The organism is Cellulomonas sp. (assembly GCF_036279715.1).
Lineage (GTDB): Bacteria > Actinomycetota > Actinomycetes > Actinomycetales > Cellulomonadaceae > Cellulomonas_A.
The window spans coordinates 1-56,784 of record NZ_DASUIR010000065.1; the positions used below are offsets into that span (position 1 = coordinate 1).

General features: G+C 72.6%; 52 protein-coding genes and 3 tRNA genes (1 of these 55 only partly in view). 17 read left to right on the forward strand and 38 right to left on the reverse strand.

Going from position 1 to position 56,784, the window contains the following annotated elements; all coding sequences use genetic code 11:
* Position 1: 1 nt before the first annotated feature.
* The 12 genes from VFW79_RS06580 to VFW79_RS06635 all read right to left on the reverse strand — a co-directional run bounded on the left by VFW79_RS06580 (position 2) and on the right by VFW79_RS06635 (position 11,711).
* A tRNA-Ala gene (locus VFW79_RS06580) sits at positions 2-74 on the reverse strand.
* Positions 75-147: 73 nt separating this feature from the next.
* A complete protein-coding gene (locus VFW79_RS06585; protein ID WP_329676521.1) occupies positions 148-822 on the reverse strand; it encodes a histidine phosphatase family protein in 675 nt (224 codons plus the stop codon).
* Complete coding sequence (rsfS, locus tag VFW79_RS06590) at positions 819-1,205, reverse strand: ribosome silencing factor (protein WP_329676522.1); 387 nt, start codon at positions 1,203-1,205, stop codon at positions 819-821. The genes VFW79_RS06585 and rsfS overlap by 4 nt, the downstream gene beginning before the upstream one ends.
* Positions 1,206-1,243: 38 nt before the next feature.
* Positions 1,244-2,575, reverse strand: coding sequence for a hypothetical protein (locus VFW79_RS06595; protein WP_329676523.1), 1,332 nt, complete (start codon positions 2,573-2,575; stop codon positions 1,244-1,246).
* The gene (gene nadD, locus VFW79_RS06600) at positions 2,568-3,170 is read right to left on the reverse strand and encodes a nicotinate-nucleotide adenylyltransferase (RefSeq protein WP_329676524.1); all 603 of its coding nucleotides are present in this window, start codon (positions 3,168-3,170) and stop codon (positions 2,568-2,570) included. The genes VFW79_RS06595 and nadD overlap by 8 nt, the downstream gene beginning before the upstream one ends.
* A gap of 43 nt (positions 3,171-3,213) precedes the next feature.
* On the reverse strand, positions 3,214-3,366 hold the full coding sequence (locus VFW79_RS06605; RefSeq protein WP_329676525.1) for a hypothetical protein: 153 nt from the start codon (positions 3,364-3,366) through the stop codon (positions 3,214-3,216).
* Between the two features lie 57 nt (positions 3,367-3,423).
* A complete protein-coding gene (locus VFW79_RS06610) occupies positions 3,424-4,743 on the reverse strand; it encodes a glutamate-5-semialdehyde dehydrogenase (protein WP_329676526.1) in 1,320 nt (439 codons plus the stop codon).
* A gap of 4 nt (positions 4,744-4,747) precedes the next feature.
* Positions 4,748-5,935: a glutamate 5-kinase gene (gene proB, locus VFW79_RS06615; protein ID WP_329676527.1), complete on the reverse strand. Its 1,188-nt coding sequence runs from the start codon at positions 5,933-5,935 to the stop codon at positions 4,748-4,750.
* Between the two features lie 79 nt (positions 5,936-6,014).
* Positions 6,015-7,535, reverse strand: a complete 1,521-nt coding sequence (gene obgE, locus VFW79_RS06620; RefSeq protein WP_329676528.1) for a GTPase ObgE — start codon at positions 7,533-7,535, stop codon at positions 6,015-6,017.
* A 176-nt stretch (positions 7,536-7,711) separates the two neighbouring features.
* The gene (gene rpmA, locus VFW79_RS06625) at positions 7,712-7,966 is read right to left on the reverse strand and encodes a 50S ribosomal protein L27 (protein WP_329676529.1); all 255 of its coding nucleotides are present in this window, start codon (positions 7,964-7,966) and stop codon (positions 7,712-7,714) included.
* A gap of 61 nt (positions 7,967-8,027) precedes the next feature.
* Positions 8,028-8,336 carry a 50S ribosomal protein L21 gene (gene rplU / locus VFW79_RS06630; RefSeq protein ID WP_197711448.1) on the reverse strand — a complete coding sequence of 103 codons (309 nt, stop codon included), beginning with the start codon at positions 8,334-8,336 and terminating at the stop codon, positions 8,028-8,030.
* A 306-nt stretch (positions 8,337-8,642) separates the two neighbouring features.
* Positions 8,643-11,711 carry an Rne/Rng family ribonuclease gene (locus VFW79_RS06635; RefSeq protein WP_329676530.1) on the reverse strand — a complete coding sequence of 1,023 codons (3,069 nt, stop codon included), beginning with the start codon at positions 11,709-11,711 and terminating at the stop codon, positions 8,643-8,645.
* Positions 11,712-12,148: 437 nt separating this feature from the next.
* Here VFW79_RS06635 and VFW79_RS06640 point away from each other — a divergent pair, with 437 nt between their 5' ends.
* The 5 genes from VFW79_RS06640 to VFW79_RS06660 are packed head-to-tail and all read left to right on the forward strand — an operon-like array spanning position 12,149 to position 20,048.
* Positions 12,149-13,639 carry a cytochrome ubiquinol oxidase subunit I gene (locus VFW79_RS06640; RefSeq protein WP_329676531.1) on the forward strand — a complete coding sequence of 497 codons (1,491 nt, stop codon included), beginning with the start codon at positions 12,149-12,151 and terminating at the stop codon, positions 13,637-13,639.
* Positions 13,640-13,648: 9 nt separating this feature from the next.
* A complete protein-coding gene (gene cydB, locus VFW79_RS06645) occupies positions 13,649-14,737 on the forward strand; it encodes a cytochrome d ubiquinol oxidase subunit II (protein WP_329676532.1) in 1,089 nt (362 codons plus the stop codon).
* 13 nt (positions 14,738-14,750) lie between these two features.
* Positions 14,751-16,433: a thiol reductant ABC exporter subunit CydD gene (gene cydD / locus VFW79_RS06650; RefSeq protein WP_329676533.1), complete on the forward strand. Its 1,683-nt coding sequence runs from the start codon at positions 14,751-14,753 to the stop codon at positions 16,431-16,433.
* Complete coding sequence (gene cydC / locus VFW79_RS06655) at positions 16,430-18,292, forward strand: thiol reductant ABC exporter subunit CydC (RefSeq protein WP_329676534.1); 1,863 nt, start codon at positions 16,430-16,432, stop codon at positions 18,290-18,292. Before cydD ends, cydC begins: the two co-directional genes overlap by 4 nt.
* Positions 18,293-18,332: 40 nt before the next feature.
* Positions 18,333-20,048, forward strand: coding sequence for a GAF domain-containing sensor histidine kinase (locus VFW79_RS06660; protein ID WP_329676535.1), 1,716 nt, complete (start codon positions 18,333-18,335; stop codon positions 20,046-20,048).
* Positions 20,049-20,110: 62 nt separating this feature from the next.
* On the opposite strand, the gene VFW79_RS06665 is transcribed toward VFW79_RS06660, so the two are convergent.
* Positions 20,111-20,737 carry a response regulator transcription factor gene (locus tag VFW79_RS06665; protein ID WP_329676592.1) on the reverse strand — a complete coding sequence of 209 codons (627 nt, stop codon included), beginning with the start codon at positions 20,735-20,737 and terminating at the stop codon, positions 20,111-20,113.
* A gap of 146 nt (positions 20,738-20,883) precedes the next feature.
* Here VFW79_RS06665 and VFW79_RS06670 point away from each other — a divergent pair, with 146 nt between their 5' ends.
* A complete protein-coding gene (locus VFW79_RS06670) occupies positions 20,884-21,828 on the forward strand; it encodes a phosphoglycerate dehydrogenase (RefSeq protein WP_329676536.1) in 945 nt (314 codons plus the stop codon).
* Between the two features lie 26 nt (positions 21,829-21,854).
* Here the strand turns inward: VFW79_RS06670 and mutM are convergent, their stop codons facing one another.
* From mutM to VFW79_RS06725, 11 genes are all read right to left on the reverse strand, one after another.
* On the reverse strand, positions 21,855-22,781 hold the full coding sequence (mutM, locus tag VFW79_RS06675) for a bifunctional DNA-formamidopyrimidine glycosylase/DNA-(apurinic or apyrimidinic site) lyase (protein ID WP_329676537.1): 927 nt from the start codon (positions 22,779-22,781) through the stop codon (positions 21,855-21,857).
* Between the two features lie 39 nt (positions 22,782-22,820).
* Positions 22,821-23,513: a ribonuclease III gene (gene rnc, locus VFW79_RS06680; RefSeq protein ID WP_329676538.1), complete on the reverse strand. Its 693-nt coding sequence runs from the start codon at positions 23,511-23,513 to the stop codon at positions 22,821-22,823.
* A 64-nt stretch (positions 23,514-23,577) separates the two neighbouring features.
* Positions 23,578-23,775 (reverse strand): 50S ribosomal protein L32, encoded by a 198-nt coding sequence (gene rpmF, locus VFW79_RS06685; RefSeq protein WP_109132066.1) that lies wholly within the window; start codon positions 23,773-23,775, stop codon positions 23,578-23,580.
* A gap of 2 nt (positions 23,776-23,777) precedes the next feature.
* Positions 23,778-24,371 carry a DUF177 domain-containing protein gene (locus VFW79_RS06690; protein ID WP_329676593.1) on the reverse strand — a complete coding sequence of 198 codons (594 nt, stop codon included), beginning with the start codon at positions 24,369-24,371 and terminating at the stop codon, positions 23,778-23,780.
* 99 nt (positions 24,372-24,470) lie between these two features.
* Complete coding sequence (locus VFW79_RS06695; RefSeq protein WP_329676539.1) at positions 24,471-24,980, reverse strand: hypothetical protein; 510 nt, start codon at positions 24,978-24,980, stop codon at positions 24,471-24,473.
* Positions 24,977-25,480 carry a pantetheine-phosphate adenylyltransferase gene (gene coaD, locus VFW79_RS06700; protein WP_329676540.1) on the reverse strand — a complete coding sequence of 168 codons (504 nt, stop codon included), beginning with the start codon at positions 25,478-25,480 and terminating at the stop codon, positions 24,977-24,979. The genes VFW79_RS06695 and coaD overlap by 4 nt, the downstream gene beginning before the upstream one ends.
* 9 nt (positions 25,481-25,489) lie before the next feature.
* On the reverse strand, positions 25,490-26,053 hold the full coding sequence (gene rsmD / locus VFW79_RS06705) for a 16S rRNA (guanine(966)-N(2))-methyltransferase RsmD (RefSeq protein WP_329676541.1): 564 nt from the start codon (positions 26,051-26,053) through the stop codon (positions 25,490-25,492).
* The gene (locus tag VFW79_RS06710) at positions 26,050-27,732 is read right to left on the reverse strand and encodes a DUF6297 family protein (protein ID WP_329676542.1); all 1,683 of its coding nucleotides are present in this window, start codon (positions 27,730-27,732) and stop codon (positions 26,050-26,052) included. Before VFW79_RS06710 ends, rsmD begins: the two co-directional genes overlap by 4 nt.
* Complete coding sequence (locus tag VFW79_RS06715) at positions 27,729-28,421, reverse strand: ABC transporter ATP-binding protein (protein ID WP_329676543.1); 693 nt, start codon at positions 28,419-28,421, stop codon at positions 27,729-27,731. Before VFW79_RS06715 ends, VFW79_RS06710 begins: the two co-directional genes overlap by 4 nt.
* A 34-nt stretch (positions 28,422-28,455) precedes the next feature.
* Positions 28,456-30,825, reverse strand: a complete 2,370-nt coding sequence (locus VFW79_RS06720; RefSeq protein ID WP_414647898.1) for an ATP-dependent DNA helicase RecG — start codon at positions 30,823-30,825, stop codon at positions 28,456-28,458.
* Between the two features lie 31 nt (positions 30,826-30,856).
* On the reverse strand, positions 30,857-32,398 hold the full coding sequence (locus VFW79_RS06725) for a DAK2 domain-containing protein (protein ID WP_329676544.1): 1,542 nt from the start codon (positions 32,396-32,398) through the stop codon (positions 30,857-30,859).
* A gap of 231 nt (positions 32,399-32,629) precedes the next feature.
* Between VFW79_RS06725 and rpmB the strand changes: the two genes are divergently transcribed.
* Positions 32,630-32,821 carry a 50S ribosomal protein L28 gene (gene rpmB / locus VFW79_RS06730; protein ID WP_109132061.1) on the forward strand — a complete coding sequence of 64 codons (192 nt, stop codon included), beginning with the start codon at positions 32,630-32,632 and terminating at the stop codon, positions 32,819-32,821.
* An 87-nt stretch (positions 32,822-32,908) separates the two neighbouring features.
* Positions 32,909-33,433 (forward strand): GNAT family N-acetyltransferase, encoded by a 525-nt coding sequence (locus VFW79_RS06735; protein ID WP_329676545.1) that lies wholly within the window; start codon positions 32,909-32,911, stop codon positions 33,431-33,433.
* Here VFW79_RS06735 and VFW79_RS06740 read toward each other — a convergent pair.
* Complete coding sequence (locus tag VFW79_RS06740) at positions 33,418-34,479, reverse strand: thiamine-phosphate kinase (protein WP_329676546.1); 1,062 nt, start codon at positions 34,477-34,479, stop codon at positions 33,418-33,420. The genes VFW79_RS06735 and VFW79_RS06740 overlap by 16 nt on opposite strands.
* 113 nt (positions 34,480-34,592) lie before the next feature.
* Here VFW79_RS06740 and VFW79_RS06745 point away from each other — a divergent pair, with 113 nt between their 5' ends.
* Entirely contained in the window at positions 34,593-35,150 is a 558-nt protein-coding gene (locus VFW79_RS06745) for a DUF3515 domain-containing protein (RefSeq protein ID WP_329676547.1), read from the forward strand.
* Between the two features lie 24 nt (positions 35,151-35,174).
* Here the strand turns inward: VFW79_RS06745 and VFW79_RS06750 are convergent, their stop codons facing one another.
* The gene (locus VFW79_RS06750; protein ID WP_329676548.1) at positions 35,175-36,326 is read right to left on the reverse strand and encodes a D-alanine--D-alanine ligase family protein; all 1,152 of its coding nucleotides are present in this window, start codon (positions 36,324-36,326) and stop codon (positions 35,175-35,177) included.
* A gap of 49 nt (positions 36,327-36,375) precedes the next feature.
* Here VFW79_RS06750 and VFW79_RS06755 point away from each other — a divergent pair, with 49 nt between their 5' ends.
* A complete protein-coding gene (locus tag VFW79_RS06755) occupies positions 36,376-37,533 on the forward strand; it encodes a trans-sulfuration enzyme family protein (RefSeq protein ID WP_329676549.1) in 1,158 nt (385 codons plus the stop codon).
* 17 nt (positions 37,534-37,550) lie between these two features.
* Here the strand turns inward: VFW79_RS06755 and VFW79_RS06760 are convergent, their stop codons facing one another.
* A complete protein-coding gene (locus tag VFW79_RS06760) occupies positions 37,551-38,576 on the reverse strand; it encodes an NAD(P)H-dependent glycerol-3-phosphate dehydrogenase (protein ID WP_329676550.1) in 1,026 nt (341 codons plus the stop codon).
* Positions 38,573-39,337: a lysophospholipid acyltransferase family protein gene (locus VFW79_RS06765; protein ID WP_329676551.1), complete on the reverse strand. Its 765-nt coding sequence runs from the start codon at positions 39,335-39,337 to the stop codon at positions 38,573-38,575. Before VFW79_RS06765 ends, VFW79_RS06760 begins: the two co-directional genes overlap by 4 nt.
* A gap of 131 nt (positions 39,338-39,468) precedes the next feature.
* On the opposite strand from VFW79_RS06765, the gene mgtA reads away from it, so the two are divergent.
* Entirely contained in the window at positions 39,469-42,120 is a 2,652-nt protein-coding gene (gene mgtA / locus VFW79_RS06770; protein ID WP_329676552.1) for a magnesium-translocating P-type ATPase, read from the forward strand.
* A gap of 41 nt (positions 42,121-42,161) precedes the next feature.
* On the opposite strand, the gene murA is transcribed toward mgtA, so the two are convergent.
* From murA to leuC, 3 genes are all read right to left on the reverse strand, one after another.
* Positions 42,162-43,478 (reverse strand): UDP-N-acetylglucosamine 1-carboxyvinyltransferase, encoded by a 1,317-nt coding sequence (gene murA / locus VFW79_RS06775; RefSeq protein WP_329676553.1) that lies wholly within the window; start codon positions 43,476-43,478, stop codon positions 42,162-42,164.
* Positions 43,479-43,580: 102 nt separating this feature from the next.
* Complete coding sequence (leuD, locus tag VFW79_RS06780) at positions 43,581-44,252, reverse strand: 3-isopropylmalate dehydratase small subunit (RefSeq protein WP_329676554.1); 672 nt, start codon at positions 44,250-44,252, stop codon at positions 43,581-43,583.
* Between the two features lie 28 nt (positions 44,253-44,280).
* Positions 44,281-45,735 carry a 3-isopropylmalate dehydratase large subunit gene (gene leuC / locus VFW79_RS06785; RefSeq protein WP_329676555.1) on the reverse strand — a complete coding sequence of 485 codons (1,455 nt, stop codon included), beginning with the start codon at positions 45,733-45,735 and terminating at the stop codon, positions 44,281-44,283.
* A 97-nt stretch (positions 45,736-45,832) separates the two neighbouring features.
* On the opposite strand from leuC, the gene VFW79_RS06790 reads away from it, so the two are divergent.
* Positions 45,833-46,552 carry an IclR family transcriptional regulator gene (locus VFW79_RS06790; protein WP_329676556.1) on the forward strand — a complete coding sequence of 240 codons (720 nt, stop codon included), beginning with the start codon at positions 45,833-45,835 and terminating at the stop codon, positions 46,550-46,552.
* A 67-nt stretch (positions 46,553-46,619) separates the two neighbouring features.
* Here VFW79_RS06790 and VFW79_RS06795 read toward each other — a convergent pair.
* From VFW79_RS06795 to VFW79_RS06820, 6 genes are all read right to left on the reverse strand, one after another.
* A tRNA-Glu gene (locus tag VFW79_RS06795) sits at positions 46,620-46,692 on the reverse strand.
* Positions 46,693-46,779: 87 nt separating this feature from the next.
* Positions 46,780-46,851: transfer RNA gene (locus VFW79_RS06800), tRNA-Gln, on the reverse strand.
* Between the two features lie 169 nt (positions 46,852-47,020).
* Positions 47,021-47,749: an HAD family hydrolase gene (locus VFW79_RS06805; RefSeq protein WP_329676557.1), complete on the reverse strand. Its 729-nt coding sequence runs from the start codon at positions 47,747-47,749 to the stop codon at positions 47,021-47,023.
* A 21-nt stretch (positions 47,750-47,770) separates the two neighbouring features.
* Positions 47,771-49,279: a glutamate--tRNA ligase gene (gene gltX / locus VFW79_RS06810; protein ID WP_414647899.1), complete on the reverse strand. Its 1,509-nt coding sequence runs from the start codon at positions 49,277-49,279 to the stop codon at positions 47,771-47,773.
* Between the two features lie 81 nt (positions 49,280-49,360).
* Positions 49,361-50,143 carry a fumarylacetoacetate hydrolase family protein gene (locus VFW79_RS06815; RefSeq protein WP_329676559.1) on the reverse strand — a complete coding sequence of 261 codons (783 nt, stop codon included), beginning with the start codon at positions 50,141-50,143 and terminating at the stop codon, positions 49,361-49,363.
* Positions 50,144-50,159: 16 nt separating this feature from the next.
* Entirely contained in the window at positions 50,160-50,990 is an 831-nt protein-coding gene (locus VFW79_RS06820; protein WP_329676560.1) for a methyltransferase domain-containing protein, read from the reverse strand.
* Positions 50,991-51,107: 117 nt separating this feature from the next.
* Here VFW79_RS06820 and VFW79_RS06825 point away from each other — a divergent pair, with 117 nt between their 5' ends.
* The 4 genes from VFW79_RS06825 to VFW79_RS06840 all read left to right on the forward strand — a co-directional run bounded on the left by VFW79_RS06825 (position 51,108) and on the right by VFW79_RS06840 (position 53,398).
* Positions 51,108-51,980 carry a 3-methyladenine DNA glycosylase gene (locus VFW79_RS06825; RefSeq protein WP_329676595.1) on the forward strand — a complete coding sequence of 291 codons (873 nt, stop codon included), beginning with the start codon at positions 51,108-51,110 and terminating at the stop codon, positions 51,978-51,980.
* Positions 51,981-52,047: 67 nt separating this feature from the next.
* Complete coding sequence (locus VFW79_RS06830) at positions 52,048-52,446, forward strand: DUF302 domain-containing protein (protein ID WP_329676561.1); 399 nt, start codon at positions 52,048-52,050, stop codon at positions 52,444-52,446.
* Positions 52,447-52,508: 62 nt separating this feature from the next.
* The gene (locus VFW79_RS06835) at positions 52,509-52,772 is read left to right on the forward strand and encodes a metal-sensitive transcriptional regulator (RefSeq protein ID WP_329676562.1); all 264 of its coding nucleotides are present in this window, start codon (positions 52,509-52,511) and stop codon (positions 52,770-52,772) included.
* Entirely contained in the window at positions 52,769-53,398 is a 630-nt protein-coding gene (locus VFW79_RS06840) for a class I SAM-dependent methyltransferase (RefSeq protein ID WP_329676563.1), read from the forward strand. The genes VFW79_RS06835 and VFW79_RS06840 overlap by 4 nt, the downstream gene beginning before the upstream one ends.
* Before the next feature lie 42 nt (positions 53,399-53,440).
* On the opposite strand, the gene ppk2 is transcribed toward VFW79_RS06840, so the two are convergent.
* Positions 53,441-54,286 (reverse strand): polyphosphate kinase 2, encoded by an 846-nt coding sequence (gene ppk2, locus VFW79_RS06845; protein ID WP_329676564.1) that lies wholly within the window; start codon positions 54,284-54,286, stop codon positions 53,441-53,443.
* A 68-nt stretch (positions 54,287-54,354) separates the two neighbouring features.
* Between ppk2 and VFW79_RS06850 the strand changes: the two genes are divergently transcribed.
* Positions 54,355-56,784, forward strand: the 5' portion of a protein-coding gene (locus tag VFW79_RS06850; protein ID WP_329676565.1) for a DEAD/DEAH box helicase. Its footprint extends 132 nt past the window's final position; 2,430 of the gene's 2,562 nt are visible here — the first part of the coding sequence; it begins with the start codon at positions 54,355-54,357; its stop codon lies off the right edge, out of view.

Here is a 56,784-nt window from a genome sequence, read left to right on the forward strand (position 1 = left end):
GTGGAGCTGAGGGGATTCGAACCCCTGACCCCCTGCATGCCATGCAGGTGCGCTACCAGCTGCGCCACAGCCCCGTGACCCACCCCGGGGGGAGAACCACCACCCTTGCGGGCGTCGTGAAGTCTAGGCGGAACCCTGCCCTCAGCGCTAATCGGGGTCGCGGACCTCGCGGTCGGGCCCCGCGTCCCAGTCGGCGGAGGCGTCGGTGGGTCCCAGGTTGTAGCCCGTGAGCCGCCACGTGGGCCCTAGGTTCCCGCGGCCGAGCCGCAGCTCGGCCCAGTGCGCGTTGCTGACCCCGACGATGCCCCGCCAGGCGGGCGGCAGACCGAGCAGGCCGGCCACCCCGAGCCCGATCGCGGCGCCGTGCGAGACGACGAGGAGCGTGTCGTCGTCACCGAGGTCGTCGGCATGAGCCATGACCCCCTCGACCATGCGGGCTGCGACGGCCGCGCGGGACTCCCCACCCGGACGGTTCGGCTCGCCACCCTGCGCCCAGGCGGCATGGTCGGCCGGCCACTGCTCGGCGATCTCGGTGGCCGTCATGCCCTCCCAGTCGCCGAACGAGCGCTCACGCACGCGCGTGTCGACGACCGGCACGAGGTCGACCATCGACGCGAGCGCGTCGGCCGTGACGCGTGCGCGGATGAGGTCGGACACCACGATGCGCGTCGGCCGGTAGCGCGCAGCGATCGCCGCAGCGGCCGTGTGGGCCTGCCAGTGGCCGACCTCGTCGAGCGGGATGTCCGACTGGCCCTGCAGCCGGGCCTGCACGTTGTGCGCGGTGCGACCGTGCCGCCAGAGCAGCACCCGCCCCGCGGTCACTCGGAGGTCCCGGACCCCGACCGGACGTCGGCGGGCAGCTCGATGACCGGGCAGTCCTTCCACAGTCGCTCGAGCGCGTAGTACACGCGGTCCTCGGCGTGCTGGACGTGCACGACGATGTCGCCGAAGTCCAGCAGGACCCAGCGCGCGGTCTGGTTGCCCTCGCGGCGCAGCGGCTTGGCGCCGAGCAGGTGCAGAGCACGCTCGATGGCGTCGACGATGCTGCTGACCTGCCGCTCGTTGGTGCCCGAGGCGATGAGGAACACGTCGGTGAGGACGAGCTGCGCACTCACGTCGAGCGCGATGATCTCGTCTGCCTTGAGCTCGGCTGCGGCGCGGGCCGCAGCGATGGCAAGCTCGATGGCGCGTTCGGATGCCGGCACGGGACTCCTTGTGGGTTCAGATGGTCGGACGGTGACCGTCAGACCACAGGGTGTTGGCTCGCATCGAACGGCGCCGACGCTGCGGGCGTCGTGGTCGGTGCGGGGTCGTTCGCGCCGGCGCTCCCGTGGCCCGCGAGGAGCACGATGAGGAAGCCGAGCACGAACGCGACGAGAGCCAGCACGATCAGCTGGAGCCACGTGTAGGGGTGCGACGGCCGCTGGTCGTCGTCCTCGTCGTCGTCACCGTACAGGCTTCCGCTCGCGACGGGCTCATCGCGCGTGGCGGTCGCGCTCCCCGAGACGCCGAGCGAGCCCCAGTTCGGGACGGGTACCTCGTCGTCGACCTCGACCGCCGGCGCCGGCGTGCCGGCAGCGGCCGCCCCCCAGGACCCCACGACGGGCGCCTGGTAGGCCGGTGGCCCCGCGGGCGCGGGGACAACGGCGGACGCCCCGGCGGACGGCGCCCACGACGGACCGGTCCGCCCAGAGGTGGGCTGCCATCCGGCCTGCGGGGTGGACGGTGCCGGCGGCGGGGTCGCTGCGGACGACGTGCCATAGCGCGACGACGTCACCGGCCCAGGTGAGGGCGCGCCCGCGTCGCCGGCGGCAGGACGCGCGGAGCCCGCACCGGGCTGGCCGCCCCAGGCGCTCGACCGCGGCTGGAACCCGGTCGGCGCGGAGGGCGCCTGCCCCGCCTCGGTCGGCTGGCCCGTCGGGTTGACCTGGGCAGAGCTCGCGAGGGGTGTCGGGCCGGACGAGTACGGGCTCGACGGCTGAGCGGCGGCGGGTCGGACGATCGAGGGCCGGGCGACCGCAGGACGGCCAACGGCGGGACGAGCGACGGTCGGCCGGGCAGCAGGCGACGGTTCGGCGGGGGGCAGCGCCGCCGGGGGCTGCGTCGGCACCTGGCCGGGACGTCCGCCGGCCGCCTCCGCGGGGCGGGCGGGGCCCGAGGACGGGCGCGGTGTCGCCGGGCGGCTCGTGTAGGTCTGCGCTGGCGCGGCAGGGGTCGCGGGCGCGCTCGGGTGCCCGCTCCACGCGGACGGGACCGCGGAGCCCGCGCTCGGCGGACGCTCCGAGGGCTGACCTGTCGTGGCAGGCCGGGGACCGGTCGGGTCGAGCGGCGTGTCACGAATCGTGCGCCGCGAGCGCATCGCGTGGGAGGCGTCGGGCGCGAGGCCCGGCACCTGGTACGGCGCCGCTCCCCCGTGCTGCCCGTCCGGCCCGACGGACGGGATGGGCTGGCTGCGCAGCGCGCGGCGCGACGGCGGGGTCGCGTTGCCGCCGACTCCGAAGGCCGTGTCGGGCGCATCGCCCTCACCGGCTCGCTCGAGCTCGCGACGTCGACGCCGCTCTCCAGGTTCACTCATCGTTACCTCGATACAGACCGTGCTTGGCGATGTACTGGACGACCCCGTCCGGGACGAGGTACCAGACCGGCTTCCCCCCGCGCGCACGGGCCCGGACGTCCGACGACGAGATCGCCAGGGCGGGGATCTCCTGCTGGGTCACTCGGTCCTCGGGCAGGCCCTCCGTGGACAGCGTGTGCCCGGGTCGGTTGACGGCGACGAAGTGGGCCATGGCGAACAGCTCTTCGGGGTCCTTCCACGTGAGGATCTGCGTGAGCGCGTCCGCTCCGGTGATGAAAAACAGATCGGCATCCGGACGGGCGACGTTGAGGTCGCGGAGCGTGTCGACCGTGTACGTCAGCCCGGCGCGGTCCATGTCGACCCGACTCACCGTGAACCGCGGGTTCGACGCGGTCGCGATGACGGCCATCAGGTAGCGGTGCTCGGCCTGCGTCACCTGCTGGTGCTGCTTGAACGACGGCTGCCCCGTGGGGACGAACACCACCTCGTCGAGGCCCAGGACCGCGGCGACCTCGCTCGCGGCGACCAGGTGACCGTGGTGGATGGGGTCGAACGTGCCGCCCATGACGCCGAGGCGGGGTCGACGCTCTGTCATCAGGTGCGTCCTCGCTCTCGTGTCCCAGATCGGTCGTGCGCGGTCAGTGCCGGGTGCCGACGCTCCGGAACGCGTAGGTGACGAGCAACAGTGCGACGAGTCCGCCGAAGGCGGTCAGGCCGAACACCGCGGGGGGGACGGGCAGCTCGGTGGCATGCTCCGCGACAGCCTCGACGGCGAGCAGGGCAGCGTGCACGTCATCCTCCAGGGGTGGGGTTGCGGGTGTTCAAGTGTCGCACGTCTGAGGTCCCCCTCAGGGTCGGACGTGCCCGTCCCCGTGGACGATCCACTTGGTCGTGGTGAGCTCGGCGAGGCCCATCGGACCACGCGCGTGCAGCTTCTGGGTCGAGATCCCGATCTCCGCGCCGAGGCCGAACTGACCGCCGTCCGTGAACCGGGTCGAGGCGTTGACCATGATGGCCGCGGAGTCCAGCTCGGCGACGAACCGCTCCGACGACGCCAGGTCCCGCGTCACGATGGCCTCGGTGTGCCCGGACGTCCAGGTGCGGATGTGCTCGATCGCGGCATCGAGGTCGTCGACGACCCGCACGGCGAGGTCGAGCGAGAGGTACTCCGTCGCCCAGTCCTCGTCGGTCGCGGGCACGACGTCGACGCCCGCAGGTGCGAGCGCTGCCGTGGCCGCGTCGCCGTGCACGACGACGCCCGCCTGGGCGAGCGCTGCCAGCGCCGACGGCAGGAACCCCGCCGCCGCGTCCGCGTGCACCAGCAGCGTCTCGGCGGCGTTGCACACCCCGACGCGCTGGGTCTTGGAGTTCAGCAGGATCGGCAGAGCCATCGCCGGGTCGGCGGACGCATCGACGTAGACGTGGCAGTTGCCGACGCCGGTCTCGATGACGGGGACCGTCGCCTCGCGCACCACGGTCTGGATGAGGTCGGCGCCACCGCGCGGGACGAGCACGTCGACCAGGCCTCGCGCATGCATGAGGGCCACGGCACCCGCGCGCCCGAAGGCGTCGATCGACTGGACGAGGTCGGCGGGCAGGCCCTGCGCCGCGAGCGCTCGGCCGAGCACCCCCACGATGACCTCGTTGCTGCGCGCCGCTGCCGAGCCGCCCCGCAGGATCACCGCGTTCCCGCTCTTCAGCGCGAGACCGGCAGCGTCGACCGTGACGTTCGGCCGGGCCTCGTAGATCATCCCGACGACGCCCATCGGGACCCTGACCTGGCGCAGGCGCATCCCGTTGGGCAGCGTCGAGCCGCGCACGACCTCGCCGACCGGGTCGGGCAGGGCCGCGAGCTCGCGCAGCGCGTCGGCGATCGCGACGATCCGCTCGTCGGACAGTGCCAGCCGGTCGAGGAGGCCCGGTGAGGTGCCGTTCTCCCGGCCCCGCGCGAGGTCCTCGGCGTTGGCCGCCACGATCTCGACGGTCGAGGCGATGAGCGCATCGGCCAGCGCGTGCAGCGCGGCATCCTTGGTCGAGCGCGTCGCGGTCGCGAGCACGCGGGACGCGGCCTTGGCGCGGCGGGCGGTCGCGAGGACCTGCGCCGCGACGTCGTCGCTGGTCGCAGGCTCGGGCGACACGTCAAAGCGGTTCTCGAGCGATGCGGTCATCGAGTCAGGATAGACCGACGTCCTGGCGCTGACGCGGGGCTGTGCGTGCTCGGCGTCGGACCAGTACCAGGTCGTCGCGGTGCACCACGACGCGGTCGTAGCCGGGCCCCAGCTCGGCGCGCAGCTCGGACGTGGTGTGACCGAGCAGGTCGGGGACCTCGGCCGAGGAGAAGCCGACCAGGCCGCGGGCGACGACCGTGCCGTCCGCGGAGACCAGGTCGACGGGGTCGCCCGCCTCGAAATCGCCGTCGACCCCGGTGATGCCCGCGGGGAGCAGCGACATGCGGCGCTCGACGACCGCCTTGACAGCACCGTCGTCGAGCACGAGCCGTCCTCGCGTGCGCGCGGCGTGCGCGAGCCACAGCAGCCTCGTCGAGGCGCGCCGACCGGTCGCCGCGAACCACGTCCCGACGTCCTGGCCCGCGAGCGCCTGCGCGGCCTGCGCTGCCGACGTGAGGACGACGGGGATGCCGGAGCCCGCGGCGATCGCCACGGACTCGAGCTTGGTCACCATGCCACCGGTCCCGACCGCGCTGCCCCGAGCTGAGATGTCGATGCCCTCGAGGTCCTGGGGGCCGGTGACCGTGGCGATGCGCGTCGACCCCGCGTGGGACGGCGGACCGGTGTACAGCCCGTCGACGTCGGTCAGGAGCACGAGCGCGTCGGCGTGCACGAGGTGCGAGACGAGCGCAGCGAGCCGGTCGTTGTCACCGAACCGGATCTCCTCGGTCGCGACCGTGTCGTTCTCGTTGACGATGGGCACGACGCCGAGGTCGAGCAGACGTCCGAGCGCGCGCTGCGCGTTGCGGTAGTGGCCGCGCCGCACGGTGTCCTCCGCCGTGAGCAGGACCTGCCCGACGCGGATCTTGTGGTCCCAGAACGCCTTGGTGTAGTGCGCGACGAGGATCCCCTGGCCGACCGATGCGGTCGCCTGCTGCGTCGCCAGGTCCCGCGGGCGCGAGCTCAGTCCGAGCGGTCCGAGGCCGGCGGCGATCGCGCCCGAGGACACGAGCACGACCTGCCCTCCGCTCGCGTGCCGGGCGGCCAGGACGTCGACGAGCGCACGGAGCCGATCGGGGTCGAGCCGGCCGTGCCCGTCCGTCAACGACGACGACCCGACCTTGATGACGATCCGGGCGGCGGCAGGCAGACGGTGACGGTCGGTCAGGGCGGGGGCGCTCACGGGGTCCATCCTCCCGTGTCACGCGCCCGCGACGCGCCGCAGCACGCCGCCGAGCCAGACACGTACTCGCAACGACGACTCCGACGGGTCAGGAGAGGTCCTCGTCCGTCCAGAGCCCGGCCTCGTGCTCGGTCCACAGCTCGGCCCGCGCCTCGGTCTTGGCGTCCATCCGCTCCTTGTACTCGGAGCGCTTCTCGCCGCGGGTCGGACGCGACCGCGCCTCGATCCGCATGTCCGAGCCGCGCGGACCCGCGAGCATCTCCGAGCCGACGAGCATCGTCGGCTCCCAGTCGAAGACGACGGCACCCGGACCGTCGCCGATGACGACCTCCGCGCCCGCAACGGCGCCGGCCGCGAACAGCTGCTCCTCGACCCCCAGACGCGCGAGCCTGTCGGCGAGGTACCCGACCGCCTCGTCGTTGGTGAAGTCCGTCTGGCGCACCCAGCGTTCCGGCTTCACACCGAGCACCTGGAAGTAGTCGTGCGGGCCGTCGGTCCGCAGCGTGACCGTGAAGCCCGCGTCGTCCACCGCCTTCGGCCGCAGGACGATCCGCGCCGGCTCCGGCATCGGCGCCTCGCGACGGGTGCGCTCGACGAGCTCCGCCAGGGCGAACGTGAGCGGGCGCAGGCCTTCATGGGTCGCCGCGGAGACCTCGAACACGGTCAGGCCGCGCTCCTCGAGATCGGACCGGACGAGAGCCGCCAGGTCGCGGGCCTCGGGCACGTCGACCTTGTTGAGCACGACGAGCCTCGGTCGCTCGGTCAGCGGGACGCGCCCGCCCTCGATCCCGACGTCGCCCGCGTAGGCCGCGAGCTCGGCCTCGATGACGTCGAAGTCGCTCATCGGGTCACGGTCCGGCTCGAGGGTCGCGCAGTCCAGGATGTGCACCAGGACCGCGCAGCGCTCGACGTGACGCAGGAACTCCAGACCCAGCCCCTTGCCCTGGCTCGCCCCGGGGATCAGGCCCGGCACGTCGGCGACGGTGTAGCGCGACGAGCCCGCCTGCACGACTCCGAGGTTGGGGATCAGGGTCGTGAACGGGTAGTCGGCGATCTTCGGGCGGGCGGCCGAGATGGCAGCGATGAGACTCGACTTGCCGGCGCTCGGGTACCCGATGAGCGCGACGTCGGCGATCGTCTTGAGCTCGAGGACGACGTCCTGCGACGTTCCCGGCTCTCCGAGCAGAGCGAAGCCCGGCGCCTTGCGGCGCGGCGACGCGATCGCCCAGTTCCCGAGACCCCCGTGACCCCCCTGCGCGACGACGTAGCGGGCGCCCACCCCCATGAGGTCAGCAAGGACCTCGCCGTCCTTGGACTTCACGACGGTCCCCTCGGGCACGCCGAGGATCAGGTCTTCGCCGGTCGCACCCTGCCGGTAGTCGCCCATGCCCTGCGAACCCGAGCCTGCGTGCTTGTGCGGCGAGTGGTGGAACTCGAGCAGCGTCGTCACCTGGGGGTCGACCACGAGGATGACGCTGCCGCCGTTCCCGCCGGTCCCGCCGTCGGGCCCCGCGAGGGGCTTGAACTTCTCGCGGCGGATCGAGGCGCACCCGTGACCACCGTCACCGCCGGTCGCGCTGAGCACGACCCTGTCGACGAAAGATGCCATGGGTTACCTCTTCCCGGGGATCACGTGGACCCCGTCCCTCAGTGCCGCGAATGGCCGCGGCGGGTGCTGCTCCGAGCTGGTGCTGAGACCAGCCAGGTTGCGCTCAGACGAGCGTGACGACGACGAAGGGGCGCACCCGTCCAGGCGCGCCCCTCCGACGAACGTGTACTGAGGCGTCAGGCCGCCACGACGATGTCGATGACCTTGCGGCCGCGACGGGTGCCGAAGAGGACGGCACCGGGAGCCAGGGCGAACAGCGTGTCGTCGCCCCCGCGGCCGACGTTGATGCCGGGGTGGAAGTGCGTGCCGCGCTGGCGGACGATGATCTCGCCGGCCTTCACGACCTGGCCACCGAAGCGCTTGACGCCCAGGCGCTGCGCGTTGGAGTCGCGACCGTTGCGCGAGGAGCTCGCGCCCTTCTTGTGTGCCATGTCGAACCTGCTTTCGTGCTCAGATGGATGACGCGCCCACGTGCGGGGCGGCGGCGCAAGCTCAGTTGATGCCGGTGACCTTCAGGCGGGTCAGCCGCGAACGGTGACCCTGGCGCACCCGGTAGCCGGTCTTGTTCTTGAACTTGAGGATGTCGATCTTCGGGCCCTTCTCGTCCCGGACGACCTCCGCCGTGACCTTGATCTTCGCGAGCGCGCTCGCGTCGGCGGTCACCTTCTCGCCATCGACGAGGAGCAGAGCGGTGAGCTCGACCGTCGACCCGGGCGTCGCGGCGAGACGGTCGACGACGACGACGTCGCCGACGGCGACCTTCTCCTGGCGGCCGCCAGCCTTCACGATCGCGTACACCACGTTGTTGCTCATCTCTGCTCGTCGAACTCAGGCACTACGTCTTTGGTCAGGCACTACGTCTGTGATCAGGCACTACGTCGTCACTCAGGCACTGCATCTCTGGGAGATGTGCTGCGCGCGCAGGATCCGAAGAGCCGAGATCCGGCTCGCGCCTGTTCGACTCTGATCTCGCACGATCTGCACGCACGGCCTGTGCTCACGACCTGCCACGCACAACCGGCGCGTGCGAAACGCGCCGACGTCCAAGAGTACGGAACTGACCTGGCAGGGTCAAACCGCGACCAGGCCGTCCCGCCTCCCCCGGACTCAGTCGGACGTCTCGTCCTCGTCCCCGTCGAGCTCGAACACCCCGGGGTCGACCTGTACGAGCTCGAGGGTGCCGTCCCCGGCGTCGACCGGCAGGGCCACAGCGGCGTCGAACGACGTCGCGACAGGCTCGCTCGGCGCGGCACCGCGGGCCGACTCGACGTCCGCCGGGGCCTCCTGCACGGGCGCAGGAGTGGCGACTGTCTGGTCGGTCTCCTCGACGCGCTCCGGGGCCTGCTCGTGACTGTGCTCGTGCGCATGGGCAGCCGCTGCCGCGATGGTAGCGAGCGTCGCCTTGACGGCCGCGCGCGCCTCGGGGAGGACCGGCACGGCGATCGTCGGCGTGGACGACTCCTTGACGACGCGCTTGCGGCGCGCTCGCTTCGGCTCGCCGTCACTGTCGGTCGCTGCATCAGGCTGGGCCGCACCCACGTCGGGCCGGTTGTCCTTCTCGATCGGCTCGGCGTGCACGATGAAGCCGCGCCCGTTGCAGTGCTCGCACGTCTCGCTGAACGCCTCGACCAGGCCCTGGCCGACCCGCTTGCGGGTCATCTGCACGAGGCCGAGCGACGTGACCTCGGCGACCTGGTGCTTCGTGCGGTCACGACCCAGGCACTCCACCAGGCGGCGGAGCACGAGGTCGCGGTTCTGCTCGAGCACCATGTCGATGAAGTCGATGACGATGATGCCGCCGATGTCGCGCAGCCGGAGCTGACGGACGATCTCCTCCGCGGCCTCGAGGTTGTTGCGCGTCACGGTCTCCTCGAGCGTCCCGCCGGATCCCGTGAACTTGCCCGTGTTGACGTCGACGACAGTCATCGCCTCGGTGCGGTCGATGACGAGCGAGCCGCCCGACGGCAGCCAGACCTTGCGGTCCATGCCCTTGGCGAGTTGCTCGTCGATCCGGTGCTCGGCGAACACGTCACCGCGACCCGACCACCGCGTGACCTTCGAGGCCAGGTCGGGGGCGAGGTCTCCGATGTAGCCCGAGATCGTGTCCCACGCCTCGTCGCCCTGGACCACGAGCGACCCGAAGTCGTCGTTGAAGATGTCGCGAACGACGCGGATGGCCAGGTCCGGCTCACCCTGCAGCAGCGCGGGTGCCGACGCGGACTTGGCCTTCTTCTCGATGGCCTCCCACTGCGCCTGGAGGCGCGCGATGTCCGCGCGCAGCTCCTCCTCGCTGGCCCCCTCGGCCGCGGTGCGCACGATCACACCGGCGGAGTCCGGCACGAGCTCGCGCAGCAGCTTCTTGAGGCGGTTGCGCTCGGTGTCCGGGAGCTTGCGGCTGATGCCCGTCATGCCGCCGCCCGGGACGTACACGAGGTAGCGGCCCGCGAGCGTCACCTGAGACGTCAGACGGGCACCCTTGTGACCGATCGGGTCCTTGGTGACCTGCACGAGCACCGCGTCGCCAGACTTGAGCGCCTGCTCGATGCGGCGCGGCTGACCCTCGAGGCCCGCGGCGTCCCAGTTGACCTCGCCCGCGTACAGCACCGCGTTGCGACCCTTGCCGACGTCGACGAACGCGGCCTCCATGCTCGGGAGCACGTTCTGCACCCGACCGAGGTAGACGTTCCCGGCCATCGACGCCTGCGCCTGCCGCGAGACGAAGTGCTCGACGAGCACGCCGTCCTCGAGGACGGCGATCTGCGTCCGACCGTTCGCCTCGCGGACGATCATCGTGCGGTCGACCGACTCGCGGCGGGCCAAGAACTCCGACTCGGTGATGATCTGGCGACGCCGGCCGTTGTCGCGACCCTCACGACGGCGCTGACGCTTCGCCTCGAGACGGGTCGAGCCGCGCAGCGCGGTGGGCTCGTCGCTCGGGACACGCGCGGCACGGGTCCGCGTCGTGGTCACGACCTCCTCAGCGCCGTCCCCGCCGCGGCCACCACGACGACGACGCCGACGCCGACGGCTGGATCCGCCGTCACCGTCACCCTCGGTAGCCGTCTCGGTGTCGTCCGACTCCGCCTCGGAACCGTCCTCGTCGGCCAGGGCGGACGTGGACTCCTCGTCCTCGTCACCCTCGTCGGACTCGTCGACCTCGCCCGCGGGCCGGCTGCGACGGCCACGGCCCCCGCGACGCCGACGACGGCGCGGCGACGTCTGCTCGTCGTCCTGCTCGACCGTGGCCTCGTCGTGCGCCTGGTCCTCGTCGAGCTCGTCCTCGTCCGCCTGCTCCGCGGGCGCGACGACGTCCTGCACCTCGACCGGGGCCTGTCCGCGCCCGCCACGCCGCGAGCGGCGACGCGCCGGAGCCTCGGTCTGGACGACCTCGTCGGGGACGACAGCCTCGGTCACGGCGGCCGACGCAGCGACCTCCTCCTCGTGCAGGGCTGCGGCGGCCTCGGAGATCGCGGCGGGCGTGCCGGCCGCCGACACGGCGCGTCGGCGGCGCGGGCGCGCGTCCGGCTCCGGCGCCTGGAAGAGCAGCGCGGTGGTCGCGAGACGCGGTGTGGTCGAACGGGTCGCGGCGGGCGCTGCCTCGACGGGCGGCGTCGCAGCGAGGGCGGCGAACACGTCGAGCGCCGGTGCACGCGACGGTGCAGCGGCGGCGACGGGGGCCGCCTCGTCGATCTCCTCCTCGTCGGCGATCGCCTCGACGACCGGCTCGACAAGGGGTGCAGCCTGCGAACGGCTGCGGCGCGGGGCGCGCTTACGTGCGGCAACGACGGGCGCCTCGTCCGCCGGCGTCTCGGCGACAGGGTTCTCGGCGACGGGCGCAGCGGCGGGGACGGACGGCGCCTCGACAGCCCCGACCGGGGTGACGACCGGGCGCGTCACGCGCCGCGACCGACGGGCCGGCGGGGCGGCGGGCTCCGCAGCAGCGGAGGGTGCGGGCTCGACCGACGGGGCGACGACGGGTTCGGGTTCGGGTGCGGCGACTGGGACGGACTCGGCAGCGCTCGGCGCTGCGGTGACGGGCGCCGCGACCACGTCGTCGGGGGCGGCTGTGCGCCGTGTCGCGCGGCGTCGGGCGGGCTTGCTCGGTGCCACAGCCGCTACGCCGGTGCTCTCTGCGCTCGTCTCGACTGCGTTGTCGCTGGTGTTCTCGAAGGTCACTCGGGTGCTCCTGGGTGCCCGCCAGCGCCGTCCACACCTATCGGCGCCCGCGGGCGGTCGGTCGTCGGTCGCGCTGAGCGCGTCGACGGAAGTCGTCGGTTGCGGCCGGCTGCACGGGCGGTCGGCGCCATCGCCTGCCTGCTCCCCCGAGTCCCGGACGGGACCCGGCGCGAAGCCGGCGGCGCCTGGCGAGCGCGATGCGCTGGTGCGGCGAGCACGTTCGTGGCGTCAGAGCGGTGTGAACACTCCGGACACCGATGTCAGTATCGCACAGGGCCTCCCGGCAGGCGGCGCGACACGGCATGCTGTGACGACGATCTGTCAGCAAACGGGACCTAGGTCCCTGGTCTGCGTCGCGCTACCTTCTAACGTCGTCGCAGGCCCCTGGCCGGTTTGTATCGACCCTGCACCCACCGCCTCACACCGCCGGAGACCACGTGGAAGCCCTCGATCTCGCCCGCTGGCAGTTCGGTGTCACGACCGTCTACCACTTCATCTTCGTGCCGCTCACGATCGGGCTCACGCCCCTGGTCGCCCTCATGCAGACCTTCTGGGTCCGCACGAAGAACGAGCGCTGGCTGCGCCTCACCAAGTTCTTCGGCAAGCTCATGCTGATCAACTTCGCGATCGGCATCGCGACCGGCATCGTCCAGGAGTTCCAGTTCGGCATGAACTGGAGCGAGTACTCACGGTTCGTGGGCGACGTCTTCGGCGCACCGCTCGCGATGGAGGCCCTCGCCGCGTTCTTCGTGGAGTCGACCTTCCTCGGGCTGTGGATCTTCGGGTGGGACAAGCTGCCCAAGAAGATCCACCTCGCGTGCATCTGGGCGGTCGCGATCGCGACGAACCTGTCGGCCTTCTTCATCCTCGCCGCGAACTCGTGGATGCAGCACCCGGTCGGCACCGTCTTCAATGCGCAGACCGGTCGCGCCGAGATGGTCGACATCGGCAAGGTCCTGAGCAACCCGACCCTCATGGCGGCCCTGCCGCACACGCTCACCGCCGCGTTCGTCACCGCAGGCACGTTCGTCGCTGCCATCTCCGCCTGGTGGATGGTCCGGCTCGTGCGCAGCGGAGATGTCGCCAAGGCCCGCGACGTGTACCGGCCGGCAGTCATCCTCGGTGTCGTCGTCATGCTCGTCGCGGGAGCCGGCGTCGCCCTCACGGGAGACCAGCAGGCCAAGCTGATGTTCGACCAGCAGCCCATGAAGATGGCCGCGGCCGAGGGCCTGTGCGCGAGCGTCGACGGCGCCTCGTTCTCCATCCTGGCGATCGGTGACCTCAACAACGACTGCGCGGGGGTCAAGCACCTCATCTCCGTCCCCGGCCTCACGTCGTTCCTGGCGACGAACGACTTCTCCGCCCCGATCAAGGGCGTCGACGAGCTCCAGGCGCTCGCCACCGAGAAGTACGGCGACGGCGTCGACTACATCCCGAACCTGCCGATCACCTACTGGTCGTTCCGGCTCATGATCGGCTTGGGCGTCGGTGCCGCCGCCCTCGCGCTCGCCGCACTGTGGCTCACGCGCAAGGGTCGGGTCACGGACAACGTCTGGTTCTCCCGCCTCGCGGTCGTCGCGCTCCCGATGATCTTCCTCGCCTCGTCGTTCGGCTGGGTCTTCACCGAGATGGGTCGTCAGCCCTGGGTCGTGGTCCCGAACCCGAACCCGTCGGGCGTCGACGGCGTGTGGCTCCTGACGTCACGCGGCGTGTCGACCGTCGTGAGCCCGACGATGGTCATCATCTCGATGGTCGCCTTCACGCTGCTGTACGGCATCCTCGCCGTCGTCTGGTTCAAGCTCATGCACCGCTACGCGATCGAGGGCGTCGCCGCGACCGAGCACGACCCCAGCCCCGACAACCCCGACAACCACCGCGACCCCAACGACCCCGACGCCGCTGACGCGCCGCTGTCGTTCGCCTACTGAGGAGCGGACATGGAGCTCTCGATCGTCTGGTTCCTGCTTATCGCGGTCCTGTGGACCGGCTACCTCATCCTTGAGGGGTTCGACTTCGGCGTCGGCATGCTGCTGCCTGTGCTCGGCAAGCGCGACAAGGACCGTCGCGTGATGATCAACACGATCGGCCCGGTGTGGGACGGCAACGAGGTGTGGCTGCTCACCGCCGGCGGCGCGACGTTCGCGGCATTCCCCGAGTGGTACGCCACCATGTTCTCGGGCTTCTACCTCGCGCTGCTGCTCATCCTGCTCGCGCTGATCCTGCGCATCGTCGCCTTCGAGTGGCGCGGCAAGATCAACGACGACGCGTGGCGCGGGCGATCGGACTGGGCCCTGATCATCGGGTCGTGGGTCCCCGCAGTCCTGTGGGGAGTCGCGTTCGCGAACCTCGTGCGCGGAGTCGAGCTCGACGCGAGCCACCAGTACGTCGGCGGCTTCTTCGCCCTGCTCAACCCGTTCGCGCTGCTCGGCGGGGCCATGACGGCACTCGTCTTCCTCACGCACGGTGCGATCTTCCTCGCGCTGAAGTCCGGCGGGGACGTGCGCGACCGGGCGGGCGCGCTCGCTGCCCGGCTCGCGCCCGTGACCCTCGTGGTCGCGGCGGCGTGGGCGATCTGGGCCCAGCTCGCGTACTCGGTGACCTGGACGTGGGCCGCAGTCGTCGTCGCGGCCGCCTCACTCGTCGCCACCGTGCTGACGACCCGGACCCGGCGCGAGGGCTGGGCCTTCGTCGCGTCGGCCGTCACGATCCTGGCCGCCGTCGTGCTCATCTTCGGCTCGCTGTACCCGGACGTCGTCCCGGCGTTCGACGCGGCGAACTCCCTGACCGTGACGAACGCGTCGTCGAGCCACTACACGTTGACCGTCATGACGTGGGTCGCTGCTGTGCTGGTCCCGTTCGTCCTGCTCTACCAGGGCTGGACGTACTGGGTCTTCCGCAAGCGCGTGTTCGCGACGCACATCCCGGACCATGTCGGCCTCACGTTCGAGCGTCCAGCCGCCCTGGTGGGCGCACCGACGGCTCCCGCGGGCGGGTCCTCAGGTTCTGACGGCGGCCCCCAGGTGTGAGACGCTCGCGGGCGTGAAGCCGCTCGACCCGAGACTCCTGCGTTACGCACGCTCAGCCCGCGCATACCTCGCGCTGACCGTGGGTCTCGGCATCGTCGGCGCCGTCCTCGTCGTCGCGCAGGCTCTCCTGCTCGCGCACGCGCTCGCCTCCGTCGTGCACGACGGCGCCGACCTCCCGGACGTCATGGGCCTCGTTGTCGCGCTCGCGGGGGTCGTCGTGGCGCGCGCCACGGTGACCGGCGTGCAGGAGCGCTACGCCCACCGGGCCGCCACGCGCGCGATCGGCGAGCTCCGGGAGCAGGTCGTGGGACGAGCCGCTGCGCTCGGTCCACGATGGCTCGCCGAGGGTGCCGGCCCGGGGGTCGTGACGCTCGCGACCCGCGGGATCGACGCGCTCGAGCCGTACTTCGTGCGCTACCTGCCGCAGCTGGTCCTTGCTGCGACCCTGACACCGGCCACGCTCCTCGTCGTGCTCCGGCTGGACTGGGTGTCCGCCACGATCATCGCCGGGACGCTCCCGCTCATCCCCGTGTTCATGGTCCTCGTCGGGCAGCTCACGCAGGGGCGCTCGGAGCGCGGCCTGGAGGTGATGCAGCGACTCGGCTCGCAGGTCCTCGACCTGCTCGCGGGGCTCGCGACCCTGCGCGCGTTCGGGCGCGAACACGGCCCCGCCGCGCGCGTGCGTGAGCTGGGCGACGCACACCGTGCCGCGACGATGGGTACCCTGCGCATCGCCTTCCTGTCCGGGATGGTGCTCGAGCTGCTGACGACGCTGTCGGTCGCGCTCGTCGCGGTCGGCATCGGTCTGCGACTCGTCGGGGGTGACATCGACCTGGTCACCGGGCTCGCGGTGCTGGTCCTCGCGCCCGAGGTGTACCTCCCGCTGCGCCAGGTGGGCGCCCACTTCCATGCCTCGACCGACGGCGTGGCGGCTGCGACGCAGGTCTTCGCGGTCCTCGACACGCCCGTCCCGGCGCCCGGCACCGTCCCGGCGCCGGACCTGCGCACCACGACCGTCGTGCTGCGCGGCGTGGGCGTCCGGGCTCCCGAGCGCGAGGTGCACGCTCCCGCCGGGCTGGACCTGACCGTCGCCCCGGGCCGAGTCGTCGCGCTCACAGGGCCGAGCGGCGCCGGCAAGACCACAGCCGTCGCCGTGCTGCTCGGTCTGCTGCGACCGGACGTCGGCTCGGTCATGCTGGTGCACCCGGACGGCAGCTCGACCGACCTCGCCGACATCGACCTCGCCTCGTTCTGGCGTCAGGTCGCGTGGCTGCCTCAGCGTCCGGTGCTCGAACCGGGCAGGCTCGCCGACGTCGTGACCGGTGGTGCTGGCGCCGTCGGTGCGTCCGCCCGGGACGAGGCGGCGGCACTGACCGGGCTCGACCTGGTCGTCGCGGGCCTCGCCGACGGATGGTCGACGCCCCTAGGCCGCGGCGGCGTGGGTCTCAGCGTCGGGCAGCGCCAACGGGTCGCGCTCACGCGGGCGGTCCTCGCTCCCGCGCCGCTGGTCGTCCTCGACGAACCCACGGCGCACCTCGACGCTGAAGGCGAACGCGTCGTGCTCGACACGGTGCGCGCGCTGCGTGACGCCGGACGCACGGTGGTGCTCGTCGCACACCGGGCATCGCTCGTCGCGCTCGCCGACGACGTCGTCGAGGTCCGCCCGGAGCCCGTCGTCGCCCAGGTCCGGGCATGACGGCGCTCAGCGGCGCCGATGCGCCCACGGTGCCACGACAGACCGCCGCCCTGCCGGCACCGGCCCGGGTCGCAGCACCCTGGGGATCACGCGACCCGCTCCGGCGCGCCCTGTCTCTCCTCGACGTCGACCGCTCCCGCGTCGGGCTGTCCATCACGCTCGGCGTGCTCGGGCTGGGCAGCGCCGTCGCGTTGGCCGGCGTGGCGGCGTGGCTCATCGCCCGCGCCTCGCAGATGCCGCCTGTCCTCGAGCTGTCCATCGCCACGGTCGCGGTGCGGGCCTTCGGGATCGGACGCGGCGTGTTCCGCTACCTCGAGCGTCTGGTGTCCCACGACGTCGCGCTGCGCGGCATGGGGTCGCTGCGCACCGCGCTCTACGCGCGTCTGGCCGCCGGTCGCCCCGAGGGGACAGCCGCCGTGCGTCGCGGCGACCTCCTCGCCCGGGTCGGCGCCGACGTCGACGCGGTCGGCGACGCGGTCGTCCGGGGTCTACTGCCCGCCGCGGTTGCCGCGGTCCTGGGCCTCGGCACGGTCGTCGCGATGGCAGCTCTCCTGCCCGCGGCGGGAGCCACCCTCGCGGCCTGCCTCCTGCTCGCCGGCGTCGTCGCCCCCTGGCTCGCGGCACGCGGCGCACGCACCGCCGAGCAGCGGGCCGTCACCGCCCGCGCGTCGATCGCGTCGATCAGCCTCGGGCTGCTCGACGACCCGGGCGCGCTCGCCGTGCAAGGGCGCATCGCACCGGAGCTGGCCGCTCTTCGGCGGTCCGACGCCGACCTCGCCGAAGCCACCGACGCGGGCGCTGGCCCGGCCGCGCTCGCCGCGGCTCTCGGTTCGCTCGCCGTGGGCGTCGCTGTGCTGGCGGCGCTGCTGCTCGGCATCCCTGCGGTCGCCGCCGGCGCTCTGACACCGGTCGCGCTCGCGGTCATCGTCCTGACGCCGCTCGCCGCCTTCGAGGCGACCTCCGTCCTGCCTGCTGCCGCCATCCAGGTCCACCGGTCGCGGGCGGCCGCGGCCCGGATCATGGCACTGCTCGACGAGGCCGAGGTGGGGGACCTCCCGGACCCTGCGGCTCAGGGCCCGACGACCGGCGCGCCGAGTCTCGTGGCGCGAGGTCTCGCGTGCGCCTGGCCAGGGCATCCCCCGGTCGTCACGGGGATCGACCTGGACCTCTCCCCCGGTCGCTCGATCGCCGTCGTCGGTCCGAGCGGCACCGGCAAGACCACGCTCCTGCTGACGCTGGCGGGCCTGCTGCCTCCGCACGCGGGCACCGTGGACCTCGGCGGCGTCGCGGTGTCGGCGCTCCCCCGCGAGACGGCTGCCCTGGGCGTCGCGCTGACCGCCGAGGACGCACACGTCTTCGCCACGAGCGTGCTCGAGAACCTGCGGGTCGCCCGCGGCGACGTGACACCCGACGAGGCGCGCGGCGCGCTCGCCCGGGCCGGGTTGACGGACTGGCTGGACGGTCTGCCCGACGGCGTCGACACCCGGCTCGGCCCGGACGCCCAGAACGTCTCCGGAGGCGAACGCCGGCGCCTCCTGCTCGCCCGGGCCCTGGTGGCACCCGCGCCGCTCCTGCTCGTCGACGAACCCGGCGAGCACCTGGACCGGGCCACTGCCGACCATCTGGTCCGGGACCTGCTCACCCAGGGCGTCACAGGTACCGGGGTACCCGCTCGGACCGCAGCGGACCGACCTCGCGGCGTCGTCGTCGTCACGCACCGCCTGACGCCGCTCGATGCGGCCGATGAGGTCGTGCTCCTGAAGGACGGGCGCGTCGAGGCGCGAGGGACCCACGCGGAGCTGCTTCGCACCCACGACGGTTACCGTGAGGCGATGGAGACCGAGCGCGACGACGACTGAGCACCACGACGACGACGCAGGACGACGACCCGGAGGACGCATGACCACGCGCGACGACGCCCGCGAGGCGGTACCGCCCGTCGACGGCGGCACGACGGAGGCCGAGAAGGGTCGCGCCGACCTGCTCGACGCGGTCCTGTCCGTCGCGAGCGGGCTCGACCTGTCCGGTGTCCTCGAGCGGTTCGTCGAGGCGAGCGTCGAGCTGACGGGGGCGAGCTTCGGTGCGCTCAACGTGCTCGACGCGCACGGTGCCTCGACGACGTTCGTCCAGGTCGGCGTCTCCCCGGCTGTCGCCGCGATGCTCCGGCACGCCCCCCACAACATCGGGGTGCTCGGTCAGATCCCCGACGAGGGCGTGCTCGCGCTCGACGACCTCACGCACCACCCGGCGTTCCTAGGCTTCCCTGCCAACCACCCCCCGATGGGCGCGTTCCTCGGCACCGCCGTCCGCGTCCGCGAGAGGGTCTACGGCTACCTCTACCTCGCGGACAAGCGTGGCGGGTTCACCGACGCGGACGCCGACGTCGTGATCGCGCTCGCGGCGTCGGCCGGCGTCGCTCTCGCGAACGCCCAGCTGTACGCGAACGCGGCACGCCGCGAGCACTGGCTCCGTGCCGGCCAGGACATCACCACGATGCTGCTCTCGGGCGCGGACGAGGAAGAGGCGCTCGCGCACATCGCCGCCACGGCACGCGAGGTCGCCGGGGCCGACACCGCCGCGCTCGCGCTCCCCGGCGTCGGCGGTGAGCTCGTCATCGAGCTGGCCGACGGTCACGCTGCCGAGAGCCTCATCGGTTCGGTCATGCCGTCCGACGGCCCGTCGTGGTCGGTCATGGGCGAGGGGCACGGGCTGCTCGTGGAGTCCTTGTCGCAGTCCCGCGTGGTGCGGGTCCTCCCGATGCGGGCGTTCGGGCCGGCGATGTTCGCCCCGCTGCAGACCTCCGGGCGCGGGGTCGGCGTGCTCATCCTGATGCGCCGCATCGGCGGCTCGGCGTTCGAGTCGAGCGACCTGGTGACCGCCGAGTCGTTCGCCGCCCAGGCTGCGCTCGCCTTCGTCCTGGCCGAGGCCCGACACGCGCAGGACATTGCGGCACTGCTCGACGAGCGCGAGCGGATCGCACGCGACCTGCACGACCTCGCGATCCAACAGCTCTTCGCGACCGGCATGCAGCTCGAGACGGTCCGTCGGCGCGCGGCCCGTGGCGTCGACCCCAGCGAGCTCACCAGCATCGTCGAGGACGCCCTCGACAACGTCGACGCCTCGGTCCGGCAGATCCGGCAGATCGTCTACGCGTTGCGCGACCCCGACGCGGCGAACGGCATCGTCGAACGGCTGCGCCGCGAGGCGTCGCTCGCACGGACCGGGCTCGGCTTCGCGCCGTCGTTCGTGGTCATGCTCGACGGCGAGAGCGTGCCCGACGGCGACTACATCGAGGCGGACCAGATCGACGCACGGATCGGACCCGACCTGACCGACGATGTCGTGGCGGTCGTCCGGGAGGGCCTCGCGAACGCTGCCCGGCACGCCCAGGCGTCGTCGGTCGCCGTCAGGGTCATCGTCAAGGGGCAGGGGCCGACCGGGACCGTCATCGTCGAGGTCGAGGACGACGGCGTCGGCCTGCCCGCGATGCGGGCGCGGCGCTCCGGGACCGGCAACCTCGCGGCGCGGGCACGGCAGCACGGCGGGACGTTCACGCTCGGAGCGTCCCCCGCCGGTCGGGGCGCCCTGCTGACGTTCGAGGCTCCGCTGGGCTGAGGCCGCGGTGGCTGGCGCAGCGTTGCGCAGACCTCGGCGTGCAGCGGTAGGTCAGTCGCGGATCAGTGGTTCGTCTCGGCACGCCAGCCGGAGTGCTTGCGGGCCGAGACCCACGCGGCGACCTGCGTGCGGCGCTGCAGACCCATCTTCGAGAGCAGCGACGTGATGTGGTTCTTCACGGTCTTCTCGGCAACTCCGAGACGCTCCGCGATCTCGCGGTTCGACAGGCCCTCGCCGATGAGGTCGAGCACCTTGAGCTCGCTCGGCGTCAGGTTCTCGGTCGGGTCGTCGTGGCCGGCCCGGCGGCGCGTCACCGTGCGCTCGTCGAGCAGGGTGCGCCCGGACGCGACGGCGCGGATCACGTCGGTGATCTCTGCGCCCCGCACGCTCTTGAGCAGGTAGGCGGCAGCGCCCGCATCGAGCGCCTCGGCGAGCGCGTCGTCGTCGTCGAACGAGGTCAGGACGATCGCGCGCGCGTCGGGGAGGGTCTCCCTCGTCCGCTTGAGGAGGTCGATCCCCGTGCCGTCGGGCAGCTGGAGGTCGACGAGCAGGATCTGCGGGTGGACGAGCGCGGCGCGGCGGACGCCGTCGGCGACGGAACCCGCCTCAGCGACGACCGTCATCCCTTCGGTCCGTTCGACCACCTCGGCGATACCTCGTCTGACGACCTCGTGGTCGTCGACGATCATGACCGTGATGGGACCGGTGCGGTCGGCCTGCGGGGCGGGCGTCGTAGGTGGCACGGTGGCATCGTATCCAGAGCGCGCCCGATCCCCGACACCGACTCTCCCGCTGGACGCGCGGACCCGACTGCGACTCCCCTGGAGGACGACCTGTGACGACCGTGCTGCTGCCCCTCGGCATCGAGCTGGACCCTGCTCTCCCCGAGGGGGTGCGGGCGGTGCGGTACGACGTCCGTGCGCCCGTCCCCGCGGAGCACGTCGACGCGGAGGTGCTGGTCGTGTGGATGAACACGCCTGCCCAGCTCGCCGACTGCGCGCGGCGGCTGACCCGGCTGCGCTGGGTGCAGACGCTCGCAGCCGGGCCCGACGCTGTGCTCGACGCCGGCTTCGCACCCGACGTCGTCATGACGAACGGCCGCGGGCTGCACGACGGCCCCGTGGCCGAGCACACGCTCGCGCTCGTGCTCGCGGCTGCCCGGAGCGTGCCGGACCTCGTGCGTGCGCAGCACGAGCACCACTGGGCCCGCGAGCTCGGCGGCGCGCAGCAGCTCGACCCGCCGGGTGCGTTCCGCACGCTCGACGGCGCTCGCGTCCTGATCTGGGGATTCGGCTCGATCGCGGCCCGGCTGGCGCCCGTGCTCGCGTCGCTCGGAGCCCAGGTGACGGGCGTCGCCCGCACGGCCGGCGAGCGCGCCGGGTTCCGGGTCGTCGCCACCGCAGACGTCACCGCCGAGCTGCCGACGACCGACGTCCTCATCGGCCTGCTCCCCGCGACGCCCGAGACCCACCACGCGATCGGCTCGGGCGTGCTCGGGCTCCTGCCGCCGCACGCGTGGGTCGTCAACGTGGGGCGAGGGTCGACGCTCGACGAGGATGCGCTGCTCGAGGCCCTGCACAACCAGCAGCTCGCGGGTGCGGCGCTCGACGTGTTCGAGACCGAGCCGCTGCCGGCCGGTTCACCGCTCTGGGACTCGCCGCGTGTTCTCATCAGCCCCCACGCCGCCGGTGGACGACCCCAGGGTGCCTCGGAGCTGATCGGGGACAACCTGGCGGCGTTCGAGGGCAGACGCCCGCTGCGCAACGTCGTCGAGCACTGAGGCAGCGCTTCCGCGCGCGCCTGCGCTCACCAGCGCCCGTGGCGAGGTCGCGGCTGGCACACCGGGCACGTGAAGGAGGACCGGTTCATGAACTCGTCGCGTCGGACGGGTGCACCACAGCGCCGGCACGGCTCGCCCGCACGCCCGTAGACGGCCAGGGACCGGTCGAAGTACCCCGACTGGCCGTTGACGTTGACGTACAGCGCGTCAAAGCTCGTGCCGCCCTGAGCGAGGGCCTCGGCCATCACCTCGGCTGCCGCGTCGAGCGCGCGTTCGACCTCGACCCGGCGCAGCGTGTCCGTCGGGCGTGCGTAGTGCAGACGAGCGCGCCACAGAGACTCGTCGGCGTAGATGTTGCCGATGCCCGAGACGAGCGTCTGGTCGAGCAGTGCGCGCTTGAGACCCGTTCGGCGGGATCGGACCGCCGCCACGAGCGCCGATCGGTCGAGAGCCGGGTCGAGCAGGTCGCGGGCGATGTGGGCGACGGGGCCGGGGACGGCCGGGAGCGGTGAGCCCGCGCCGCCCGGTGCGCCGTCGGGCGTCGGCCCGAGGTCCGCGACCGACAGGTGACCGAAGGTGCGCTGGTCCACGAAGTCCAGCGCGGCACCGCCCGTGAGCTCCAGACGCACGCGCAGGTGGGGGTGGGACCCGCCGGTCGCGACCTCGGCCGGGGTCGTGCGCACAAGCAGCTGGCCGCTCATCCCGAGGTGGGCCATCAGCGCGTCGTCCGGCTCATCGCCCGTGACCGGGTCGAGCGGCAGCCACAGGAACTTGCCGCGGCGGACCGCTGCCTCGAGGCGCCGCCCGGTCAGTCGACCGGCGAAGTCGAGCGGGCCGCCCTCGTGACGTCGCACGCTGTAGTCGCGGCGGACGTCGACGGCGGTCACCGTGCGGCCCAGGACGTGGCGTGCGAGCCCGTCGCGGACCGTCTCTACCTCAGGGAGCTCAGGCACGACGCGGCACGGTCTCGCGACTGCCCGGACTGCGGCCGCTCAGGACGGTCGGAGCGCGTCGAGGGCGCGGTAGGCATCCGCCGCGGCCTGCTGCTCGGCCAGCTTCTTGGCGGCGCCGGTACCGCTGCCGCGCACCTCGTCGCCGACGACCGCGCGGGCCGTGAACGTGCGGGCATGGTCGGGGCCGACCCCGTCGACCTCATAGCTCGGCGATCCGAGACCGAGCTCGGCCGACAGCTCCTGCAGGCTCGTCTTCCAGTCGAGACCCGCGCCGAGGTCCGCCGCGGCCACGAGGGTCGGGCCGACGAGTGCCATCACGAGCTCGCGGGCGGGCTCGAGACCGTGGGCGAGGTAGACGGCGCCGAACAACGCCTCGAGCGTGTCGGACAGGATCGAGTCCTTGTCAGGGCCGCCCGTCGACAGCTCACCCTTGCCGAGGAGCACGTACGAGCCGAGGTCGAGCTCGCGCGCCACGGCGGCAAGGGCACGCTGGGAGACTGTGGCGGCCCGCATCTTGGCAAGCTCACCCTCGGGGAGCTCCGGGTGGTTGCGGTAGAGCGCCTCGGTCACCGCCAGGCCGAGCACCGTGTCACCGAGGAACTCGAGCCGCTCGTTCGTCGGGATACCACCGGCCTCGTGGGCGAACGAGCGGTGGGTGAGCGCCAACTCGAGAAGCTCGGGGTCCAGGTGGATCCCGAGCTTCTCGACAAGCTGGGCGGACGCGATGCTCATGCCCCGGCCACCACGGAGGTGGTCGGACGCAGAGCGACGATCGCGATCGCCACTGCGCTGAGCGTCAGCCGACCTCGTGCTCGGTGCGCACGGCCTCGGCGTACTGGCGGTTGTTGTACGCGCCGCACGTCGGGCACGCCATGTGCGGCTGCTTGTTGGCCTTGCACTGCGGGCAGGTGGTGAGCGCAGTGGCAGTGGTCTTCCACTGCGACCGACGCGCACGGGTGTTGCTGCGCGACATCTTGCGCTTCGGAACAGCCACGGCTAGCTCTCTTTCGTCTCGTCGTACGTGCTCTGCAGGCCACCGAGGGCCGCCCACCGAGGGTCAAGGATCTCATGCGAATGGTCGGGGTCGTCCGCGAGGTGCGCTCCACATTCAGAGCACAGACCCGGGCAGTCCGGCCGGCACAGCGGTTGGAACGGCAGCGCGGTCACCACAGCGTCCCGGAGCGCGGGCTCGACGTCGACCAGGTCGCCGTCCAGCTTGCGCACGTCCTCTTCATCGTCGCCGTCCTCGACCGCGACAGCCGCACGCTCAGGGTAGACGTACAGCTCCTGGATCGTGACGTCGAGGTCTTCGACCGTCTCGTCCAGGCAGCGGATGCACTCCCCGATCGCCCGGCCCCGGACGGATCCGGAGACCAGAACACCCTCCATGACCGCCTCGAGCCGAAGATCCAGCTCCAGGTCGGACCCAGGAGGAACGCCGATCACCACGGTACCGAGATCCTCGGGGGCCTTGACCGTGCGCTGCACCGTCCGCATCGATCCCGGACGTCGACCGAGCTCATGGGTATCGAGCACGAGGGGCGAACGGGGATCGAGGTGAGGCGCGCGCTGCACTTTCCAGGTTCCCATCATCAGGTTCTCGGTCACGCCACGACCGGCAGGACCAACGGTAAAGCCTACGGCACCGGAGGCCACCTGCCCAAACTGCCGGGCTGGACGGCCGGTCCGTCAGCCCTCGCCGGGACCGCCGAGCCGGTCCGCGAGCCTGGCCCGCCCGCCCTGCACCTGGCTGAGCAGCTTGCCGAGGTCGATCTCGAAGTCCGCGAGCCGACGGTCGCAGTAGTCGTCCGCGTCGCGGCGAAGGCCCTCGGCGGTCACCTCGGCCTCGCGCACGATCTGGGCCGCACGCTCCTGCGCGGCGACGACGACAGCCTCGGTGTCCACGAGCTCCGAGGCTCGTTGGCGGGCGCGCACGAGCACGGCCTCGGCCTCCGCCTGTGCCGCCGCGCGCGCCGAGTCGGCGTCGGCGAGCAGCTCGTCGGCGCGGCCCAGCTGGGTCGGCAGGGCGTCGCGGGCCTGGTCGACGAGGTCGAGCATCTCGGCACGGTTGACCAGCACCGACGACGACATCGGCATCGCGCGGGCCGTCGAGATCGCTGTCGACAGCGCATCCAGGATGCCGGTCAGGCCCTCCGGACGCGTCCGGTCGAGGTCGTCGCTGTAGCTGTCGTTGCTCATGCCCTGCTCCCTCCGCCGGCCGGGCGGTCGCCCAGCGCGTCACGCACGACCCGCCCGACGCCGGGCGGGACGAGATCATCGATGTCGCCGCCGAACCGCGCCACGTCTTTGACGAGCGACGACGCGATGTGCGCGAGCGCCTGGTCGCCGGCGAGGAAGACCGTCTCCACACCCGTCAGGCGACGGTTCATGAGGGCCATCGGCAGCTCGGCATCGAAGTCGGCACCGCCACGCAGCCCCTTCACGATCGCCACCGCGCCGACCGAGCGGACGAACTCGGCGAGCAGGCCTGTCACCTGCTCGACCCGGACGCCGGGGACGCCCGCGAGCGCCGCGCGGGCCAGCTCGACGCGGACGTCGACGCTCAGCAGGGCAGCCTTCGACGAGTTCAGGGCGACGCCCACGACGACCTCGTCGAACAGCGACGCGGCGCGCCGCACGATGTCGATGTGGCCGAGCGTGATCGGGTCGAACGACCCCGGGCAGACGGCTGTGCTCACGCAGCCAACCTACGCGAGGGCACGCTCGGGCTGCGCGAACCACACGCGCGTCTCGCCGTAGGTCCGGTCGTCGAAGCGTTCGAGGCCCGCGGACCAGGTCGGCTCGGGGCTGCGCGTCGAGCGTTCGACGACGAGCACCGCGTCGGCCGAGAGAGCCCCCGCCACGTCACCCAGGATCGCCGCCAGCTCGTCGTCCGGGACGTCGTAGGGCGGGTCGACGAGCACGAGGTCCCACGGTCCGACGACCGGGCGCGCCACGAACCGTTCGACGCGCTCGACGACGACTGTCACGGTGTCTCCGAAACCGAGCGTGACCACGTTGCGTCGGCAGACGTCGGCCGCAACCCGGGCCGACTCGACGAGCGTGACGGACGCCGCACCACGGCTCGCGGCCTCGAGCCCCAGCGCTCCGGACCCGGCGTACAGGTCGAGGACACGTGCGGCCGAGAGGGCGCCGAGGTGCTCGAGCCGCGAGAACAGCGCCTCGCGGACGCGGTCGCTCGTCGGGCGAGTTCCCTTCGGGGGGACCTGGAGGGTGCGACCACCGGCCGAGCCCGCGACGATCCGGGTCATCGCCGGCTCTGCGGACCGGTCGCTGCCGAGGTGGCACCGGGCGCAGCCGTCCCGGAGGCGTCGGTCATGCGCTCCATCATCGACTTCGTGCTCGTGCTCGAGCAGACCGCGAAGACGATCGCGCTCACCGCGACCTGCGCGATGACGACGGCCGACGGCACGTGGCCGAGCGCGACCGCGATCAGGACGGGGACGAGACCCAGCACGACGACGTCCGGCCCGCGCGCGAGCACCATCGTGACCCCCGCGGGCAGCGCGCCCATCGGCGTCGAGACGAGCGCGCCACCCCAGTCGGGCGCGGGGCGGTAGGCGGCCCGCACGGCCGCGCCGGCCCAGACAGGCGTCGAGACCACGCCGAGCGTGAGCCAGGACGTCAGATCCCCCGCCCAGGCCCCCACAGCGCCGAACGCGACGAGCGACCACACGAGCATGACGATGCCAGGCACGGCCATCCGCAGCCGGCGCACCTCACGTGCCGCGAGCGGCAGCAAGCGGTCGAGGATCGGCGACATCTCGGCGCGGCGCGCTCCCTCCCCGGTCGCGGTCATGGCGACCGATCCGGCGACGACGAGGGCGATCGCGAAGCCGAGCCGACCGGCGAGCTGCGGCACGGCTCCGACGAGGACAGGGACGAGCGCGGCGACGACGACCTGGACGAGGTGGCGCACGGATCGGAGCAGCACCGCCGCATCGGCGGAGATCAGTGCGGAGACCGGACCCCGCACCAGCCCGAACCGGGCCGAGCGCCGACGTCGAGGTGCCGCCGCGCTGTCGGTGAGCGCGCGCCCGAGCTCGCGCGAGTCCATCGAGACGACCGCGCCCGCGGCCTGGCTCGCGACCGACCCGCTCACACGCAACGAACGCGACGGGATGTGGTGCAGCCGACGGTCGACGACCACCGCGAGGCCGGCCACGACGACGACGAGGCCGGCGAGCGACCAGACGGGGATGGCCGGCAGACCGGCGGGGTGCCAGCCGAGCACCACACCGAGGACCGCGAGGACGGGCGCGGCGGCCAGCACGAGGTCACCCACGAGCGAGGTGGCGCCTCGCCGCACGTCGAAGGTCTGCGCGAGACTCGCCGCGAGCACGAGCGTGGCGGACGCCAGTCCGGCCGCCAGCGCGGCGACGACGACCTGCCCGCCGTGGTGGTCACCGAGCAGGCCACCGTCGAGGACGCCGAAGACGACCGCGCCGACGACCGCCGCCAGCAGAGGCAGACGGCGCGCGGACGGCCGCAGCAGCCCGCGTCGGTCGACCGGCAGACCGAGCCACCACGTCGCCTCGGCAGCCGCCGAGCCGACGGGACCGAGCCGGCCCGCGAGCGAGAGCAGCACCCCGGCGAGCCCGACGACGAGGACCAGGACAAGACCCGGCAGGCTCAGGCTGCTCGTGCCGGCCGTGGCCGGCTCACCGGCGGGCAGCGACGCGCGCAGCTGGCCCGCGATGCCGAGCGCCATCCCGATGCCGATCGCGGTCGTGATGACGACGTAGTAGACGTCGCCGAGCAGCTCGCCGACGCTCGCGCCGCTGCGGAGGTTCGTCGCGGCGGCGGTGTACCGGCGGATCGAGCGGCCGGTCGGGAACGACCCGGTCGCCGCGGGGCCGACCAGGACGACCTCGGAGCCTGGGTCGCCGGACCCGACGACCTCGTCGGTCAGCCCGGCGTCGTCGCTCATCGCGGCCCCTGCTCGATGGCCGCGGCGGCCTCCTCGGCGCTCAGGAGTCGCGACACGTCGTCGGCGATCAGCACGGCGCGGTCGGCGACCGCACGCAGCAGTGCCGGGTCGTGGGTCGCGAGGAGCACGGCGCCGCCCGACGCCTTCTCCGCGAGGAGCCGCTCCGCGAGCCGGAGGCGCATGCGCAGGTCGAGGCGCTGCTCGGGCTCGTCGAGCACCAGCAGCGCCCGCGGGCGGACGAACCCTGCGGCCAGCAGCAGCCGACGCCGTTGCCCCGACGACAGTGCGACCGGCAGCGACGTGCCGTGCTCGGTGAGCCCGAACTCCTCGAGCACCTCGTCGACGACCCTCTGGGCATCGCTGACGCCGTGGCCACGCGCGGTGAGGTACAGATGCTCCGCGACGGTGAGCGCCGGAAAGTACGCATCGTCGTCGAGGACGCTAGCGACCTTCGTGCGGAAGCCGACCTCGCGCTCGTCGACGGCCGCACCGAACACCTCGACCGAGCCGCCGGCGGGGTCGAGCAGCCCGAGCACGGCACGCAGCACGGTGGACTTGCCCGAACCGTTGGCACCCACGAGCGCGATCACCCGCCCGGGCGCGAGCGTGAACGACACGGGTGCGCACACTGGCTCGCCGCCGTATCCGACGAGGAGATCTTTGGCCCGGATGGCGGGGGTCTTCGACACGCCCGACAGCGTACGCATCCCTGCTGGGCCCGCGTCACGCGCGGTCGATGAACTCCTCGCGCTCTCCGACGAGCAGCCGGTCGATCGCTGCGCGCAGCTCCGGGTGCGCCCGCAGCTCCGGATCGGCGCCGACGACCTCGCGTGCGTCGGCTCGGGCCCGCTCGATGACCGCACCGTCCCGAGCCACCCGCAGCAGGCGCAGCGAGCTCGCCCCGCCCGACTGCGCGGCACCCAGGACGTCGCCCTCGCGCCGCAGCTCGAGGTCGACCGCGGCGAGCTCGAACCCGTCGGTGGTCGCGGCCAGCGTGGCGAGGCGCGCAGCAGCCGGGCTGCCGTCGGGCGCGTCGGCGACGAGGAGGCACAGCCCGGGGGCGGCGCCACGACCCACTCGGCCGCGCAGCTGGTGCAGCTGGGAGATGCCGAACCTGTCCGCATCGAGGACGACCATCGCTGTCGCGTCCGTGACGTCGACGCCGACCTCGATGACCGTGGTGGACACCAGCACGGGCACGCGCCCGGACGTGAACTCTGCGAGCACCCGGTCCTTCTCGTCCGCCGCCATGCGCCCGTGCAGCGTCCCGATCTCGATCCCCGCGAGCGCCGGCAGGGCGCGCAGCTCGTCGGCGACCTCGAGCACCGCGCGCAGGGGCCGACGCGGTGGCGCCCCCGCGTCGACGCCCAGCAGGTCGACGCCCAGCCCGTCGACGCTCGGCTCGTCGACGCTCGGCTCGTCGGCGTCCGGGTCGTCGGCGGGAGCCGCGGCCTCGTCCCACGAGAGCAGGTCCGCACCGTCGTCGTCCCCTGCGCCGCGGCCAGAGGCGCTGCGGCGGCGGGCCCCTGGCTGCTCGTCGTCCGGGTCGATCCGCGGGCACACGACGTAGGCGCGGCCGCCCTTCTCGACCTCCTCGCGCACCCGTTGCCACGTGCGTGCCACCCAGGTCGTGTTGTCGGCGGGCACCACGACCGTCGTGACGCCGCTGCGACCCGCCGGGATCTCTGAGAGCGTCGAGGTCTCGAGGTCGCCGAAGACAGTCATCGCCACGGTGCGCGGGATCGGTGTCGCGGTCATGACGAGCAGGTGCGGCGTCTGGGCGGCCTTGGCCCGCAGCGTGTCGCGCTGCTCGACGCCGAACCTGTGCTGCTCGTCGACGATCACGAGCCCGAGGTCCGCGAACTGGACCGTCTCCGAGAGCAGGGCGTGGGTCCCCACGACGATCCCCGCGCGCCCGCTCGCCGCGTCGAGCAGGTTCTCGCGTCGGACCGACGCCCCCTGCGAGCCGGTGAGCAGCGCCACGCGGGTGCTCAGGTCGTCGCCGCCGAGGAAACCTCCCTCCGCGAGATCGCCCAGGAGGGCACGCAGCGTGCGCACGTGCTGCGCCGCGAGCACCTCGGTCGGGGCCAGCAGCGCTGCTTGCCCGCGCGCGTCGACGACCTGGAGCATCGCTCGCAGGGCCACGACGGTCTTGCCGGAGCCGACCTCGCCCTGCAGCAGCCGCTGCATGGGGTGCGCGGCTGCGAGCTCGACCTCGAGCTCCGCACCGACGGCCCGCTGGCCGTCGGTGAGCGTGAACGGCAGGCGGGCGTCGAACGCGTCGAGGAGCCCGCCGGCGACCCGCGGACGGGCAACGGCCGGTGAGCCCGCCGCCAGCTGCCGGCGCCGCGCGAGCTCGGCCTGGAGCACGAACGCCTCCTCGTAGCGCAGGCGGTCCCGCCCGCGGCGCCACTGCTCGTCGGTGAACGGCTCGTGCACGTCGGTGAGCGCCTCGCGCAGGCCGACGAGCCCGCGCGCCGACCGGACCTCCGCCGGGATCGGGTCGGGCAGGTCGGCGTCGGTCAGGGGATCCAGCACCGTGCGCACACAGCGCTGGATGCGCCAGGTCGGGACGGCGGCAGAGGCCGGGTAGAGCGGGATCGGACGCGACGCCTCGACGAGCGCCGCCGCCTCGTCGTCCGCGTCCACGCCGATGAGCTGGTAGTCGGGGTGCGTGAGCTGGCGCTGACCGCGGTAGTCGGACACGACCCCGGTGAACAGACCCGTCCGCCCGGGCACGAGGCGCTGCTCGTGCACGCGCAGCACGCCTCGCCGCTTCGCGAAGAACGTCAGCTGCAGCGTGCGCACGCCGTCGGTCACGACCGCCTGGAGCATCGCGCCGCCGCGCGAGCGCATCTCGCGGACCGTGACCTGGCGAACTTCCGCCTGCACCGTGACGTGCTCACCGACGGCGAGGTCGGTGAGGTTCGTGAAGGTCCCCGGCTCGGTGTACCGGCGCGGGTAGTGCCGCAGCAGGTCGCCCGTGGTCCTCAGGCCGAGCTTGGCGAGGGGGGCAGCGGTCCGCTCACCCAGCACCCGGGCGAGCGCCTCGTCCACCCGCGCACCCGGCCGCACGACGGCGTCGTCGGGCACGCTCACCGGGCACCTCCGGTCGATCGACGCATCAGTCCAGCCCCAACCAGAACGCCGGCAGCCCCGGCACCGGACCCGTGCCGAGCACCGCGAGGTCCGGCCACCGTCGCGCGAGGGTGGCCTCGAGCGCCGCCCGCAGGCCGTGGTCGACGGTGGCGCCCGTCAGGATCGTCAGGGTCTGCCGAGCGCCGGCGCCCGCACCCACCGCGACCCCCGCGAGGAGGGCCTCGAACGCCGCGAGCGCCTCGGCCAGATCGGCGTGCTCCACGACCGTGCTCCGCAGGCGCGCCAACGCCGCCATGGCACCGGCGACCCTGCGCGCGGGATCCTCGGCGCCCGCGAGCGCGATGACGGCGACTGTGACGCCCAGGTCGTCGTGCGCGTCGAGCACGTCGACCGTCGTCCCGCTCGGGGCGAGAGACCGCGCTGCCTCACGGGCTACGTGCGCGCCCGACGCGTCCCCGGGGAGGACGACGACCCGACGCGTCCCCGTGTCGGTGATCGCTCGCACGAGGTGACGCGCCTCAAGCCCCGCCCCGTCGCAGCGCACCAGCGTGACCGCCCCCGCGAGCGCGTGAGCGGCCGCCAGGTCGGACGACCCGGTGCACGCGACCACACCGAGATCGTGCGGGGCACCGTCCCCGATGCGACCGCCGAGCAGACGCACGACGACCTGCTCCCGCGGCCCGAGCGCCGCTGCCTCGATCGCCCGCTCTGGGTGGTCGGTGTGGACGTGGACCTGCCACACGCCGTCGGCACCGACGACCGCCACCGAGTCGCCGAGCCCGTTCATGCCGGTGAGCAGGGCCGGCCCGAGATCGGCCCGTTCGCCCGGTGCACCGGTGGCCCGCACGAGCAGCATGACTTCGAACGCCCCGCCGCCCTCAGGCGCGACGTGCGTTGCGACGACGTCGGTCGGCTCGGGCAGCCACGACAGGTCGCGCCCGGCATCCGCGGGGGCGCCGTCTCTGTCCACGACGTCGCGGAGAGAGTCGAGCAGGACGAGCAGCGCGCAGGCCCCTGCGTCGACGACCTGGGCGGCGGCCAGGACCGGGTGCTGCGCGCTGATCTGCGCCAGCGCGGCGTGCGCCTCCGTCGACACCACGGCCAGCACCTCCGAGAGGTCGGCACCCGCGTCCGCCGCGCGCAGCGCCGAGTCGGCGACCACGCGCGCGAGGGTGAGGACAGTGCCCTCCTGGGGATCGGCCACCGCACCGAGGGCCGCCTCGCCGGCCGCGGCCAGCGCGCTGGCAAGATCGGCCGGACCGGCAGACGACGTCAGCGCTCCCGCCAGACCCTCGAGGTACTGGCTCACGATCACGCCCGAGTTGCCGCGGGCAGACAGCAGCGCGCCGCTCGCGAACGCGCGGGCCACGGCGTCGGCCCCCGCCGGGCCCTCGAGCGCGGCCACGGCGTCGGCGCCGCCCGCGACGGTGAGCAGCACGTTGGTCCCGGTGTCCGCGTCGGCGACAGGGAAGACGTTCACGGCGTCGATGCGTGCGCGCGCCGCGCCGAGAGCGGCCGTGGCTGCGTGCGCCCAGGCGCGCACATCCGTCCCGTCCAGGCGTTGCACCGCGTTCCCGTCCTCGTCTCGTCGTGCGTCCCCACACGATGCCGCATCGGACCCACATTTGGGTCGCGCCGCCCGCATGGGCTAGTCTTTCCAGGTTGCCCGGCCGTGTCCGGGCGCAGGTGGCGCACCCGTGCTCGACGGACAGCATCCGCTGGACGGCAGCGTGTCGCGCCCCACCCCAGACCAAGACAGGCCGCTCTGCGGCGTGCATGACCGAACCAGGAGAAGACCGTGGCTGCTAACTGCGACGTCTGCGCCAAGGGCCCGAGCTTCGGGAACAGCGTCTCGCACTCTCACCAGCGGACGCGCCGCCGCTGGAACCCGAACATCCAGCGTGTGCGTGCCGTCGTCGCCGGCACCCCCAAGCGCCTGAACGTCTGCACGTCGTGCCTCAAGGCCGGCAAGGTGCAGCGCGCGGTCTGACCGCCACCCCAGACTCGACCCGAAGGCCCGCGAGGTTCGTTCCTCGTGGGCCTTCGGGCTGCCCACCCCGTGTGGCATCGTGAGGGCATGGTCGAACAGCTCGACGAAGTGACGATCCGTGCTGCCGTCGAGGCCGACGCCGCGGCGATCGCGAACGTCCATGTGCATTCCTGGCGGGAGGCCTACGAGGGCATCGTCCCCGCAGAGCACCTCGCGGCTCTCGACCCGGTGACGCGTGCGGCCGAGTGGACGCAGTTCCTGCGCAACGGTCCCCACGACCACGTCCGGACGTGGCTCGCGGAGTCGCCGTCGGGCGTGCTCGGATTCGTCACCCTGGGACCGGCGCGCGACGAGGATGCGAACCGCGGCGACCACGAGATCTACTCGATCTACCTCGAGCCCGGCGCCTGGGGGCACGGCGTCGCGCGCGACCTCCTGCGGACGGTCATCTCCGAGGTCGGCGGTCGATCGGCCCTGACCCTGTGGGTGCTCGCGGCGAACGAGCGCGCCCGCCACTTCTATCGCCGCAACGGCTTCCAGGCCGACGGCACCGAGCGTTTCGAGGACGTCGGCGGCGCCGAGCTGCTCGAGGTCCGCTACCGCCGCGGCTGACTGCCTGCCTGGACCGCCCGGCCCGCAGCGGACTCGCGTGCGAAGTGGTCCCAGCCCGGCGATCCCGGGCCGGGCGCGACGCCACCGACCAGCACGCGCAGGACGTCCGACCCGGTGCCGTCGCCCGCGGGCGCCGCGCGCACCCGACCGACCACCCGGAACGGCGCGGGCACAGGAGCCCCGGCGGGGAACGTCGCGAGCAGTCCGTGATCCTCTCCCCCGGTCAGCACCCAGTCGCGCGCGTGGGCGCCGAGCGCGGCCGCTGCCTCGGACAACCGCCCGAGGTCGGCCGCGAAGACCTCGGCCGGTTCGTCGAGGTCGAGCACGACGCCGCTGGCGCGCGCGATCCGGCCGGCGTCGCGCAGCAGGCCGTCGGACACGTCGAGCATCGCCGTCGCTCCGGAGCGCGCAGCGAGCGGCCCCGCGGACAACGGCGGCTCGGGCCGCAGGTAGGCACCGACGAGTCCGGCGTCGAGCTCGCCGCGGCCGGCCTCGAGCAGGGCCAGCCCCGCCGCGGACCACCCCCGCACGCCGGCGTGCGCCACGATGTCACCCGGCCGGGCGCCGGACCGGAGCACGGGCTCACGGCCGGCCAGATCACCGTGCACCGTGACGGCGACCACCGCGACGGGCCCGGAGGACAGGTCGCCGCCGACGACCCCGACGCCGAGGGGTGCGCAGACGGCCGCGAGGCCGCGCGCGAGCCCTTCGACCCACGATGCGGGCAGGTCGGCCGGCGCGACGAGCGCCACGACGAGCGCGGTCGGGCTCGCCCCCATCGCCGCGATGTCGGCGAGGTTCTGAGCGGCGGCTCGACGGCCCACGTCCTCCCCGCTCGACCAGCGCCGGCGGAAGTGGCGGTCCTCGACGAGCACGTCGGTCGACACGACGACGCGCCCGTCCGGCGCGGCCACGACGGCGGCGTCGTCCCCGGGGGGCACCAGCGTGGCATCCCCCAGCGGCAGCTGCGGGAAGATCAGCGCGAGCAGCCCGTCCTCGGACAGGTCGGCGACGGTCGGCTCGTCAGGGGAACTCACGTGCGCCACCGTATCCCGCCCGCGCGCTGCCTCCGGTCGGTCTCCGTGCTGCCCCGGCCAGCCTCCGTCTCCGCGGCAGAGAGACGCACGAACCGGGGCGTCGGAGGCGTTAGCGTGACAGCGTGACCGACCCGCCGACCTGCACCGCCCCTGCGCCGGGCGCTGCGCGGCACCACCGGCGGCCCCTCGGCGCCGGTCGCCGGCCCGGCTGGCGACTGCCGACCACTGCGAGCCTGGTGATGGCCCTCGCTGCGTGCGCGCCGGGGGTGTCTGTCGCCGAGGCCCCCCACGGCGCCGACCCGGTCTGCGCGAGTGTCGTGCTGGCTCTCCCGGACCAGCTGGGCGACCTGCCGCGACTGCGCACGACGAGTCAGGCCAGCGCCGCCTGGGGCACCCCGGCGGCGCACGTCGTGCTCCGGTGCGGTGTCGAGGTCCCGGGGCCGACGACGGTGCACTGCGTGAGCGTGGACACGCCCGACGGCCCGAGCATCGACTGGCTCGCGCTCGCCGACGACCCTGCCGCGCAGGGTGCCACGAGCTGGACCTTCACCACGTACGGCCGCGACCCGGCCGTCGAGGTCCGCGTGCCCGCCGCCGTCGCGAGCTCGCACTCGACCTCGTTCCTCGACCAGCTCGGCCCGGCCATCGCGCAGGTGGAGCCGACGCGCGCGTGCCTCTGAGCCGGCCCTGTCGAGGCCGAGGTCTCAGCGCAGTCCGGTGGGGCGGTGCAGCGCGAGCTGCAGCAGCTCGTCGATCAGGTCCGGGTAGGACAGGCCCGTCGCCTGCCACATCCGCGGGTACATCGAGAACGGCGTGAATCCCGGCATCGTGTTGATCTCGTTGACGACCACGTCGCCGTCCGGGGTCACGAACACGTCGACCCGGGCGAGACCCTCGCAGCCGACAGCGTCGAACGTCCGCACCGCCACCTCGCGGATCTCACGGACGAGCGCGTCGGGCAGGTCCGCCGGGCACGAGAGCGTGACCCCGGCCTCGTCGAGGTACTTGGCCTCGAAGTCGTAGAAGCCGTGACGGGTGTCGGTCACGAGGATCTCGCCGGGCAGCGACGCGCGCGGCCGGGCGCCGTCGCGGCCACCCAGCACCGCGCACTCGATCTCCCGCCCGGCGATGCCGGCCTCGACGACGACCTTCGGGTCGTGGAGCTCGGCGGCGGCGATCGCGGCCGGCAGGTCGGCGAGGTCGTCGACCCGCGAGATCCCCAGGCTCGAGCCGGCGCGGGCAGGCTTGACGAACACGGGCAGGCCCAGCCCGCGGATCACCTCGGTCCACGCCGCCGGGTTGCGTGCGAAGTCGCCGGGCCGCAGGACGGTGAACTCGCCGATCGGCAGCCCCTGCCCCGCGAGCACGAGCTTCATGAAGTGCTTGTCCATGCCCACGGCGGAGGCCAGGACGCCCGCACCCACGTAGCGGACGTCCGCCAGCTCGAGGAGGCCCTGCAGGGTGCCGTCCTCCCCGAACGGCCCGTGCAGCAGCGGGAACACCACGTCGACCGCGCCGAGCTGTCGCGGCAGCACCCCGTCCTCGAGGACGGTGACCGCGCGCTCGGCGGACCCCTGAGGCAGGAGCACCTCGAGCGGGCCGTCCTCGACCTCGGGCAGGTGGCCGTCGACGATCGACCAGCGGTCCGGGTCGTCCTCGACCAGGATCCAGCGCCCGGACGGGGTGATCCCGACGGGGAGCACGTCGTAGCGCGTGCGGTCGATCGCCCGCAGCACGCCGCCCGCCGTCGCGCAGCTGATCGCGTGCTCGCCCGAGCGCCCGCCGAACAGCAGCAGAACGCGGGGCCGCGCACCGGTGTCGGGCTTGACGGTCGAGGTCGTCGGTGTCGTGTCCATCGCGCCCGACCCTACCGCGGCACAGGACGGTGCTCGGTAGGCTGCCGCCATGCCGGACCCGTCGCTGCCCTTGGACCCGTCGACCGTCGTCGTGACTGCCGGGCGGCCCGCGCGGTCACCCGGCGCACCGGTCAACCCGCCGGTCGTGCTCTCCTCGACGTTCGTCTCGACGGGCGTGCCGCCCGCGGGCGAGCTGTTCTACGGACGCAACGACACCCCGACCTGGCACCCGTTCGAGGAGGCGCTGGGTGCGCTCGAGCGGTCCGCCCACCCGGCGCTCGTGCTCGGATCGGGCATGGCGGCGATCGCGGCGGCCCTGTCGCTGGTGCCGCCCGGCGGCCGGGTGGTCCTGCCCCGGCACGCCTACGGCGTCACCCTGGCGTACGCGCACGACCTCACGGCGCGCTCGGGGGTCGAGGTGACCTCGGTCGACATCGCCGACACCGCCGCCGTGACGGCAGCGGTGCGCGCCGGTCGCCCGGCGTCGATGCTGTGGGTCGAGACCCCGACGAACCCGATGCTCGAGGTCGCCGACCTGCCTGCGCTCGTCGCCGTCGCGCACGAGGTGGGCGCGCTCGTGGTGGTCGACAACACGTTCGCGACCCCGCTCGTGCAGCGCCCGTTCGAGCACGGCGTCGACGTCGTTGTGCACTCGGTCACGAAGTACCTGGCGGGGCACAGCGACGTCGTGCTCGGTGCGGCCCTCGCCGACGACCCGGACCTGCACGCGCGCCTGCACGCGTACCGGACGCTGCACGGGTCGGTCGCAGGACCCTTCGAGGTCTGGCTCGCCCTGCGGGGGCTTCGGACGCTCGCGCTGCGGGTCGCGCGCTCGCAGGCGACTGCGGCCGAGCTTGCCCGGCGCCTGTCGGAGCACCCCTCCGTGCTCGAGGTGCGCCACCCGAGCCTGCCTGCCGACCCCGGACACGCGCGCGCTTCGGCGCTCATGGACGGCTACGGGTCGATCGTCGGTGTGCGGCCGCACGGCGGTGCGGACGCCGCCGACGCGGTCGTCGACGCCGTGCAGCTGTGGGTCCCGGCGACGAGCCTCGGCGGCGTCGAGTCGACGCTCGAACGGCGCCGACGCTTCGCGACCGAGTCGCCGACGGTGCCCGAGGATCTCATCCGGCTGTCGGTCGGCATCGAGGACGTCGAGGACCTCTGGTCCGACCTCGAGCGGGCACTGACCCGCTCTGCCGGGCGGTAGCGCGTCCGGGCAGGAGGTCAGAGACCCTCGGCCTTGTGCGGGCGCGCGAGCAGCAGGGGTGCCAGCTGGTCCACCGGGAGACCCTCGTGGAGGACCGCCACGACCGCCGCCGTGATCGGCATCTCGACGCCGACCTTGGCGGCCAGCTCGAGCACGGAGCGCGAGCTCTTGACGCCCTCGGCGGTGCCGCCCGTCGCGCGGATCGCGTCGTCGAGCGTCATCCCCTGCCCCAGGTGGACCCCGAGGGTGTGGTTGCGCGAGTCGGGCGACGCGCACGTCGCCATGAGGTCGCCCAGCCCCGCAAGTCCGGGGAACGTCTCGGCGTCCGCCCCGAGCGCGAGCCCGAGCCGCGTGATCTCCACCAGACCGCGCGTGATGACCGTCGCCATCGTGTTGTAGCCGAGCCCTCGCCCCTGCGAGATGCCGACCGCGATCGCGATGACGTTCTTCACCGCGCCGCACAGCTCCACGCCGACGACGTCGTCGTTCGTGTACGGACGGAAATACGAGGACGCGCAGGCCCGCGCGACGAGGCGGGCCGTCTCCTCGCTCGTCGAGGCCACGACGGTCGCCGTCGGCTGGTGCTGGGCGATCTCCTTCGCGAGGTTCGGCCCCGACACGACGGCCACCCGGTCGGCGTGGATCCCGAGCGCCTCGGCGACCACCTGGCTCATGCGCCGGTCCCCGCCGAGCTCGACGCCCTTCATCAGTGAGACCGCCACGGCGTGAGGCCCGAATGTGGCGCGCAGCGGCTCGAGCGTGGCCCGGGCGCTCTGCGAGGGGATCGCGATCGCCACGAGGTCCGCGCCCGCGATCACACCGGCCGCATCGGTCGAGGCCGTGATGCCTGCGGGCAGCTCGACACCGGGCAGGTAGGCCTCGTTGCGGTGCGTGCGGGTGATCTCGTCGCAGATCTGTGCGCTGCGGCCCCAGATCGTGACGTCGCACCCCGCGTCGGACAGCACCGCAGCGAACGTCGTGCCCCAGCTCCCGGCGCCCAGCACTGCGGCGCGCAGCCGCTGGACCGGCGGTGCGGGGTTCACGCGTTCGTCGGCTTCGTGGGCTGGTCGCCGTCGTCGGGACGCTCGCCCGACGACTTCGCCCGGCGCACGTCGAACCGGACCTCGGGAGCCGGCTCGCCGCGGAGGTCCTCGAGGATGACCGTGATCGCAGCCATGACCCGCTCGGTGGCCTCGCGCAGAGTCGCAGTGTCCAGGGGGCGGTCGTACAGGTCGTCGAGCACGACCGGCGGCCCCGCGACGACCGACACCTTCTTGCGGGGGAACGGCCTGAGCACCTTGGAGTACCGACCGAGGATGTCCTGCGGACCCCACTGGGCGACGGGGATCACGGGTGCACGGGTCATCAGCGCGAGCCGTGCGATGCCCGTCTTGCCGACCATGGGCCACAGGTCCGGGTCGCGGGTCAGAGTGCCCTCGGGGAACACCGCGACACACTCGCCGTCACGCAGCGCCTGGACCGCCGAGTCGAGCGACTGCCCCGCCTGCGCGGTGTTCCGGAAGACGGCGATCTGACCCGTCGCCCGCAGGGTCGGGCCCAGCACCGGGACCTTGAACAACGAGGCCTTCGCGAGGATCTTCGGCGCGAAGCCATGGTCGTACAGGTAGTGCGCGAACGTCAGCGGGTCCAGGTTCGTCATGTGGTTCGCCGCCGCGATGAAGCCCCCACTTGCGGGCAGGTGCTCGGCGCCGCGCCAGTCGCGACGCATCATCGCGAACAGGATCGGCCGCACGATCCGGGCGACGATGCGGTAGGCGCGGTTGGAGCGCTGCGGTGCTGGCACGGTCACGGATGCTACCCGCCCCCGCCGCCCGACGGCGGTTCAGCGCCCGGTGTCGACGGGCTGTCCCCGCACCCTGCCGGGCGCTCGGGACTAGCGTGGCGCTGACGACCGGTGACACGGGAGGGAGCCCGATGGCGTCCGACCAGCGTCTCGCGCCCGCCGACGCGGAGCCCGGCCTCGACGTCGTCCACGCTGCGGCACTGACCTCGGACGACGTCCTGCGGCGGCTCGGCTCGACGCGCGAGGGACTGTCCGCCGCTCGGGCCGCCGACCGGTTCGCGGAGCTCGGCCCGAACGCCGTGCGCTCGGACGAGGCCCACTGGCTCCCCGTCCTGGTCCGACAGGTCCGGTCGCCGCTGCTCGTCCTGCTCGTCGTCGCCGCCGTCGCGTCGTACTTCGTGGGCGAGCGGACCTCGGCGGTCATCATCGGCGCCATCCTCGTCGTGTCGGTCGGTCTCGGCTTCGTCAACGAGTACCAGGCGGTGCGCGCAGCCGAGGCGCTGCACGGGCAGATCCGGCACATGTGCGTTGTTGTCCGGGGTGGACATCCCGCCGCCGTCGACGTCACGGCCCTGGTGCCGGGCGACGTGGTGGACCTCCAGCTCGGCGAGATCGTCCCTGCGGACCTCCGGCTGCTCGAGGTCGCGGAGCTCGAGTGCGACGAGTCGATCCTCACCGGAGAGTCCGTTCCGGTCGCCAAGTCGGTCGAGCCGACGGCTCCGGGCGCGGCGCTCGCCGAGCTGACCGGCGCCGCTCTGATGGGCACCGTCGTCCATGCGGGGTCAGCGACCGGGGTCGTCGTCGCCACCGGCAGCCGGGCGGAGTTCGGCCGGATCGCCCAGGGGTTGAGCGAGGGCGAGCCGGAGACCGAGTTCCAGGCCGGGCTGCGTCGGTTCTCGGTCCTGCTCGTCCAGGTCGCGGCCGTGCTCACCGTCTCGATCTTCGCGATCAACCTGCTGCTGCACCGGCCGCTGCTCGAGGCGCTCCTGTTCTCCCTGGCGATCGCCGTCGGAATCACGCCGCAGCTGTTGCCCGCTGTCGTCTCGACGAGCCTGGCGGCGGGGTCGCGGCGCCTCGCCGAGCGCAAGGTGCTCGTGAAGCGGCTCGTGTGCATCGAGGACCTCGGGAACATCCAGGTGCTCTTCACGGACAAGACCGGCACGCTCACCGAGGGCCAGATCAGCCTCACCCGGTCGATCGGCACCGACGGCCGCCCGGATGACGCGCCGTTGCGGCTCGGGCTGCTGTGCACCGAGATCATCGGCGACGAGTCGCACGCCGCCACCGGCAACGCGCTCGACGTCGCGATGTGGGACGCACCGGCCGCCGCACCGCTCCGCGACGCCGCCGCGCGTGTCCGTCGACTGGCACTGCTGCCGTTCGACCACGAGCGCCGTCTCGTCTCGGTGCTCGTCGAGGAACCGGACGGCACGCGCACGCTGGTCGCCAAGGGCGCGCCAGAGGGCCTGCTCTCCCGCTGCACCGCGCTCCCCGCCGAGGCGCAGGCCGTCCTGGACGCCGAGTTCGACGCCGGGAGCCGCGTCGTCGCGATCGCGACGCGTGCGATGGCCGGGCGGGACACCCTGGGCCCAGCGGACGAGCACGATCTGGAGCTGCGTGGATTCCTCGTCTTCAAGGACGCGCCCAAGGCGAGCGCGGTCGATGCGCTCAGCCGCCTCGCGGGCCTCGGCCTCACGGTGAAGGTCGTCACGGGCGACAACGCGCGCGTCGCCGCGAAGGTCTGCGGTGACCTCGGGCTGCCCACCAGGCCCGTGGTCACCGGGGCCGACCTCGACGTGACCGACGACGAGCACCTGCCCGCCCTGGTGGCCGGCGCGGCGATCTTCGCCCGGGTCAGCCCCGAGCACAAGGCGCGGATCGTGCGCGCACAGCGTCGCACCGGGGTCGACGTCGCGTTCCTCGGCGACGGGGTGAACGACGCGGTCGCGCTGCATGCGGCCGACGTCGGCATCTCGGTCGACTCAGCCGCCGACGTGGCCAAGGACGCGGCTGACGTGATCCTGCTCGCGAAGGACCTCCACGTGCTCGCGGACGGCGTCCTCGAGGGCCGACGGATCTTCGCCAACACCATCAAGTACGTGCTGATGGGCACGTCGAGCAACTTCGGCAACATGTTCAGCGCCGCGGGCGCGTCGGCGCTCCTCGCGTTCCTGCCGATGCTGCCGTCGCAGATCCTGCTCAACAACCTGCTCTACGACACGAGCCAGCTCGCGATCCCGACCGACCACGTGGACCCCGAGCAGCTGGCCCGGCCGGCGGCCTGGGACATCCACTTCATCCGCCGTTTCATGCTGTTCTTCGGCCCGATCAGCTCGCTGTTCGACTTCGCGACCTTCGCCATCATGCTCGGCGTGTTCCATGCGGGGCCGGCGCAGTTCCGCTCGGGGTGGTTCGTCGAGTCTCTCGCGACGCAGACGCTCGTCATCTTCGCGGTCCGCACGCGTCGGATCCCGTTCTTCCGCAGCCGCCCGAGCGTGCCCCTGCTCGCGTCCGCGCTCGGCATCGTCGTCATCGGGGCGCTCGTGCCCTCGGCGCCGTTCGCCTCGACCCTGGGGTTCGGTGCGCTGCCGACCGGGTTCTTCCTCGTGCTCGTCCTGCTCGCGGGCTGCTACCTGGTCCTCATCGAGCTGGGCAAGCGCTGGTTCTACCGAGCCGCTCCCGCGGTGCCGGCGCGGACGACCGTCGGCGCGCGCGAACGTCGCATCGGCTACCGGATCCTGCGCCGTGCGCGGCGCTTCTCCTCCGCGGGTGGCAACCGATAGCACCGGCCCCGGCGCGGTGTCGACGCCGGAGCCGTGAGCTCTCAGTCGCGGCTGAACTCGGCGCCCAGCGCCGTGAGCTTGTCGGTGAAGTGCTCGTAGCCGCGGTCGATGAGGCTGATGCCCCGCACGGACGACGTGCCCTTCGCGGTGAGGGCCGCGATGAGGTGGCTGAACCCGCCACGCAGGTCAGGGACCTCGATCTCGGCAGCCGAGAGGGACGTCGGGCCAGAGATGACGGCCGAGTGGTAGAAGTTGCGCTGGCCGAACCGGCAGGGGCGCCCGCCCAGGCACTCCTTGTAGACCTGGATCGTGGCACCCATGCCACGCAGCGCGTCCGTGAACCCGAACCGGTTCTCGTAGACGGTCTCGTGGACGATCGAGAGTCCCTTGGCCTGGGTCAGCGCGACGACGAGCGGCTGCTGCCAGTCGGTCATGAAGCCGGGGTGGACGTCGGTCTCGAGGACGATCGAGCTGAGGTCGCCGCCGGGGTGGAAGAACCGGATGCCGTCGTCGTCCACGGCGAACTCGCCGCCGACCTTGCGGAACGTGTTGAGGAAGGCCGTCATCTCGGGCTGCGTCGCGCCGCGCACGTAGATGTCGCCGCCCGTCGCGAGCGCGGCCGAGGCCCAGGACGCGGCCTCGATGCGGTCCGAGAGCGCGGTGTGCTGGAAGCCGACGAGCCGGTCGACGCCCTCGATGCGGATCACGCGGTCGGTGTCGACCGAGATGATCGCGCCCATCTTCTGCAGGACGTTGATGAGGTCCATGATCTCGGGCTCGATCGCGGCGTTCGACAGCTCGGTGATGCCCTCGGCCCGGACGGCCGTCAGCAGCAGCTGCTCGGTCGCGCCGACGCTGGGGTACGGCAGGGCGATCTTGGTGCCCTGGAGGCGGCGCGGCGCCTGCAGGTGGATGCCGCCCTCACGCTTCTCCACGACGGCGCCGAACTGCCGCAGGATGTCGAGGTGGTAGTTGATCGGCCGGTCTCCGATGCGGCAGCCGCCGAGGTCCGGGATGAACGCCTCGCCCAGCCGGTGCAGCAGCGGGCCGCAGAACAGGATGGGGATGCGGCTCGACCCGGCGTGCGCGTCGATGTCGGCCACGTGTGCGGACTCGACGTTGGACGGGTCGAGGTGCAGCGTGCCCGCCTGGTCGTCGACCTTGACGCTCACGCCGTGCAGCTCGAGCAGGCCGGTCACGACGGCGACGTCCTTGATCTGCGGGACGTTGCGCAGGATGCTCGGGCCCTCCCCGAGGAGTGCGGCCACCATGGCCTTCGACACGAAGTTCTTGGCGCCGCGGACGGTGATCTCCCCGGACAGGGGGTTGCCACCGTTGACGTAGAGGAGGTCGCTCATGAGTCCATCGTCGCTCACCGGGGTGCGTGCTTCGTACCGGATCGCCGTCGGGCGTCGGCGTCGTGCGAAACCTTCACACGACAGCGATCCGGTCGCAGGGCGTCAGGACGTGCGGGTCACGCCGAGCTCGACGGGCGCAGCCGCAGGTCGGGCGGCCTTGATCTCGACCGACGGAAGGTGCTTGGCCGGCAGCGTCCGGGGCCGCCAGGCCTCGCGCGTGGCCTCGAACGCGGTGATCTCGGGCTCGTGCTGCAGCGTGAGGCCGATGTCGTCGAGGCCCTCGAGCAGGCGCCAGCGCGTGTAGTCGTCGACGTGGAACGACGCGACGACGTCGTCGCACGTGACCGTGCGGCTCACGAGGTCGACCGTCACCTCGGTGCCCGGGCGGGTCTCGAGGACCTTCCAGATGAGCTCGATGTCCTCCTGCGCGACCTGCGCGGCGAGGAGCCCCTGCTTGCCGGAGTTGCCCCGGAAGATGTCGGCGAAGCGGGCCGAGATCACCACGCGGAAGCCGTAGTCCTTGAGCGCCCAGACGGCGTGCTCGCGCGACGAGCCGGTGCCGAAGTCGGGACCCGCGACGAGCACCGAGCCGGCGGCGTAGGCGGGCTGGTTCAGGACGAACTCGGGGTCACCGCGCCACGCGGCGAACAGCGCGTCCTCGAAGCCGGTCCGCGTGACGCGCTTGAGGTAGACGGCCGGGATGATCTGGTCGGTGTCGACGTTGCCGCGACGCAGCGGGACCCCGACGCCGGTGTGCTGGCTGAACTTCTCCATGGTCGTTCTCTCTTCCGGTGGCGGGGGCTCAGGCGGTCTGCAGGTCGGTCAACGGCGATCCGTCGGGCGCGACGACGTCCGGCCCGAGGTCGGCGACCGACGACAGGGTGCCGCGGATCGCGGTCGCGGCCGCGACGAGCGGTGACACGAGGTGCGTGCGCCCGCCCTTGCCCTGGCGTCCCTCGAAGTTGCGGTTCGAGGTCGACGCGCTGCGCTCCCCCGGTGCGAGCTGGTCCGGGTTCATGCCCAGGCACATCGAGCAGCCGGCGTTGCGCCACTCGGCCCCAAAGTCGAGGAAGATCCTGTCGAGCCCCTCGGCCTCGGCCTGGAGGCGGACGCGGGCCGACGCCGGCACGACGAGGACACGGACCGAGTCGGCCTTCGTGCGGCCCTTGACGAGCTTGGCGACTGAGCGCAGGTCCTCGATGCGACCGTTGGTGCACGAGCCGATGAAGACCGTGTCGACGGCGATCTCGCGCAGCGGCGCACCCGGCGTCAGGCCCATGTACTCGATCGCACGCTCGGCGGACTGACGCTCGTTCTCGTCGGCGATCTCGGCCGGGACGGGCACTCGGCCGGACAGCGGCAGGCCCTGGCCCGGGTTGGTGCCCCACGTCACGAACGGCTCGAGGTCGGCCGCGTGCAGGACGACCTCGGTGTCGAACGTCGCGTCGTCGTCCGTGCGCAGCGTGCGCCAGTACTCGACGGCCGCGTCCCAGTCGGCGCCCTCGGGCGCGTGCGGGCGGCCCTTGAGGTAGGCGAACGTCGTCTCGTCCGGCGCGATCATGCCGGCGCGCGCGCCTGCCTCGATCGACATGTTGCAGACCGTCATGCGGGCTTCCATCGACAGCGCCCGGATGGCCTCGCCGCGGTACTCGAGCACGTAGCCCTGGCCGCCGCCGGTCCCGATCTTGGCGATGATCGCCAGGATGATGTCCTTCGAGGTCGCGCCCGCGGGCAGCTCGCCGTCGACGGTGACCGCCATGGTCTTGAAGGGCACGAGCGGGAGCGTCTGGGTCGCGAGCACGTGCTCGACCTCGCTCGTGCCGATCCCGAACGCGAGCGCACCGAACGCGCCGTGCGTCGAGGTGTGCGAGTCGCCGCAGACGACCGTCAGACCGGGCATCGTCAGGCCGAGCTGGGGACCGACCTGGTGCACGATGCCCTGGTCCGCGTCGCCGAGCGAGTGGATCCGGACGCCGAACTCGGCGGCGTTGTTGCGCAGCGTCTGGATCTGCGTACGGCTCGTGACGTCGGCGATCGGCAGGTCGATGTCGAGCGTCGGCGTGTTGTGGTCCTCGGTGGCCAGCGTCAGGTCCGGACGGCGTACCGTGCGGCCCGCGAGACGCAGGCCCTCGAACGCCTGCGGGCTCGTGACCTCGTGGACGAGGTGGAGGTCGATGTAGAGCAGGTCGGGCGCGCCGTCGGTGCCGCGCCGCACGATGTGGTTCTCCCACACCTTCTCTGCCAACGTGCCTGCCATGTCTGTGGTCCTCTCGAGTCGCCCGGTCGGGTGGTCGGCGCGCAATAGCTAGCCTGATGCACTTGCGTCTCAGCCTGCGAGACGTCAGTATCGACCTATGGACAACTCTAGCGGAGTCGGCGTGCTCGACAAGGCGGCATCCGTGCTCAGTGCTCTCGAGGCCGGACCGGCGACGCTCGCGCAGCTCGTCACAGCCACCCATCTTGCTCGCCCGACGGCCCACCGGCTCGCCGTCGCGCTCGAGCACCACCGCCTCGTGGCCCGCGACATGCAGGGCCGGTTCGTGCTCGGTCCCCGCCTCTCCGAGCTCTCGACGGCCGCCGGCGAGGACCGTCTGCTCGCCGCCGCAGGTCCCGTCCTGGCGGCTCTGCGCGACCACACCGGCGAGAGTGCTCAGCTGTACCGCCGGCAGGGTGACATGCGCATCTGCGTCGCCGCGGCCGAGCGTCCGGTCGGCCTGCGCGACTCGATCCCCGTCGGCGCGACGCTGACGATGCTGGCCGGCTCGGCCGCGCAGATCCTGCTCGCGTGGGAGGAGCCGGACCGGCTCCACCGCGGCCTGCAGGGGGCGAAGTTCACCGCGACGATCCTCTCGGGCGTGCGCCGCCGCGGGTGGGCGCAGTCGGTGTCCGAGCGCGAGGTCGGGGTGGCGTCGGTGTCGGCGCCCGTCCGTGGGCCGTCCGGACGCATCGTTGCCGCGGTGTCGATCTCGGGGCCGCTCGAGCGGCTGTCGCGTCAGCCCGGCCGGCTGCACGCCGGCGCCGTCGTGTCCGCGGCCAACCGGTTGACGGAGGTCTTGCGCCGATCGGGTGAATGAGGGCGGACCCACGCACGCGAGCACAGCAGAAAGGCCCGGTCACCGTGAGGTGTCCGGGCCTTGCTCGTACCCCCGACCGGATTCGAACCGGCGCTACCGCCGTGAGAGGGCGGCGTGCTAGGCCGCTACACAACGGGGGCCTGTACTGCCTTGAACCTACAGCTCACGAGTCGCCTCGTGGGTTGCCGGGTCGTGAGTCTACCGGATCCTCCGGAGCATTCACACCGCTGGGGTACCAGGACTCGAACCTAGACTAACTGAACCAGAATCAGTCGTGCTGCCAATTACACCATACCCCATGGGGTATAACCTCCGGAGTCGCACGAACCGTCGGACACCTGCGTGACCATCGGATTCGGCAACGTCACCGGACGTCGTACCGCGGGGGAACACTACCTGACTGCACGGTCGCCTCCAAACCACGGCTCACCCGCACACCCCCGGACGGCACCCGGCGGGGCGGACGGTTCACACGTCGACGAGGTCGGCCAGCTCGGTGAGCGACCGCACGACGACGACCCCGGGGGCGTGCTCGTGAGCGTCGGGCAGCCCGTTGCGACGCCCACCCGGGCGGTCGATCCAGACGCCCACCAGACCCGCGTCCCGGGCAGCCCACGCGTCGACGTCGAGCTCGTCACCGACGTACGCGGTGCGCGCGGGTTCGGTCCCGAGCAGCCGGCACGCCTCGACGAACACCCGCGGGTCAGGCTTGCCGACGCCCAAGGTGTCGACGCCGACGAGCATCGGCACGCGGTCGACGAGGCCGACGCGGGCCAGCTTGCGCGTCTGATAGGCGACCGACGCGTTGGACAGCGCACCGATGACGACGCCCGCGGCCAGGAGCCGGTCGACGGCCGCCGACGCGTCGTCGTGCGGCGCCCAGGCCCCCACGAACCGCTCCTCGAACAGCGCGTTCCACGCGTCGTACCCCGCGTCGTCGAGCTGGGGACCACCGAACGCCGAGTGCAGAGCGTTCGCACGTGACATCCGCTGCTCGCGGTAGGTCTCGTCGCCGCGCGTGTACGCGCCGTAGTGGCCGTCCACGTCGGCACGCCAGTGCGCGAGCACCTCGAGGTCGCGCTCGGGGCCGACGTCCGGCAGGTACCGGCGCGCCACCGCCGCGAGCGCGTGGGCGAACGCGCCCCGCGTGTCGACGAGCGTGTCGTCGATGTCGAACAGCACGCCGTCGACCTTCATGCGGTCACAGCCCTCACGCGGTCACAGCATTCCGCGCAGCGCCGCGATCCTGGCCAGGGTCGAGGCCTTGCCGAGGATCTCCATCGACTCGAACAGTGGCGGCGAGACGCGGCGGCCCGTCAGCGCCGTGCGCAGCGGGGTGTACGCGAAGCGCGGCTTGAGGCCGAGCCCGTCCACCAGCGCGGCCTGCAGGGCGCTCTGCGTCGCCTCCGTCGTGAAGCCGTCGGGTCCGATCGCCTCGAGCGCCGTGGTGGCCGCGTCGAGCACCGCGGGGGCCTCCTCGCGCAACCCTGCGCGTGCGTCGTCCTCGACCGCCACCGCGTCGTCGGCCACGAACAGGAACCCCAGCATGCCGACGGCCTCGCCGAGCAGCGTCATCCGCTCCTGAACGAGCGGAGCGGCAGCCGTCAGCAGCGCGCGGTGCTCGGGCGAGAGGTCGGCGAACGATGCCGCCGGCACGAGACCCGCCGCGTGCAGGTACGGCACGAGCCGGCCGCGGAAGTCCTCCGCGCCGAGCAGCCGCACGTGCGCCGCGTTGATCGCCTCGGCCTTCTTCAGGTCGAAGCGGGCCGGGTTGGGGTTGACGTCCTTGATGTCGAACGCCGCGACGAGCTCGTCGACCGTGAAGATGTCGCGGTCGGCAGCGATGGACCAGCCGAGCAGCGACAGGTAGTTCAGCAGCCCCTCCGGGGTGAAGCCCCGCTCGCGGTGCAGGAACAGGTTGGACTCGGGGTCGCGCTTGGACAGCTTCTTGTTGCCCTCACCCATGACGTACGGGAGGTGGCCGAAAGCTGGCATGACGGTCGCGACGCCGAGCTCGAGGAGCGCGCGGTACAGCACGACCTGCCGGGGCGTGGACGACAGCAGGTCCTCGCCCCGCAGCACGTGCGTGATGCCCATGAGCGCGTCGTCGATCGGGTTGACCAGCGTGTACAGCGGCTGCCCGTTGCCGCGCACGATGACGTAGTCGGGGACCGAGCCGGCCTTGAACGTCACGTCCCCGCGCACGAGGTCGGTGAACGTCACGTCGTCCTCGGGCATCCGGAGGCGCAGGACGGGCTCACGGCCCTCGGCGCGGAACACGGCCTTCTGATCGTCGGTGAGCGTCCGGTCGTAGCCGTCGTAGCCGAGCTTCGGGTCGCGACCTGCCAGCAGGTGGCGCCGCTCGATCTCGTCGGGCGTGGAGTACGACTCGTACGCGTACCCGCCCTCGAGGAGCCGGCGCGCGACGTCCCGGTACAGGTCCATCCGCTGGGACTGGCGGTACGGCTCGTGGGGTCCACCGACCTCGACGCCCTCGTCCCAGTCGAGGCCGAGCCACCGCAGCGCGTCGAGCAGCTGCTGGTAGCTCTCCTCGGAGTCCCGCGCCGGGTCGGTGTCCTCGATCCGGAACACGAAGGTCCCGCCGACGTGGCGCGCGTACGCCCAGTTGAACAGCGCGGTCCGGATGAGCCCGACGTGCGGGGTCCCGGTCGGCGAGGGGCAGAAACGAACGCGGGTCGCAGACCCGGAGGCGGCATCGGTCACGATCCCACCCTAACGGCGCGCCGCAGTCGACTCCCCCTCCCTCGTCGGGGCGCGGGCCCGGTCAGGAGCCGACGTGAGCGCCCCTCAACGGCGCAGGACGGGGTTGCGCAGGACGCCGATGTCCTCGACCTCGACCTCGACGATGTCGCGGTCCACGATCGGCCCGACGCCCGCCGGGGTCCCCGTGAGGATGACGTCGCCCGGGAGCAGCGTGAACACCTCCGAGATGTACGAGACGAGGTACGCGACGTCGAAGATCAGCTGCGAGGTGCGGCCGTCCTGCCGCGGCTGACCGTTGACCCGGGCCCGCACCGCGAGGTCCGAGACGTCGAGCCCGGGCACGATCCACGGACCGATCGGGCACGACGTGTCGAAGCCCTTGGCGCGCGTCCACTGAGGCTCGGCCCGCTGCGCGTCCCGCGCGGTCACGTCGTTCGCGACGGTGTAGCCGAACACGTGGTCGAGCGCCCGAGCGACCGTCACGTTCTTGGTGACCTTGCCGATCACGACCGCGAGCTCGGCCTCGTGCTCGACCTCCTCGGTCCACGCGGGCAGGACGATCGGGTCGTCGGGCCCGATCACCGACGTGTTCGGCTTGAGGAACAGCAGCGGCACGACCGGCAGGGCGTTGCCCATCTCGGCTGCGTGCGCGGCGTAGTTGCGCCCGACGCCGATGATCTTCGAGCGCGGGATGACCGGGGCGAGCAGCCGGACGGCGTCGTCGGACAGCGGGACCCGCTCACCCGTCGGCTGGATCGTGGTGTAGATCGGGTCGCCGGTGATGACGACGAGCTCCTCCGCGCCGGGCACACCCTCGACAAGGGCGTAGCGGGGGTCGTCTCCGGTCGTGAATCTCGCGATGCGCACCGGGCAACCCTAATCGTCAGACGCGGGCCAGGGCCTCGCCGTGCAGGATCGCGAACCAGCCGTCCTCGGCCCGGCCCCACTCCCGCCACGCGTCGGCGAGGTGCTCGAGCGCGACGTCGTCGGCCAGGCCGTACTCGATCGCCTGGGCCGCGAAGTGGGAGGCGACCGCGCGGTCGGCCCACAGCTCCGACCACCACCGCCGGTCCTCGGGCGTCGCGTAGCACCACACGCCGGCGCCGGGCTGGATGCCGGCGGGGTCGAACCCGGCCTCGCGCACCCAGCCGAGCAGGCGGCGTCCGGCGTCGGCCTCGGCACGGTTGGCCTGCGTCACCTCGCGGTAGAGCGCGAGCCACTCGTCGAGCCCGGCGTTCGGCGGGTACCAGGTCATCGCGGAGTAGTCGGAGTCCCGGACCGCGACGAGGCCACCGGGACGCGTGACGCGCTTCATCTCCCGCAGCCCGGCGACCGGGTCGGTGAGGTGCTGGAGGACCTGGTGGGCGTGCACGACGTCGAAGCTCGCGTCCTCGTACGGCAGCGCGTACAGGTCGCCGACCTCGAAGGTCACGTTCAGCGCGCCGGACTCGAGCGCCGCGTCGCGGGCCGCCTCGATGACGCGCTCAGAGCGGTCGAGCCCGATGACCTCGCCCGGCAGCACGCGCGCCGCGAGGTCGATCGTGATCGTTCCCGGTCCACAGCCGACGTCGAGCAGCCGGGCCCCCGGCGCGAGCGAAGGGAGCAGGTAGGCGGCCGAGTTCTCGGCGGTACGCCACCGGTGCGAGCGCAGGACGCTCTCGTGGTGGCCGTGCGTGTAGACGTCGTCGGGTGACCCCGTGCTGATGCTGCTCACGCGTCACTGTAGACGGCGCACGCGGCGGCGTTCCAGCCCGCGAGCCGGGAACGTCCAGTCGGTGAGATCTCGGAGGGAGCCGGCGCGTCGCCCTACCCTTGACGCGTGAACCTCGTCATGCCCGCCGCCGCGTGGCGGCCGCTCGCCGAGGCGCACGCAGCCCGGGCGGACACCCTCACCTCCGCGCATCGCGCGCGCAAGGCCGCACACGAGCGTCATCCGATCGACGACTTCCTCTACGACTACTACGGGACCAAGCCGACTCTCCTGCGGCGATGGCACCCGGGCACAGGCGTCGCCCTGGGCCCCACGCCTGACGGACTCGCGGAGCACGCCGGCTGGCGGTGGTACGGGACCGACGAGGACGGCACGGTGGCCATCGACCTCCGGTCGTTCGCTGCGGACCGCGGCGACACCGTGCGGTACGTGCGCACGCTGCTCACCGCGACGGCAGACCGCCCCGCGCACACCGGCTGCTTCGGCCTGCACGAGTGGGCGATGGTCTACCGCCAGGATGACGCCCGACGTCGGCACTCGCTCCCCCTGCGACTCGGACGCGACGGCACCGACGCCGTCGTCGAGGCGCACCCGCTGCGCTGCTCCCACTTCGACGCGTTCCGCTTCTTCACGCCCGACGCGGCCCCGCGGAACCGGGTCCAGCTCACGCGCGCCGACCAGGTCGGCGACGAGCAGCCCGGGTGCCTGCACGCGAACATGGACCTGTTCAAGTGGGCGTCGAAGCTCGGTCCGCTCACGCCGGGCGACCTCCTGCTCGACTGCTTCGAGCTCGCACGGGACATCCGCACCCTGGACATGCAGGCGTCGCCGTACGACGTGTCGTCGCTCGGCGAGCCGGCCGTGGCGATCGAGACGCCCGAGGGCAGGGCCGAGTACGTCGCGCGGCAACGCGCCTTCGCCGAGCGCGCCTCGGCCGTCCGGACCCGTCTCGTCGCCGTCTGCGAGCCGCTCGTGCGCACGTCGGCGGAATAGGCCTCCCCTTCCTCGCGCTATACCCCCGCGGGTAATCTGACCGCACCCGTCGACGAGAGGCCCGCAGATGAGCTACGGCACCACCACCACGGTCGACCAGCCCTTCGGCCCGACCCTCGCGGCCGTCAAGGACGCGCTCAAGGCGCAGGGCTTCGGCATCCTGACCGAGATCGACATGGCGGCCACCCTGAAGGCCAAGCTCGACGTCGACATCGCCCCTCAGGTCATCCTCGGCGCGTGCAACCCGCCGCTCGCCCATCGCGCGCTGCAGGTCGAGGACCAGATCGGCCTGCTGCTGCCGTGCAACGTCGTCGTCCGGTCGCTGCCCGACGGTCGCACCGAGGTCGCCGCGATCGACCCGCAGGTCATGGTCACCCTGACCGGCAACGCAGCCCTCGCGGCAGTGGCCGACGAGGCAGCCGACCGGCTCGGCGCCGCGCTGCGCAGCCTCGTGCCCACGACGTGAGCGTCCCAGATCAGCTGATACCCAGGCGGGTAACCTTGGCGGGACGAGAGAAGAGGATCGGCATGGAGCTCGACCGCACCGAGATGGGCAAGGTCATCAACCGGCTCAAGCGCGCCCAGGGCCAGCTGGCCGGCGTCCAGCGCATGCTCGAGGAGGGTCGCGACTGCGAGGACATCGTCACGCAGCTCGCCGCGGTGAGCCGCGCTCTCGACCGTGCCGGGTTCGCGATCATCGCCACCGGGATGCGGCAGTGCCTCACGCAGACGGACGGCGAAGAGCAGCTCGACGTCGCGAAGCTCGAGAAGCTGTTCCTGTCCCTGGCATGAGCACCACCGGCATGGACGCGGCCGCCTGGGATGCGCGGTATGCCGCGGGCGGCCGGGTCTGGACGCCGCAGCCGAACGTGTGGGCGGTCGAGGCACTCGGCGACCTGAGGCCCGGCACCGCGCTCGACCTCGGCACGGGTGAGGGCCGGCACGCGCTGTGGCTCGCGGAGCTCGGCTGGGACGTGACGGCTGTCGACTTCTCCGCCGAGGCGCTCCGCACCGCCCGCGCGGTCCAGGCGGCCGACGCACCCGGCACGACCGCGCGCATCGACTGGGTCCACGCCGACCTGCTGACGTACGCACCCGAGCCCGGTTCGCAGGACGCGGTCCTGGTCATGTACATCCACCTGCTCGCCGCCGACCGACGCGCGCTCGTCCGGTCCGCGGCGCGCGCGCTCGCACCGGGCGGCACCCTCCTCGTCGTCGGCCACGACCTGACCAACCCGGCCGAGGGTGCAGGCGGGCCGTCCGACGCGACGGTGCTGTTCACGGCGCAGGACGTCGCCGCGGACCTGGCCGGGTCGGCGGGGGTCGAGGTGCGGCTCGCGGAGCGTCGAGCGCGAGCCGTCGAGGGAGCGCCGCGCCCCGCGCTCGACGCCGTCGTCGTGGCCGTGCGCACCGCCTGACAGCGCGCGCGCTGCCCCTCGCGGCACCCACCGCGATACACCTCAGATGTTCTTCTCCGGGTCGCCCAGCAGCTGGGCGACATGGTCGGGCACCGTGGTCGTCAGCTCCCGCGGGGGCCGCACGTAGCCGCTCGACGCAGGCGGCCGGTCGGGCAGCACGACCTTCTCGTGGGGCACGTCGGTGTACGGGATCGTCGAGAGCAGGTGCGCCATCATGTTGAGCCGTGCGTTCTTCTTGACGTCGGACTCCACGATGAACCACGGGCTCGCCGGCACGTCGGTGTGCACCAGCATCTCGTCCTTCGCGCGGGAGTAGTCCTCCCACCGGTTGATCGACTCGAGGTCCATCGGGCTGAGCTTCCACTGCCGCGCCGGGTCGTGCAGGCGTGAGCGGAAGCGCCGCAGCTGCTCGGCGTCCGAGACCGAGAACCAGTACTTGCGCAGCAGGATCCCGTCGTCGATCAGCATCTGCTCGAAGATCGGCGTCTGACGCATGAACCGCGTGTACTCCTGCGGGGTGCAGAAGCCCATGACGCGCTCGACCCCGGCCCGGTTGTACCAGGAGCGGTCGAACAGGACGATCTCGCCGGCAGCCGGCAGGTGTGCGATGTACCGCTGGTAGTACCACTCGCCGCGCTCCCGCTCGGTCGGGGTCGGCAGCGCCGCGATGCGGGCGACGCGGGGACTCAGGTACTGCGTGATGCGCTTGATCGTGCCGCCCTTGCCGGCGGCGTCCCGCCCCTCGAAGATCACGACGATCCGCGCACCCGTCGCCCTGGCCCACAGCTGGACCTTGACGAGCTCCGACTGCAGCCGGAACAGCTCGGCCTCGTAGACCTTGTCGGACAGCTGGGGACCTCGGCTCGCGCCCGCCTTCTTCTTGCCCATGACGGGACGTTAGCGCTCCTGGCCCCCCGCCGCGCCCCTGCGACGCACGAGGCTGGGAGGATGGTCCTGTGCCCGCTCCCCCACGCCCGTTGAACCTCGCCGAGCGGATCCCCGCCGACCCCTCCGACCCCGACGCGCTCTACGACGCGTTCGTGGGCTGGGCGACCGACCAGGGCCTCGCGCTGTACCCGCACCAGGCGGAGTCTCTGCTCGAGCTCGTCACCGGATCGCACGTCATCCTGTCGACGCCCACGGGGTCCGGGAAGTCGCTCGTCGCGATCGCGGCGCACTTCATCGCCCTCGCGCAGGGCCGGCGCACCTACTACACGGCGCCGCTCAAGGCGCTCGTGAGCGAGAAGTTCTTCTCGCTCGTCGCGGCCTTCGGTTCGCAGAACGTCGGCATGATGACGGGCGACTCGGCGGTCAACCCCGGCGCGCCCATCATCTGCTGCACCGCGGAGATCCTGGCGAACATCACGCTGCGTCACGGCGACGACGCGGACGTCGGCCAGGTCGTCATGGACGAGTTCCACTTCTACGCCGACCCGCAGCGGGGCTGGGCGTGGCAGGTCCCGCTGCTCGAGCTGACGCACGCGCAGTTCATCCTGATGTCCGCGACGCTCGGTGACGTCAGCTTCTTCGCCGAGGACATCGCGCGCCGCACGGGCGTCCCGGTGGCGGTCATCGCGGACGCCGAGCGGCCCGTCCCACTGACGTTCTCCTATGCGATCGAGCCGCTCCACGAGCTGCTCGAGGAGCTCGTCCGGACCCGGCGCTCCCCGGTCTACGTCGTCCACTTCACCCAGCGTGAGGCCGTCGAGCGGGCCCAGGCTCTCATGTCGATGACCCTCGCGAGCCGCGAGCAGCGCGACCTGATCGCCGACGAGCTGGGCGCGTTCCGGTTCGGCCCGGGGTTCGGCAAGACGCTGTCGCGGCTGCTGCGCCACGGGATCGGGGTCCACCACGCCGGGATGCTGCCCAAGTACCGCCGCGTCGTCGAGCGCCTGACCCAGAAGGGCCTGCTCCAGGTCGTGTGCGGCACCGACACGCTCGGCGTCGGCATCAACGTCCCGATCCGCACGGTCCTGCTCACGTCGCTCGTGAAGTACGACGGCGTGCGCATGCGGCACCTGTCGGCGCGCGAGTTCCACCAGATCGCCGGGCGCGCCGGCCGGGCCGGCTTCGACACCGTCGGCGAGGTCATCGTGCTCGCGCCCGAGCACGTCATCGAGAACCGCAAGCTGCTCGCCCGGGCGGGCGACGACCCCAAGAAGATCAAGAAGATCGTCCGCAAGAAGGCGCCTGACGGCGCGGTCAACTGGACGGACAAGACCTTCGAGCGGCTGCGTGACGCTCCCCCGGAACCGTTGACGTCGAGCTTCAGCGTGACCCACGCGATGGTCCTCAACGTGCTCGTGCGCCCGGGCGACCCCGTGGCGGCGATGACACGCCTGCTCACCGACAACCACGAGCCGGAGGGTGCGCGCGGCCTGCACGTCCGTCAGGCCGTGGCCGTCTACCGCTCGCTGCGCACGGCCGGCGTCGTGGAACGCGTGCGGCTGCCCGACGACGGGACCGGGCACGTGCGCCGCACGGTCCGTCTCACGGTCGACGTCCCCGCGAACTTCGCGCTCAACCAGCCCCTGTCGCCGTTCGCGTTCGCCGCGCTCGACCTGCTCAACCCCGAGGACCCGGCGTACGCGCACGACGTCGTCTCGGTCATCGAGGCGACGCTCGACGACCCGCGCCAGGTGCTGTCCGCGCAGGAGAACAAGGCCCGCGGCGAGGCGGTCGCCGCAATGAAGGCGGACGGTCTCGAGTACGACGAGCGGATGGCGCTGCTCGAGGGCGTGACGTACCCGCGACCGCTCGCCGAGATGCTGAACGCAGCGTTCTTCACGTATCGCCGCACCAACCCGTGGGTCGCCGACCAGGAGCTCTCGCCCAAGTCGATCGTCCGCGAGATGCACGAGAAGGCGATGACGTTCGCCGAGTACGTCCAGGTCTACTCGCTCGACCGTACCGAGGGCGTGCTGCTGCGCTACCTCGCGGACGCCTACCGGGCGCTACGGCAGACGGTTCCCGAGGAGGCTCGCACCGAGGAGCTCAGCGAGCTGATCGAGTGGCTCGGCGAGCTCGTCCGGCGCACCGACTCGAGCCTGCTCGACGAGTGGGAGCGGCTGCGCAACCCGCTCGACGAGACCGGCGCAGACGTGCCCGGCGGGATCGACGACGACACCCCGCCGCCCATCACGGCCAACCCGCGCGCGTTCCGGGCGCTGGTCCGCGGTGCGCTCTTCCGACGTGTCGAGATGGCGGCCCGCGAGCGATACGCGGCCCTCGGCGCCCTGGGCGACCTCGACCTCGAGGGCGCGCCGTGGGACACCGACCGCTGGGCGGATGCGCTCGACCCGTACTACGACGACCACGACGAGATCCTCACCGGCTCGCCCGCACGCGGACCCGGGCTCTTCCAGGTCACCGAACGGGCCGCGACG

Coding starts and splice junctions, on each gene's coding strand:
- mgtA (WP_329676552.1), top strand. CDS start 39,469: ATGGCGTCCGACCAGCGTCTCGCGCCCGCCGACGCGGAGCCCGGCCTC.
- VFW79_RS06755 (WP_329676549.1), top strand. CDS start 36,376: ATGCCGGACCCGTCGCTGCCCTTGGACCCGTCGACCGTCGTCGTGACT.
- VFW79_RS06835 (WP_329676562.1), top strand. CDS start 52,509: ATGGAGCTCGACCGCACCGAGATGGGCAAGGTCATCAACCGGCTCAAG.
- VFW79_RS06595 (WP_329676523.1), bottom strand. CDS start 2,575: ATGAGTGAACCTGGAGAGCGGCGTCGACGTCGCGAGCTCGAGCGAGCC.
- VFW79_RS06665 (WP_329676592.1), bottom strand. CDS start 20,737: ATGATCGTCGACGACCACGAGGTCGTCAGACGAGGTATCGCCGAGGTG.
- VFW79_RS06750 (WP_329676548.1), bottom strand. CDS start 36,326: ATGGACACGACACCGACGACCTCGACCGTCAAGCCCGACACCGGTGCG.
- VFW79_RS06805 (WP_329676557.1), bottom strand. CDS start 47,749: ATGAAGGTCGACGGCGTGCTGTTCGACATCGACGACACGCTCGTCGAC.
- VFW79_RS06710 (WP_329676542.1), bottom strand. CDS start 27,732: ATGAGCGACGACGCCGGGCTGACCGACGAGGTCGTCGGGTCCGGCGAC.
- rnc (WP_329676538.1), bottom strand. CDS start 23,513: ATGAGCATCGCGTCCGCCCAGCTTGTCGAGAAGCTCGGGATCCACCTG.
- VFW79_RS06830 (WP_329676561.1), top strand. CDS start 52,048: ATGAGCTACGGCACCACCACCACGGTCGACCAGCCCTTCGGCCCGACC.
- VFW79_RS06790 (WP_329676556.1), top strand. CDS start 45,833: ATGGACAACTCTAGCGGAGTCGGCGTGCTCGACAAGGCGGCATCCGTG.
- rsmD (WP_329676541.1), bottom strand. CDS start 26,053: ATGACCCGGATCGTCGCGGGCTCGGCCGGTGGTCGCACCCTCCAGGTC.
- murA (WP_329676553.1), bottom strand. CDS start 43,478: ATGAGCGACCTCCTCTACGTCAACGGTGGCAACCCCCTGTCCGGGGAG.
- nadD (WP_329676524.1), bottom strand. CDS start 3,170: ATGACAGAGCGTCGACCCCGCCTCGGCGTCATGGGCGGCACGTTCGAC.
- leuD (WP_329676554.1), bottom strand. CDS start 44,252: ATGGAGAAGTTCAGCCAGCACACCGGCGTCGGGGTCCCGCTGCGTCGC.
- rpmA (WP_329676529.1), bottom strand. CDS start 7,966: ATGGCACACAAGAAGGGCGCGAGCTCCTCGCGCAACGGTCGCGACTCC.
- VFW79_RS06610 (WP_329676526.1), bottom strand. CDS start 4,743: ATGACCGCATCGCTCGAGAACCGCTTTGACGTGTCGCCCGAGCCTGCG.
- VFW79_RS06690 (WP_329676593.1), bottom strand. CDS start 24,371: ATGGGAACCTGGAAAGTGCAGCGCGCGCCTCACCTCGATCCCCGTTCG.
- ppk2 (WP_329676564.1), bottom strand. CDS start 54,286: ATGGGCAAGAAGAAGGCGGGCGCGAGCCGAGGTCCCCAGCTGTCCGAC.
- VFW79_RS06825 (WP_329676595.1), top strand. CDS start 51,108: ATGCCCGCCGCCGCGTGGCGGCCGCTCGCCGAGGCGCACGCAGCCCGG.
- VFW79_RS06735 (WP_329676545.1), top strand. CDS start 32,909: ATGGTCGAACAGCTCGACGAAGTGACGATCCGTGCTGCCGTCGAGGCC.
- obgE (WP_329676528.1), bottom strand. CDS start 7,535: ATGGCATCTTTCGTCGACAGGGTCGTGCTCAGCGCGACCGGCGGTGAC.
- proB (WP_329676527.1), bottom strand. CDS start 5,935: ATGGACCCCGTGAGCGCCCCCGCCCTGACCGACCGTCACCGTCTGCCT.
- cydB (WP_329676532.1), top strand. CDS start 13,649: ATGGAGCTCTCGATCGTCTGGTTCCTGCTTATCGCGGTCCTGTGGACC.
- cydC (WP_329676534.1), top strand. CDS start 16,430: ATGACGGCGCTCAGCGGCGCCGATGCGCCCACGGTGCCACGACAGACC.
- leuC (WP_329676555.1), bottom strand. CDS start 45,735: ATGGCAGGCACGTTGGCAGAGAAGGTGTGGGAGAACCACATCGTGCGG.
- VFW79_RS06660 (WP_329676535.1), top strand. CDS start 18,333: ATGACCACGCGCGACGACGCCCGCGAGGCGGTACCGCCCGTCGACGGC.
- VFW79_RS06695 (WP_329676539.1), bottom strand. CDS start 24,980: ATGAGCAACGACAGCTACAGCGACGACCTCGACCGGACGCGTCCGGAG.
- VFW79_RS06840 (WP_329676563.1), top strand. CDS start 52,769: ATGAGCACCACCGGCATGGACGCGGCCGCCTGGGATGCGCGGTATGCC.